This window comes from Paraclostridium bifermentans (assembly GCF_964259345.1).
Taxonomy (GTDB): domain Bacteria; phylum Bacillota; class Clostridia; order Peptostreptococcales; family Peptostreptococcaceae; genus Paraclostridium; species Paraclostridium bifermentans_B.
In genome coordinates this window covers 346,158-391,506 of record NZ_CAXVJR010000005.1, presented here as the reverse complement: position 1 = coordinate 391,506, position 45,349 = coordinate 346,158, and the positions used below count along the sequence as shown (strand labels likewise).

39 protein-coding genes, 1 rRNA gene and 1 other RNA gene (1 of these 41 running past the window's edge) are annotated in these 45,349 nt (G+C 27.7%); 31 read left to right on the top strand and 10 right to left on the bottom strand.

The window, feature by feature from the left end:
• From rrf to addA, 7 genes are all read left to right on the top strand, one after another.
• A 5S ribosomal RNA gene (gene rrf / locus ACEXNK_RS12445) occupies positions 1 to 105 on the top strand; the annotation flags it as partial.
• Positions 106 to 189: 84 nt separating this feature from the next.
• Positions 190 to 372 carry a hypothetical protein gene (locus ACEXNK_RS12440; RefSeq protein WP_373598860.1) on the top strand — a complete coding sequence of 61 codons (183 nt, stop codon included), beginning with the start codon at positions 190 to 192 and terminating at the stop codon, positions 370 to 372.
• Between the two features lie 111 nt (positions 373 to 483).
• Positions 484 to 2,379, top strand: coding sequence for a hypothetical protein (locus tag ACEXNK_RS12435; RefSeq protein ID WP_373598859.1), 1,896 nt, complete (start codon positions 484 to 486; stop codon positions 2,377 to 2,379).
• On the top strand, positions 2,372 to 4,585 hold the full coding sequence (locus tag ACEXNK_RS12430; protein ID WP_373598858.1) for an ATP-dependent helicase: 2,214 nt from the start codon (positions 2,372 to 2,374) through the stop codon (positions 4,583 to 4,585). Before ACEXNK_RS12435 ends, ACEXNK_RS12430 begins: the two co-directional genes overlap by 8 nt.
• Positions 4,578 to 5,339, top strand: coding sequence for a PD-(D/E)XK nuclease family protein (locus tag ACEXNK_RS12425; protein ID WP_373598857.1), 762 nt, complete (start codon positions 4,578 to 4,580; stop codon positions 5,337 to 5,339). Before ACEXNK_RS12430 ends, ACEXNK_RS12425 begins: the two co-directional genes overlap by 8 nt.
• Complete coding sequence (gene addB / locus ACEXNK_RS12420; RefSeq protein ID WP_373598856.1) at positions 5,329 to 8,775, top strand: helicase-exonuclease AddAB subunit AddB; 3,447 nt, start codon at positions 5,329 to 5,331, stop codon at positions 8,773 to 8,775. The genes ACEXNK_RS12425 and addB overlap by 11 nt, the downstream gene beginning before the upstream one ends.
• On the top strand, positions 8,775 to 12,515 hold the full coding sequence (gene addA / locus ACEXNK_RS12415) for a helicase-exonuclease AddAB subunit AddA (RefSeq protein ID WP_373598855.1): 3,741 nt from the start codon (positions 8,775 to 8,777) through the stop codon (positions 12,513 to 12,515). Before addB ends, addA begins: the two co-directional genes overlap by 1 nt.
• Before the next feature lie 382 nt (positions 12,516 to 12,897).
• Here the strand turns inward: addA and ACEXNK_RS12410 are convergent, their stop codons facing one another.
• Positions 12,898 to 13,572, bottom strand: coding sequence for a hypothetical protein (locus ACEXNK_RS12410; RefSeq protein WP_373598854.1), 675 nt, complete (start codon positions 13,570 to 13,572; stop codon positions 12,898 to 12,900).
• A 235-nt stretch (positions 13,573 to 13,807) separates the two neighbouring features.
• Here ACEXNK_RS12410 and ACEXNK_RS12405 point away from each other — a divergent pair, with 235 nt between their 5' ends.
• Complete coding sequence (locus tag ACEXNK_RS12405; protein WP_373598853.1) at positions 13,808 to 15,067, top strand: HlyC/CorC family transporter; 1,260 nt, start codon at positions 13,808 to 13,810, stop codon at positions 15,065 to 15,067.
• A gap of 183 nt (positions 15,068 to 15,250) precedes the next feature.
• Positions 15,251 to 16,477 carry a peptidase T gene (gene pepT, locus ACEXNK_RS12400; protein ID WP_373598852.1) on the top strand — a complete coding sequence of 409 codons (1,227 nt, stop codon included), beginning with the start codon at positions 15,251 to 15,253 and terminating at the stop codon, positions 16,475 to 16,477.
• A gap of 43 nt (positions 16,478 to 16,520) precedes the next feature.
• Here pepT and yfcE read toward each other — a convergent pair whose 3' ends face one another.
• A complete protein-coding gene (gene yfcE, locus ACEXNK_RS12395; RefSeq protein WP_373598851.1) occupies positions 16,521 to 17,078 on the bottom strand; it encodes a phosphodiesterase in 558 nt (185 codons plus the stop codon).
• A gap of 18 nt (positions 17,079 to 17,096) precedes the next feature.
• Complete coding sequence (locus ACEXNK_RS12390; protein ID WP_373598850.1) at positions 17,097 to 17,897, bottom strand: NAD(+)/NADH kinase; 801 nt, start codon at positions 17,895 to 17,897, stop codon at positions 17,097 to 17,099.
• Positions 17,898 to 18,047: 150 nt separating this feature from the next.
• Between ACEXNK_RS12390 and ACEXNK_RS12385 the strand changes: the two genes are divergently transcribed.
• Together ACEXNK_RS12385 and ACEXNK_RS12380 are read left to right on the top strand one after the other, a co-directional pair.
• The gene (locus ACEXNK_RS12385; RefSeq protein WP_373598849.1) at positions 18,048 to 18,950 is read left to right on the top strand and encodes an RluA family pseudouridine synthase; all 903 of its coding nucleotides are present in this window, start codon (positions 18,048 to 18,050) and stop codon (positions 18,948 to 18,950) included.
• Between the two features lie 11 nt (positions 18,951 to 18,961).
• Positions 18,962 to 19,966, top strand: a complete 1,005-nt coding sequence (locus ACEXNK_RS12380; RefSeq protein ID WP_373598848.1) for a nucleoid-associated protein — start codon at positions 18,962 to 18,964, stop codon at positions 19,964 to 19,966.
• A gap of 45 nt (positions 19,967 to 20,011) precedes the next feature.
• On the opposite strand, the gene acpP is transcribed toward ACEXNK_RS12380, so the two are convergent.
• Positions 20,012 to 20,239 (bottom strand): acyl carrier protein, encoded by a 228-nt coding sequence (gene acpP, locus ACEXNK_RS12375; protein WP_373598847.1) that lies wholly within the window; start codon positions 20,237 to 20,239, stop codon positions 20,012 to 20,014.
• 146 nt (positions 20,240 to 20,385) lie between these two features.
• Here acpP and ACEXNK_RS12370 point away from each other — a divergent pair, with 146 nt between their 5' ends.
• From ACEXNK_RS12370 to ACEXNK_RS12315, 12 genes are all read left to right on the top strand, one after another.
• Positions 20,386 to 20,817 carry a hypothetical protein gene (locus ACEXNK_RS12370; protein WP_373598846.1) on the top strand — a complete coding sequence of 144 codons (432 nt, stop codon included), beginning with the start codon at positions 20,386 to 20,388 and terminating at the stop codon, positions 20,815 to 20,817.
• Positions 20,818 to 20,862: 45 nt separating this feature from the next.
• Positions 20,863 to 21,069, top strand: a complete 207-nt coding sequence (locus ACEXNK_RS12365; protein WP_373598845.1) for a hypothetical protein — start codon at positions 20,863 to 20,865, stop codon at positions 21,067 to 21,069.
• Between the two features lie 237 nt (positions 21,070 to 21,306).
• Positions 21,307 to 21,516, top strand: coding sequence for a hypothetical protein (locus tag ACEXNK_RS12360; protein ID WP_373598844.1), 210 nt, complete (start codon positions 21,307 to 21,309; stop codon positions 21,514 to 21,516).
• A gap of 162 nt (positions 21,517 to 21,678) precedes the next feature.
• Positions 21,679 to 21,852, top strand: coding sequence for a hypothetical protein (locus ACEXNK_RS12355; protein ID WP_021428642.1), 174 nt, complete (start codon positions 21,679 to 21,681; stop codon positions 21,850 to 21,852).
• Positions 21,853 to 21,899: 47 nt separating this feature from the next.
• Positions 21,900 to 22,073: a hypothetical protein gene (locus tag ACEXNK_RS12350; RefSeq protein WP_373598843.1), complete on the top strand. Its 174-nt coding sequence runs from the start codon at positions 21,900 to 21,902 to the stop codon at positions 22,071 to 22,073.
• A 138-nt stretch (positions 22,074 to 22,211) separates the two neighbouring features.
• The gene (locus ACEXNK_RS12345; RefSeq protein WP_373598842.1) at positions 22,212 to 22,406 is read left to right on the top strand and encodes a hypothetical protein; all 195 of its coding nucleotides are present in this window, start codon (positions 22,212 to 22,214) and stop codon (positions 22,404 to 22,406) included.
• 181 nt (positions 22,407 to 22,587) lie between these two features.
• On the top strand, positions 22,588 to 23,601 hold the full coding sequence (locus ACEXNK_RS12340; RefSeq protein ID WP_373598841.1) for a LacI family DNA-binding transcriptional regulator: 1,014 nt from the start codon (positions 22,588 to 22,590) through the stop codon (positions 23,599 to 23,601).
• A gap of 198 nt (positions 23,602 to 23,799) precedes the next feature.
• Entirely contained in the window at positions 23,800 to 25,365 is a 1,566-nt protein-coding gene (hutH, locus tag ACEXNK_RS12335) for a histidine ammonia-lyase (RefSeq protein ID WP_373598840.1), read from the top strand.
• Between the two features lie 22 nt (positions 25,366 to 25,387).
• Positions 25,388 to 27,433 (top strand): urocanate hydratase, encoded by a 2,046-nt coding sequence (locus ACEXNK_RS12330; protein WP_373598839.1) that lies wholly within the window; start codon positions 25,388 to 25,390, stop codon positions 27,431 to 27,433.
• A gap of 94 nt (positions 27,434 to 27,527) precedes the next feature.
• Positions 27,528 to 28,421 carry a glutamate formimidoyltransferase gene (ftcD, locus tag ACEXNK_RS12325; protein WP_373598838.1) on the top strand — a complete coding sequence of 298 codons (894 nt, stop codon included), beginning with the start codon at positions 27,528 to 27,530 and terminating at the stop codon, positions 28,419 to 28,421.
• 5 nt (positions 28,422 to 28,426) lie between these two features.
• Positions 28,427 to 29,713, top strand: a complete 1,287-nt coding sequence (gene hutI, locus ACEXNK_RS12320; RefSeq protein ID WP_373598837.1) for an imidazolonepropionase — start codon at positions 28,427 to 28,429, stop codon at positions 29,711 to 29,713.
• 67 nt (positions 29,714 to 29,780) lie between these two features.
• On the top strand, positions 29,781 to 30,434 hold the full coding sequence (locus tag ACEXNK_RS12315) for a cyclodeaminase/cyclohydrolase family protein (RefSeq protein ID WP_373598836.1): 654 nt from the start codon (positions 29,781 to 29,783) through the stop codon (positions 30,432 to 30,434).
• Positions 30,435 to 30,475: 41 nt separating this feature from the next.
• On the opposite strand, the gene ACEXNK_RS12310 is transcribed toward ACEXNK_RS12315, so the two are convergent.
• Positions 30,476 to 30,919, bottom strand: a complete 444-nt coding sequence (locus ACEXNK_RS12310) for a hypothetical protein (RefSeq protein WP_373598835.1) — start codon at positions 30,917 to 30,919, stop codon at positions 30,476 to 30,478.
• Between the two features lie 204 nt (positions 30,920 to 31,123).
• Between ACEXNK_RS12310 and ACEXNK_RS12305 the strand changes: the two genes are divergently transcribed.
• Both ACEXNK_RS12305 and ssrS read left to right on the top strand, forming a co-directional pair.
• Positions 31,124 to 32,023, top strand: coding sequence for a hypothetical protein (locus tag ACEXNK_RS12305; protein WP_373598834.1), 900 nt, complete (start codon positions 31,124 to 31,126; stop codon positions 32,021 to 32,023).
• An 85-nt stretch (positions 32,024 to 32,108) separates the two neighbouring features.
• A non-coding RNA gene (gene ssrS / locus ACEXNK_RS12300) (6S RNA) lies at positions 32,109 to 32,295 on the top strand.
• 27 nt (positions 32,296 to 32,322) lie between these two features.
• Here the strand turns inward: ssrS and ACEXNK_RS12295 are convergent.
• A complete protein-coding gene (locus tag ACEXNK_RS12295; RefSeq protein ID WP_373598833.1) occupies positions 32,323 to 33,339 on the bottom strand; it encodes a hypothetical protein in 1,017 nt (338 codons plus the stop codon).
• Between the two features lie 186 nt (positions 33,340 to 33,525).
• Here ACEXNK_RS12295 and ACEXNK_RS12290 point away from each other — a divergent pair, with 186 nt between their 5' ends.
• Positions 33,526 to 34,698 (top strand): hypothetical protein, encoded by a 1,173-nt coding sequence (locus ACEXNK_RS12290; protein WP_373598832.1) that lies wholly within the window; start codon positions 33,526 to 33,528, stop codon positions 34,696 to 34,698.
• Positions 34,699 to 34,759: 61 nt separating this feature from the next.
• Here the strand turns inward: ACEXNK_RS12290 and ACEXNK_RS12285 are convergent, their stop codons facing one another.
• The 3 genes from ACEXNK_RS12285 to ACEXNK_RS12275 form a co-directional block, all read right to left on the bottom strand.
• A complete protein-coding gene (locus ACEXNK_RS12285) occupies positions 34,760 to 35,356 on the bottom strand; it encodes a hypothetical protein (protein WP_373598831.1) in 597 nt (198 codons plus the stop codon).
• A gap of 13 nt (positions 35,357 to 35,369) precedes the next feature.
• A complete protein-coding gene (locus tag ACEXNK_RS12280) occupies positions 35,370 to 36,701 on the bottom strand; it encodes an oligosaccharide flippase family protein (protein ID WP_373598830.1) in 1,332 nt (443 codons plus the stop codon).
• Between the two features lie 80 nt (positions 36,702 to 36,781).
• Positions 36,782 to 37,594 (bottom strand): histidinol-phosphatase HisJ family protein, encoded by an 813-nt coding sequence (locus ACEXNK_RS12275; protein ID WP_373598829.1) that lies wholly within the window; start codon positions 37,592 to 37,594, stop codon positions 36,782 to 36,784.
• A 120-nt stretch (positions 37,595 to 37,714) separates the two neighbouring features.
• Here ACEXNK_RS12275 and pdxR point away from each other — a divergent pair, with 120 nt between their 5' ends.
• The 3 genes from pdxR to ACEXNK_RS12260 all read left to right on the top strand — a co-directional run bounded on the left by pdxR (position 37,715) and on the right by ACEXNK_RS12260 (position 40,839).
• Entirely contained in the window at positions 37,715 to 39,139 is a 1,425-nt protein-coding gene (gene pdxR, locus ACEXNK_RS12270; protein ID WP_373598828.1) for a MocR-like pyridoxine biosynthesis transcription factor PdxR, read from the top strand.
• 12 nt (positions 39,140 to 39,151) lie between these two features.
• Positions 39,152 to 39,370, top strand: a complete 219-nt coding sequence (locus ACEXNK_RS12265; RefSeq protein WP_373598827.1) for a DUF896 domain-containing protein — start codon at positions 39,152 to 39,154, stop codon at positions 39,368 to 39,370.
• Between the two features lie 74 nt (positions 39,371 to 39,444).
• Positions 39,445 to 40,839, top strand: a complete 1,395-nt coding sequence (locus ACEXNK_RS12260) for an aminopeptidase (protein ID WP_373598826.1) — start codon at positions 39,445 to 39,447, stop codon at positions 40,837 to 40,839.
• Between the two features lie 23 nt (positions 40,840 to 40,862).
• Here the strand turns inward: ACEXNK_RS12260 and ACEXNK_RS12255 are convergent, their stop codons facing one another.
• Positions 40,863 to 41,783 (bottom strand): selenium metabolism-associated LysR family transcriptional regulator, encoded by a 921-nt coding sequence (locus ACEXNK_RS12255; RefSeq protein WP_373598825.1) that lies wholly within the window; start codon positions 41,781 to 41,783, stop codon positions 40,863 to 40,865.
• Between the two features lie 145 nt (positions 41,784 to 41,928).
• On the opposite strand from ACEXNK_RS12255, the gene ACEXNK_RS12250 reads away from it, so the two are divergent.
• Positions 41,929 to 42,648, top strand: a complete 720-nt coding sequence (locus ACEXNK_RS12250; protein WP_373598824.1) for a hypothetical protein — start codon at positions 41,929 to 41,931, stop codon at positions 42,646 to 42,648.
• Positions 42,649 to 42,783: 135 nt separating this feature from the next.
• A protein-coding gene (gene nifJ, locus ACEXNK_RS12245; protein ID WP_373598823.1) for a pyruvate:ferredoxin (flavodoxin) oxidoreductase crosses the window boundary here: on the top strand, positions 42,784 to 45,349 show its 5' portion. Its footprint extends 965 nt past the window's final position; only the first 2,566 of its 3,531 coding nucleotides appear in the window; the start codon lies at positions 42,784 to 42,786; its stop codon lies off the right edge, out of view.

Sequence of the window (45,349 nt, the reverse complement as noted above, 5' to 3'; positions counted from 1 at the left end):
AGCAAAGAGGATACACCTGTTCCCATTCCGAACACAGAAGTTAAGCTCTTTAGCGCCGATGGTACTTGGTGGGAAGCTGCCTGGGAGAGTAGGACGTAGCCGCGTAATCTTTTTTTGTATATATGAATAAAAACTGTCAATAACTTAAATAATTATAATATATAAATTTATTTAAGTTTGGAGGGTTTTATGTATAGAGTACAATTAAAATATGTAGAATTAAATTCTATAGATAGTCCAATAGTTTTTGATTGTCAGCAATTTAAATTTAGAGATAATTCTTATCAATTTATAAATATAATTATGAACAATTTTTATATACGAGATTTAGAAGTTAGTAATGAAGATATAGCTTTAATAAAAATTATGTAATAAGTGTGTAGCTAGTGCTACACACTTATTTATATTTACAATAAGAATATTGAATATAAAAAAGGATATTTTACTATGTGATATAATTAGTCTATAAAGGAAGGGATATTAATGAAATTTATAATAAAAGATACTATTAATGATAGGAAAATGAAAGATATAGTTGTTAGATACTTAAAAATAGCTGCTAATAATTTTAATAAAACTAATAAAATATTAATGTTAGTTCCAAATCAAAGAATAAAGTATAAATATGAAGAACTAATAAAATTAGAAGAAAGCGAAGAGATAAAAATTACTACGTATATGTCTTTTATATCAAAAGAAATTATTAAGTTTTGGCCAATTATTGATAAAAATTGTAATCTAATAAATAATCATACTGTAAAGCCTTATATTATTCCAAATAGCTTAAGTGATTATATAATGAATGAGATAGTTAAAGAAAAAAGAAATTTTGAAAATTACTTTCAAGATATAACCGCATCTAATAGAAATATATCTAATAGTATTTCTTATAATATAAATAAGTCAGTACAGAGCTTATTTAATATATCTGATATAGGAGATAAAGTATACTACTCAAAATCAAATAGGGATAAAATCGATAGATATTCATACACACAAATGCAAGATATTATTAATGAATATTTAAATATGTTATTAAAAAATTCTATGGTTGATAATTCTATTAAAGTGTATTTGTACAATGAGTATCTTTTAAAAGATGAGTATTATATAAAGCAATTAAGAGATAGTATAGACTATTTAATAGTAGATAGCTTAGAATCTATGCCTATATGTGAAATAGACTTTATAGACAATTTATTGGGGTATGTAAAAGAATCATATATGTATATAAATGAAACTAAAGATTATGCTTCATTTTTGAATGTAGATATGACTTATATAAGAAGTAAATTATTTGAAAAATGTGAGATCATTAAAAATGATGATATAAGTGATATAAGAATAAAAGATATAGCTAAGCTTAATGTAGGTATTGATTTGGATGAAAGCAATCAATTGTATAGTGAAATGATAATGCAAGCAGCTAATAAAGTTGTTGAACTTATAAATAAAGGACATAAAGCAAAAGACATAGCTATAATAAGTCCTAATAATAATACTATACTGGATTATCAAATCAAAAGCATATTACAAAAAAACAAAATAAATATATATAATACAAAACAAGATAAACGAATAATAGACTATCCATATGCACATGCGTTAATGGTATCTGCTTGTATATTTTATGAATGTGAAGAACTTTTAAATGAAGAAGATTATGTAAATTATATAAGTCTTTTACTAGATACAAACAAGATTAAATCAACTAAAATATTTAGAAATAATGATATAAATGAAGAATACTTAGATATATTAAATTATATAAAGAATAAAAAATTAGAAGATATAAATATATATGAGTTTCTTATAAAATTCTATATAGATAAATTATTAAAACTTCCAGCAGGAAAATTAAATGTAAAGATTTGCAAAAAAATAATTCAAGAAAGTGAAAGCTTTACTGAAAATATAAAAATATTAGGATTTGATAAGAATAAGTCAAAAGAAAAAATATTTATAGAAGCATTAAAAAGCAGTATAAAGGATTATTATTCTATATCTGATTTAGATGATTTTAGTAGTGAAGATGCAGTTGTATTAACTACACCATATACTTATATAGCTCAAAATATGAAAAATTCAATTCAAATATGGATAGATATAGGTAGTAATATGTGGAGTATGAAGTGTGAAAGAGAAATTAGTAATGTACAAGTATTTAAAAAATTTTTTAAAGATGGAGAAATATACACTGATGATATAGAAGAATATTATAAAGAATATTACTTATATAATACTATGTATAACCTATTGTTAAATACAGATAAAGTATATGCTTACAAAAGTGAATATACAGTGAATGGGTACATTCAGGAGGGAATGATGTATAGTTTAATTTTAAAGCTAATAGATAAAGGTGAGTATTATGAGTAAAATAAATTACAGAGAAGATCAAATTCCTATAATAAATTATGAGGAAGGTACTATGGCTGTTCCAGCGGTACCTGGAGCTGGAAAGACATTTATAGTTACTAACTTGGTTGCTAAACTTATAAAAAACGGAAATAATAAGCCAGGAAAAATACTTATTCTAACATACATGAACAGTGCAGTTAATAATTTTAAAGGGAGAATAGCTAAACTATTAGAGGAAAATGAAGTAAAAGAAACTAACTCATATGAGGTAATGACTATACATAGTTTAGCTGTGAAAATTATAAAAGAAAAACCTGAAATTGTAATGTTAAATGATGAATTTAGCATAGTGGACGATTTGAAAAGAAGTATAATATTAAACGAATGTATAGATAAATTTAAAAATAATGGCGGAGAAAAAGCTTTTAAATTTTTTGTAAAAGAACAAAGAGATGAAGAGTGGAGAAATAGATGCCTAGAGGCTTGGAATCAAGGATTCTTTGATTTAGTAGTAAATTCTATAAGTGAATTAAAATATAAAGATATTTCTCCTCAAAAGTTAGAAGATATTATCTTAAATGGACATAAGGGTATATTAAAGTGCATATTACCTATATATAAAGATTATGAAAAAAAATTAAAAAACAATGGACTATTAGATTATGATGATATTTTAATACTTGCATATAAAGCTTTAAGTAGTGATGAAGATTTAAAAACGAAATTTCAAAATAGATATACATATATATTCGAAGATGAATGTCAGGATTCTAATGAACTTCAGGGAAATATAATAAAGTTAATATCAGAAAATAATAATAACCTAGTAAGAGTAGGAGATGTAAATCAAAGTATAAATGGAACATTTTCATCATCAGATCCGATATTTTTTAAGAATTTTATGGAGGAAGCAGATAACTGTTACAAGATGGACATGTCAAATAGAAGTTCTAAAGACATAATAGATTTAGCTAATGAGTTAGTAAATTTCATAACCAATGATTTTTATTTAGATGATTGTAAAAGTGCGCTAGAGAAGATGGAAATTAGAACCGTACCAGAAGGCAAAGGATATAAAGAAAATCCTAAATCAGATAAATACTTGTTAAATGCTAAATGGTATGAAACTTGGGAAAAGGAAATTAGACAAACTGTTAAATTTGTAGATTATATAAAAAAAACGACGCCAGATAAAAGTATTGGGTTATTAGTTCCTTTCAATAATCAAGTAAGAGAAGTAGCAGAGGTTCTAGAAGAATATAATTTAGAATTTGATGAATTAGGGCCAAACTCATCTCATAAAAGGAAAGTTATAAACAATATAGGTTATGTAGTAGAGTTTTTATCACAGTGTGATGATGTAGATAAACTGGTAAATGTATTAGAAAAAATATATATACAAAGTGACAATAAGATAGGCAAAGAAGAGTTTATAGCTAAATTAAGAAGATATGATAGTGAAGATATTATATATGATACAGATAAAGTAATAGAAGATATCGTAATAGATAATAGAGATGATATATATATAACTTTTATAGATGGAATAAAGAGTATTAAAAGTATATTAGAATATCAATCTATAAAAACAGATGAATTAATACTTTTAATAGGAGAAAATACACAATTAAGTAATGAAGAGAAAGCTATGGTAGATTATATAGCTTTTTATGTTAAACACTTGATGTTAGATAATCCTAACACAAGTTTATACGATATAGGGAAAATACTATTAGATGATAGAAATAGAGTATTTAATTATATTAGTGAAATTATATATGAAATAAATGGATATGAACCTAAGCCAGGAGGAATTACGGTATGTACATATCATAAATCAAAGGGTATGGAATGGGATGTAGTATTTTTACTTGATTTAACAGAATTTAAATTCCCGGCAGATATAAATCAAAAGTTTCAAGGAGAACTTTGGTACTTAAAAGATAAATATAAAAATCCCGTAGCCATGGCTAAAGCCGAAGTAGAAGCTTTAATAAATGGAGACAAACCTATAGATTTCATGTACAAGCATAAGGTAGATATAATAAATGAAAAAATAAGATTATTATATGTTGGGGTAACTAGAGCAAAAGAGATGCTAATGTTATCTGGATATTCATACAAAGATAACACTACAAATAAAAAGCAACAACAAAAGCCATCGTTCTATTTTAATAAATTAGGTAGATTTATAAAGGAAAAAAGGGGTGAGATAGTTGAATAAAAAATTAGATAGATTTTTATACAGTCAAAATTCTATAAATACATATAAAAGTTGTCCCTTAAAATTTAAATATAAATATATAGATAAAGTAAACTGGAAACAAGATGATGAAGAAAGTAGAGATTACTATGAAAATCTTAAACTAGGTACAGATTTTCATCTAATATGTGAAAGATATTTTAGTAACATACCTACAGGAATAGAATATGCATCAAATAGTGAATTTAAAATATGGTTGGATAAGATAAAAAGACTTATACCAATAAAAGAAGATAAAATATACCTTCCAGAATATGAATTAAGGTATAGATTAGGAAAGTTTAATATACAAGCTAAATATGACTTAATAGTTATAGATAATGAAAGTATTAATATTTGGGATTGGAAAACTGAATCTAGAAAGCTGGAATATAAAAATATTGAAAATAGAATGCAAACATTAATTTACTTACTTTTAGTAGGTGAAACTATAAATAAACTATATGAACTAGACATACCTTTTGAGAATATAACTATGAACTATTACCAACCAGAATATTATAATGAACCAATATCTATTAAATATAGTGAGGATAGACACTACAATATAAAAAAACAAATAGATAGATATATAACAAATATAATAAATACAGATTATAATGATGAGTTAACTTTAAAAAATAATAAGCATTGTAAATTTTGTGAATTTAATAAGTTATGTAATAACGTAAATATAAACTACAGCATATTGGAGGATGATATATATGAGTCTTAGGTTTATATTCGGAAGAGGGGGAAGTGGAAAAACAACTTACTGTTTAGAAGAAATTTCTAAAGAAGTAAATAGCAAAGATACATCTCCTATAATTTTATTAGTACCGGAACAGTATACATTTGAAAGTGAAAAAAGATTAAGTAAGTATATAGAAAAAGATCCATACCTTAGAGCAAGAGTTCTTAGTTTTAAAACATTAAGCAATATAGTTTTTTCTCAGGTTGGAGGGCTTACAGATATAAATATAAATTCAAGTGGTAGATCTATGATGATTTATAAAGCATTAGAAGCGGTTAGTGATGATCTTGATATATTTTCCAAAGCATCTACTCAACCAGGATTTATAGGAACTATAGCAGATATGATATCTGAATTTAAACAATATAGTATCACACCTGAAGCATTAGAAAATATATCAGGAGAAGTTCTAAGTGAAACTTTAAAACTAAAATTAAAAGATATAAGTAAAATTTATAATAGTTATGAAAGTATATTACATGAAAACTATGTAGACTCTCAAGATTTACTAGCTTCACTTGCAGATAAAATAGAGTTTTGTAGTTACTTTGATAATGCAAAGATATATATTGATGAATTTACAGGATTTACACCTAATCAGTATAGAGTAATAAAAAGTTTATTACATAAAGCATCTGAAGTAAATATAACTTTGACGTTAGATAATAAATTAGTTAAAACTTATAATAAAAGAGATGTGTTTTCAAGAACTAAATTTACAGAAGACAAATTAAGAAAATTATGCTTGGAGTCAGGGGTTAATATAAAACCAGAAATTAGCTTAAATTCTACGAAAATAAAAAGATTTAATGGGAATCAGGAATTAGAACATCTTGAAAAAAACTACTACTCATATCCATATAAGACATATGAAGATAATACTGAAAGTATTTCTATAAAAGAATTTAGTAATTTATACTCAGAAGTAGAGCAAATAGCTAAAGAGATAGTTTTACTAGTAAGAGAAAAAGGAGTTAGATATAGAGATATAACTATAGCTACAAGAGATTTAAATAGATATGATTTCTTAGTACAATCAATATTTAACGAATATAATATACCAAACTTTATAGATAGTAAAAAAGAAGCTAAAAGTAATCCAATAATAGTTTTAATTATATCAGCACTAGAAATGCAAAACAAAAGATATAACTATGAAACAATGTTTAGATACTTAAAAAGTGGATTACTAGATATGAGTATAGAAGATATAAGCTTGCTTGAAAATTATGTTTTAGCAAATGGAATAAAAGGTAAGAAGTGGTTCGAAGATAAGTGGAATTATAGGCTATACCACAAGTTAAATGAGGACGAGAATGAATATGAACTAGAAGTTATTGAAAAAGTTAATGAAATAAAAAGAACTATAACAAAACCTATAATAACTTTACAAGAAAAACTAAAAGGAAAAAATAAGGCTAAGGATTTATGTAAATATATATATGAATTTTTAATAGATATAAATATGCCAGAAACTATTAAGCGTATGATTGATAATTTCAAAGAAAGCAATGAAATTGATTTAGCTAATCAATATTCTCAGGTTTGGGAAATTGTAGTTGATATACTAGATCAAATAGTTGAGATAATAGGAGAAGACACTATAACATTAGATAAGTTTGTAAAAGTTATAAGTATTGGATTTGATGAATATGAACTTGCTACAGTTCCACCAAGTTTAGATCAAGTTTTAGTTAGTAGTGTTGATAGAATGAAAAATCCAAATACAAAGCATTTATATTTAATGGGAACTACAGATGGAATATTTCCTTTAATATCAAAAGATGATGGTATATTAAATGATGAAGATAGATCTAATCTAGGAGACAACGGAATAGAAGTTGATATAGATAGTAAAACAAAAACTTTTGAAGAACAATTTTTAGTTTATAGAGCTTTAACATCAACTACAAGTACTTTAACAGTTACATATCCTATAGCTGATCATGAAGGAAAAACATTAAGACCATCTGTAATTGTTTCTAGACTAAAAAAAATCTTTCCAAATATCAAAAACGAAAGTTATTTGAATGATATAAAATATGAAAAAAGTGAAGAAATTATCGAAAATATAACTTCAAAAGCACCAATATTTAATGATCTTATAAAATCTATAAAAGATTATGAAGAAGATAAATATATAGACTTAGTTTGGCTAGAAACCTATAAATATTATCTTAATGACGAGGAGTATCATGTCAGAGCTAAAAATATAATAGACGGATTGAATTATACTAATCAAGTTACAAAAATAGAAAGTGAAAAAATAAGAGAATTATACAATAACAAATTATTTAGTGTATCGAGATTAGAAAAGTATGCACAATGTCCATTTGCATATTTTATCCAATATGGATTAAAAGCTAAAGAAAGAAAAGAATTTGAGTTTACTCCTCCAGACTTTGGGACATTTGTACATAATATATTAGATAAATTCTCAAAACAATTATCTAAGGATAATTTAGATTGGAGAGATATTACTTCTGAGTATATAGTAGAAAGAGTAACAGAGATAGTAGATGAATTAATTTCTAAAATACCAGGGTATATATTGGAAAGTTCGGCTAGATATAAGTACTTAGCTTATAGGTTGAAAAATATGGTAGTATCAGCAATATCAATAATTAGTGATCAAATTAAAAAAGGATCATTTGATCCAACTGACTATGAGGTTGGATTTGGAGGGAATGGAAAATATCCTCCTATAAAAATAGTCTTAGATAATGGCGAAGAAATCAACTTAATAGGACAAATCGATAGAGTTGACATGCTAGAAGACGGTGAAGAAAAGTATATAAGAATTGTAGATTATAAATCTGGAAACAAAAATATAAATCTAACTGATGTTTACTATGGGCTTCAATTACAGCTGTTAGTTTACTTAGATGCAATATTAGAAACATCTAAATACAATAATGGTAATATAAACCCAGCTGCAATACTTTACTTTAAAGTAGACGACCCTATAATTAAAGCTAATGAAGATATGGAAGATGAAAATATAAGAGAAGAAATATTAAAACAGTTGAAAATGAAAGGACTAGTTTTAAAAGATAGCAATATCATTAGAAAGATGGATAATACATTACCAGATGGTGAAAAAGGAACATCGCTAGTAGTTCCAGCTTCTATAAATAAAGATGGAACAATATCTAAAACTACATCAGGGGTTAGTCAAGATGAGTTTAATGTATTAAGAAAATATGTAAAGCACACTATAAAAGAATTGAGTAAAGATATGCTTGATGGAAATATAGGAATACTACCATACAAAAGTAAAGATTCAACATCTTGTGATTTCTGTACTTTTTCATCTATATGTCAATTTGACAGTACGTTTAAAGATAATAACTACAGAATAATAAATAAAAAAAGCCAAGATGAAATAATAAATAAAATGAGAGGAGAGGTTGAATAATGAGTTCTCCTAAATGGACAAATGAACAACAAGCAGTAATAGATAGTAGAAATTGTAACTTACTTGTAGCCGCAGCTGCTGGGTCAGGAAAAACAGCAGTACTAGTTGAGCGTATTATACAAATAATAACAGACACTCAAAATCCAGTTGATATAGATAAGTTATTAGTTGTTACTTTTACAAATGCAGCAGCATCAGAAATGAGAGAACGTATTGGAGATGCAATAGCTAAAGCATTAGACAAAAATCCTGAAAATAGTCATTTACAAAACCAATTAGTTTTATTGAATAGAGCTAGTATTACAACTATACATTCCTTTTGTTTGGATGTAATAAAGTCAAATTTTCATAAGATAAATATAGATCCTAATTTTAGGATAGGAGATCAAACAGAATGTTCATTGTTAAAGCAAGAATGTATAGAAGAAGTTTTTGAAGAATATTATGAATCGAAAAATATAGGTTTTTTAAATTTAGTTGAAAGTTATGCAGAAAAAAGAGGGGATAAAGAACTTCAAGAAATTATTTTATCTATATATAACTTTTCTATGGCATCACCTTATCCTAAAAAATGGTTAAGTGAATCAGCAGAATTGTTTAATATAGATGATGATTTTAACTTTTCAAACTCTATATGGGCAAAGTCAATACTAGATACTGTAAGAATAGAAATAAAAGGAATAGAGTCTAGTATGAAAAGAGCAATAGAATATGTAGATGGAATAGAAGAGCTAGAAACTTACAAGGAAAAGTTAAATATAGAATACGAAAAAATCGTTGAAATATTAAATGCTTGTGAAGAAGGATGGGACAAAGCATATTATTATATGAGTAATATGCAATTTGAGAACTTTGCTAAAGGGGTAAAAAGATTATCAAAAGATGCTCCAGACTATATAAAAATTGCAAGAGAAAATGCTAAATCAATTAGAGATAAAAATAAAAAATCTTTAGAAACAATAATAGGAGCTACTTTTTATAAAAGCAATAGTCAAATTTCTCATGAGATAAAATATTTATATCCAGTTGTAAAATCTATTTCAGATTTAATAATTACTTTTGAAGAAAGATATCAATCTAAAAAGAAAGAAAAAGGAATTATAGATTTCAATGATATAGAACATTATGCATTAGCTATATTAACTGATAAAGATGAAGACGGTAATATTATTCCATCAGATGTAGCTAAAATATATATAGATAAATTTTCAGAGATATTTATAGATGAATATCAAGATAGTAACTTAGTACAAGAGGTGCTATTAAGTACTATAGCAAAAGTTGAAAATCCAAATAGATTTATGGTTGGTGATGTAAAGCAAAGTATATATCGATTTAGACAAGCAAAACCAGAAATTTTCTTGGAGAAATATGCTAACTATGATATGGAAGAAGGAAGTAAAAATAGAAAAATAATGCTTTACAAAAACTTTAGAAGTAGAAAAGAAGTAGTAGACTCTGCAAATTATATATTTGAAAATATAATGAGCAGGAATATTGGTGAAATAGAATATAATGAAGCTGAAAGATTGAACTTAGGTGCTCAGTTTAAAGAATGCGAAGAAGAAAATGTAGTAGTTGGAGGGCCAACAGAAATACATCTAATACAAAAAAATGCTAAAGTTGAAGAAAATGATGAAAATGAAGCCGAAGAACAAGAAGAAATAGATAATATACAGCTAGAAGCAAGAATGATAGGGAAAATAATAAAAGACATAATAAAGCCTGATGAGAATGAAAATATTATGAAGGTATATGATAAAAAAATAGATGGGTATAGAAATGTAGAGTTTAAAGATATAGTAATCTTATTAAGAGCTACATCAAGTTGGGCACCAGTCTTTGTCGATGAACTTATGAATATGGATATACCTACTTATGCAGATACAGGTATAGGATATTTTGATACGATTGAAATAAAAACTATATTATCACTACTTCAAATAATAGATAATCCAATGCAAGATATACCTCTTATAGCCGTACTAAAATCGCCAATGTTTAATTTTACACCAGAAGAATTAATAGACATAAGGTTAGAAGATAGAAATCGTAGTTTTTATGAAATATTAGAGATTGCAAGTGAAAGAGAAGACGATTTAGGAGATAAAGTTAAATATTTTATATCTAAATTAGAAGATTTTAAGAATAAATCACTTTATATGAGTACAGATGAATTTTTATGGTATTTATATGTAGAAACAGGATATTATGCATATGTTGGAGCACTACCAGCAGGAAGCCAAAGACAAGCGAATTTAAAGGTTTTATTTGAAAGGGCTAAACAATTTGAAGCTACAAGTTTTAAGGGGTTATTTAACTTTATAAACTTTGTGAAAAAACTAAGACGATCAAACTCAGATATGGGAAGTGCTAAAACACTGGGTGAAAATGCAAATGTAGTTAGAATAATGAGTATACATAAAAGTAAAGGATTAGAATTCCCTGTGGTTATATGCGCGGGTATGGGGAAAAACTTTAATAATCAAGACTTTAGAAAAAGTATACTATATCATCATAAATTAGGCTATGGGCCTCAACTTGTAGATTATAATAGAAAAATAGCTTATCCTAGTATAGCTAAAGAGGCATTAAAAACTACTATAAACATGGAAAACTTATCAGAAGAGATGAGGGTACTATATGTAGCATTTACAAGACCTAAAGAAAAATTAATTATAACTGGGTCTATAAAAGACGTAGAATCTAGTATAAAAAAATGGAGTGAAGATATTGAAAATACAGGGGCAGTTTCAGAGTATCAGATATTAAAAGGAAAGAACTTCCTAGACTGGATAATGCCAGCTGTATTAAAGCATAAAGATTTAAATAGTATGAGAGAACTAGTACAATTAGATTGTAATACATTTAAAGATCATGAATCCAGTTGGGAAGCTAAAATATGGGATAAGAAAGATGTATTAATAGATAAGATTGATTTAGATGAAGAAAGCATAGAATCTATATTATTAAATGTAGATTCTGAGATAAATACTAGTGAATACTATGATGTAATTAAAAGTAAATTAGATTATAAATATCCATTTATAGAATCTGTAAATAGAGCAGGAACTATATCTGTTACAGAAATAAAAAGATTGGAAGATAAAAGTATTGATGATTACAATTCACAAAACTTAATAACTAAACCAACGGAGATAAAAACTCCATTGTTTATACAAGAAAGTGAAAGTAAAGATAAAATTACTGGAGCTCAAAAAGGAACTATAATGCATTTATTTATGCAAATAGTAGATTTGAACAAAGTTACTAATTTAAATGAAATAAAAGAAGAAATAGATTTAGCTGTTAAGAAAAAAGTACTAACTCAAACTCAGGCAGATACTATAAATCCATATAAAGTATTAAAATTCTTTAAATCTGAACTAGGTAAGAGAATGTTAAATTCATATTTCTTAAAAAGGGAGCAAGCTTTTTATCTTCAAATTAATATAAGAGATATATTTGAAGTTGATGAAGAGTTCAAAGATATAGAAAATAAAGATACATTAATGGTTAGAGGGATAATAGATGCTTATTTTGAAGAAAATGATGAGATAGTTATTGTAGATTATAAAACTGATTTTGTTAATGAAGAAAATAAAGATGATGTTATAAAAAGATATACAAAACAATTAGAAATATATAGTACGGCTTTGAATAAATTAACAGGTAAAGTTGTTAAAGAAGCGTACATATATCTTTTTGGAATAGAAGAAGCTATATTATATAAATTTTAGAAAATTTAATAAAGCAAATAAAAATACAATGGTTTAAGGGGAGTTTAACCATTGTATTTTTACTATTAGGGGGAGAGATATATTATATTTTGCTCGTACATTATAATTATTTACAAATTGCAAATTTTATATTCAATAATTATAAAAAATAATAAATAATAAAAAAATCACCTATACAAGGGGGGTATAGGTGATAAATAAGGGGGATAGAAATTATTTATTTTCCGATCATATTTAAATTATTAACAAGTATATTAATCTTATTCATAATAAATCTTGTTATTTAAGAAAGATAAATTTTTACCTTTCTTAATGTCATTATATGAATAAAAATAATATATGTTACCATTTTTTCAACATAAATTAATAAATTTCTTATTATTTAGTTTTTATATTTGCTAAGGTCGAAATTAGATGTAAAACTGTCAAAACCTATTCTATCTATATAAGCGCCTAATCTTTCTTTAGAGTTGGCATTAGAAGCATATAAATTTACTATCTCATCAACCAAATCAAGTACTTTTTCATCAGGAACTCCCATTATTAATCTATCTCCAAGTCTAGGTATAGTTCCTCCTTTACCACCTACAAATACAGTCCATCCTTTAGGTGTACCCATAAGACCTATGTCTCTAGTGTGATTATCAGCACAGCTATTAGGACATCCACTGACACCTATTTTTAGCTTATTAGGTAAGTTCATACCATGATATCTATCATCTAGTTTTAAGCCTATACTTACAGAGTCTTTGAAGCCTCTTTTACAAAAGCTTGTACCAGGGCAAGTCTTTATGCTTCTTACACATAAACCAATTGCAGCTCCTGGCTTCATTCCTAAATCTTCCCAAGCTAAATCTATATCCTTTTCTTCAAGACCTACAAGTGCTATACGTTGAGCAGCTGTGATTTTTATAGCTTGAGCTTTATATTTATCGGCTACATCAGCCAATTTTCTAAGTTGATCTGAAGTTATAAGTCCAGCAGGGACATGAGGAGCTATAGCATATGTTTTTAAATCTCTTTGAATAACGGCACCTTTGTCTAGTAAATCTTTCATATAATACCTCCTAAAAATTTAGTAATAATAGTATATGGAGATATTAAAAATATATTAGAGATATGATATTTTTAATACAAATGAATAAAATAATAATTGAGGGTATATATAATAAATTAATTATTAAATATAAAGTATATAGTTAGTGTATATTTAATAATGATAGGCCCTAAATTTTAGAGATTGTGTTATAATTATAATAAAAAAATTATAGTAATTAGGAGTGTGGTAAAAATTGGGTTCGACCGAGGGTAGTATTATTATTCAGATAGTGGTGTTAGCAGTGTTACTTATGTCTTCAGGATTCTTTTCAGCATCTGAAACAGCTTTAATGTCACTTAGTAAAATAAGAATTAGGCATATGCAAGAAGAAGGAGTAAAAGGAGCTAATTTAGTTGGAAAACTAACAGCAGACTCAGGTAAGCTGTTGAGCTCTATATTAGTTGGAAATAATATAGTTAATATAGCAGCAACTTCACTATCAACATCATTATTTATAACTCTGTTAAATGGACCAGAAGGAGTTCCAGTCGCTACTGCGGTAATGACTATTTTAGTATTAATATTTGGGGAAATAACACCTAAAACAATAGCTGCTAATAATTCAGAAAAGGTAGCTATATTAGTATCTAAACCTATAAAACTTATAATAGTAGTATTAACTCCAATTGTTTGGGTTTTTAATATTATAACAAATATTATATTTAAGTTATTTGGGATAAAAACTAATATAGGTCAACCATATATAACTGAAGAAGAATTAAAAACTATGGTGAATGTAGGTCATGAAGAAGGAGTTCTAGAAATAGAAGAACGACAAATAATAAATAATGTATTCCAATTTGGTGATATGCAAGCTAAAGAAGCTATGGTTCAAAGACTAGATATGGTAGCTATAAATGCTGAAGACAGTTATGAAGATGTAATAAGCATTTTCAAAGAAGAGCAGTTTAGTAGAATGCCAGTGTATGAAGAATCAGTAGATGATATCATTGGAATAGTTAATATAAAAGATATAGTATTTTTAAGTGAAGAAGAAATAAATAACTTTAATATAAAGAATTATGTAAGAGAAGCATTCTTTACATATGAATTTAAGAAAATAACTGAATTACTTGAAGAAATGAAAAAAGACAAGAGTCAAATGGCTATAGTTGTTGATGAGTATGGTGGAACAGCTGGACTTATAACTATAGAAGACTTAGTAGAAGAAATTGTTGGAGAAATAGACGATGAATATGATGAAGATGATGAAGATATTCAAGTAATTAAAGAAGATGAATATATAGTTGATGGTGGTAAAAAGATATCAGAGGTAAATGAACTTATAGGAACTAATTTAGAATCAGAAGAGTTCGATTCTATAGGTGGATTTATAATTGGATATCTAAAGAGATTGCCAGAAGAGAATGAAGTTATTGAAGTTGACAATGTAAGACTATGCATAGAAAGCTTAGACAAGAATAGAATAAAGAAAATAAGGGTATATACATAAGGTACTAAAATTAGTACCTTATTTTTATTGATTTTTTTAAAAAATATAATTAAATAAATTAAAATACTTTATTTGATAAATTTCGAAGAAAGTATTATAATTAAAACGTATTCCTTTATTTGGAAAAGGAGAATAAAAATCAAAAGATTAAAGAATTTATAGATAGGTGGAGGAACTTTTATCATGAAAGAAAGAGTACTTGAAAGATTTTTAAAATATGTAACATTTGATACAACTGCAGACCCTAAAAATTCAAATTGTCCATCAAGTGAAGGACAAAGAGTATTTGCTAAGTACTTAGTTGAAGAATTAAAAAACTTAGGGTTAGAAGATGCGCATGTTGATGAAAATAGCTATGTAATGGCTACATTAAAAGGAAATGTAGAAGGGGTTCCTACTATAGGGTTTATATCTCACTTAGATACAGCACCAGATGTAACTGGGAAAGATGTTAAGCCTAGAATAGTTAAAAATTATGATGGAAAAGATATAGTTTTAAATGAAGAATTAAATATAGTAACATCTCCTAAAGATTATCCAGAAATGGAGACTTTAATAGGTGAAGATGTAATAGTTACAGATGGAACTACTTTATTAGGAGCAGATGATAAGGCTGGTATAGCTGAAATAGTAACAGCTATAGAGTATTTAGTTAATAATCCTGAAATAAAACATGGAGATATAAAAATAGGATTTACTCCAGATGAGGAAGTAGGAAGAGGAGCAAACTTATTCGACGTTGAAAAGTTTGGAGCAAAATATGCATACACTATAGATGGTGGAATACTTGGAGAACTTCAATATGAAAACTTTAATGCAGCTGCAGCAACTATAACTATACAAGGTAGAAATGTACACCCAGGTAGTGCAAAGAATAAATTAGTTAATGCATTACATATAGCAGCTGAAATATCTGAAATGTTCCCAGCTAGTGAAAGACCTGAAACTACAGAAGGTTACGAAGGATTCTATCATTTAAATGATATAAATGGAAATGTTGAAAAAGCTTCTATGGTATATATAATAAGAGACCATGACCATGATAAATTTGAAGCAAGAAAAGCATTTATGAAAGATGCAATAGAAAAAATAAATGCAAAATATGATAACAGAATAACTTTAGACTTAAATGATCAATATTACAATATGAAAGAAAAAGTAGAGCCAGTTAAATTTGTAGTTGACTTAGTTGAAGAAGCTATGAAAGAAACTGATATAACTCCAATAATAGTACCTATAAGAGGTGGTACAGATGGAGCTAGATTATCATTTATGGGATTACCTTGTCCAAATATATTTACAGGCGGATTAAACTTCCATAGTAAAAATGAATGTATAGCTGTATCATCAATGGTAAAAGGATCTGAGCTAATAGTTAAAATAGCTGAAAAATATACAACAGTTAAGTAATAAATAAAAAATGAACTCTTATTAAGAGTTCATTTTTTATTTATTATAAATTTATTATTTCATTAGTATTTATATCTATTAAATTAATATCTAAGTCTAATTCTTCATGAGATTCATTTATATCTATAATAGCAACAGAATGTGATCCATCTTTAGGAATAGATGTACTTCCAGGATTTATAACTATTAAATTTTCATCTACATATAGTTCTTTTACATGAGTATGTCCAAGGACTAAAATATCAGCTCCCATAGATTTTGCTCTTTTAATGGTTTCTTCTTTAGAATCTACATATCCATGATTTACTAATACTCTAAGCTCTCCAAATTGACTTAAAACATAAGGTCCTTGTATAGGATGATTTATAACCATTTGATCAACATCTGCATCACAGTTTCCTCTAGCTATAAGTATATTATCTAAGTCATTTATTTTAGCTATAACACCCTTTGGATTATATCCAGTAGGTAAGTCATTTCTTGGTCCGTGATATAAAACGTCTCCAGCGTGAAGTAATATATCACAATCAGATAAAGTTTCTAAAGCTTTTTCTAAATAAACTAAACTACCATGAGTGTCACTCATAACTCCTATTTTCATTTAAATACCTCCTATATATTATAAAAATTTTTCTGATACTCTACTCCAAAATTCATAGTTGGTAAGCCTGAGTAATTTAACGTATACATCAGAAGTTGTAATTGCTATACTAGTTATTTTTTCTAATCTATATTCAACACCATCTATTACTATTAATAATGCATTTTCAAATCTATACTCTGGAAAAACATTTATTATAGCATCATGAGGAAAAATTATACTAGAAGTAAAACATCTGTATGCATTTGTATTTATAGGGTGTAGTGGAGTTAATTGCATAAGTTTTAAACTAGGATCTACTATACTTCCGCCAGCAGCATAATTATAAGCTGTTGAACCTGTAGGTGTAGAAACTAATAAACCATCTCCACTAAAATTTTGAATATCTTTATTATTAACATTTAGTTTAAGATGTATAGTTCTTGATTTATCTCCCTTTATAACCACATCATTTACAGCATACATGTCAAGGCAACTTCCTTTTGTACATACTGTAGCCTGTATAAGGGGAATATCTTGTAAAATAAAATTGCCTTTTAAATAATCACTTATAAATTCATCTAAAAAATCAGGGTAGACATCAGTGAAAAATCCTAAATGTCCAGTGTTCACACCCAAAATGGGAATTTCAGGATAATCAAAATCATGAACAGTTTTTAAAAAAGATCCATCTCCACCGATAGATATTATAAGTTCTGAATTTGGATCAAAATTATACGTTACATTAAATCCGGCTTTTATAAGTTTTTCTGTTAATATTTTTCTAGTTTTTATAGATATATCCAATGAATTTGAATTTATTGTTATAGTTCTTTTCATATCCCCACCTCTTTACATTTGTATTATAACATAATTTAAAAAATAATTAATAGCCTACTAAAAATGTAGTATATAAATAAAAGGTCTTATGTATTGATGAAAAATAGTATAAAATAGATAATGTTATTATAAATGAAAGTAGGTGCAAGTTTGTTCAAAAAAGAAGAACAAAGATATGATACAATATCTTACACAAGTAATGAAAATTCAACATTGAAAGAAATATTATTAGATAAGTTAAATTTTTCAGTAAGATCTTTATCTAAAATGAAAAGAGAACAATCTGTTTTAGTGAATGGTAAATTTAAAAAGCTTAGCTCTAAAATAGAAAAAGGGGATTTAATAGAAGTTAAAATAGATGAAGATAGAGCTAATTTTATTCCACAGGATTTAAACTTAGACATAATTTATGATGATTTTGACTTAATAATGGTAAATAAACCTCCTTTTATGGTAGTTCATCCAACTAAAAGTCACAATGAAAATACTATAGCAAATGGAGTTACGGATTATATAATTAAAAAAGATGAAAAAGTTAAAATAAGATTTGTAAATAGATTAGATATGAATACATCTGGACTTGTAATCATTGCTAAAAATGCATATGCACATCATACATTATCAATGGATATGGGTGAAGATAAAGTTGAAAAAAAATATATTACAATAGTTAAAGGATTAGTTGAAAAAGACTTTGGGACTATAAATGAGCCTATATATAGACAAGAAGAAGATAGTATAAAGCGAGTTGTAGATGAAAGAGGTCAACAATCTATAACACACTACAAGGTAATTGAAAGACTAAATGATGCAACAGTTTTAGAAGTTAAGTTAGAGACAGGTAGAACTCATCAAATAAGAGTACATATGAGCCATATAGGTCATGGTATAATAGGAGATGAGTTATATGGTTATGTAAATGAAGATTTAATTAATAGACAAGCATTACATGCATATAGTTTAGAATTTGAACAGCCAAGAACTAAGGAAAAATTAAAATTTGAAGCTGAAATTCCTAAGGATATGAAAGATTTAATAGAGAAACTAAGATAGAGGTGAAAAATATGATAATACATAAGTTTATAGTACACGTGTTAGATAAAAATAGTGAAGTGCCTATTTTAAATGACTTTGAAGGTAAAATAAGTCAGGAAGTAGATAAGTTTTTTCAAAAAATAATAAAAAGAGTTAGTAAAGATGATGACTTAAGAAAAGGTATCTTTAAAGACTATGAGAATAACGTAGTAAAAAACTGTTGTGAACAAATTATATATGATGAAAGTACATTTTTAGAAAACTCAAAGGAAATAGCTGCATATTTATTTGATACAATGAAGATAAACGCAGAGCTAGAATCTTGCGATTTAGCAATATGTTTATATACTATAAAAGATGAAAAATATGTAGGTATTTTAAAACTAGATTACAAAAGACTATATACTCATTCTATTGAGTTTGTTGATGATAAATTTAACATACAGATGGTACCTAATGAAATAGGTATTCCTGAAACTCAAAGACAAAAACAATGTGCTATAGTTGGATTAACAGGTATGAATGATGAGTATCACTTAAGACTTTTAGATAAAGATGCAGAAAAAGAAGAATTAGAATCTAAATTTATAAGTGAGTTTTTAAATGCTGAAAAAATAGTTGATGATAAACATAAAACAAAAGTATTTAAAAATAGTGCAGAAACATGGATAACAAATGCTTTAGCTAATGATATAAAACAAGCTGAAGATATAAGAAGCGTATTAAACTATACTTTAAAAGAAAAAGAAGAAATAGATGTAGAGGAATTCATTGAAAAGTCTATAGATAACAATGATTTAAAAGAAAGCTTTAAAGAGCATATGGAAGATAAGGGATTAGATGAATCATTCAATATAGATAAACAATGGGTTGAAAAAAAGCTTAAGAAAAGAAGTATAAAAACAGATACTGGATTTGATATAAAAGGTGAGTTAAGTAACTTTGAAGATCCTATGAAGTATAGTGTTAAACAAAATCCAGATGGAAGTATAGATATAACTATAAAAAATATAAAATTTTATGAAGAGAAATAAAAAAGCCGAGTTTAATACTCGGTTTTTTTTATGCGAAGTGAATTTTTATTTATGACCTTCTATAAAAGAGCATATATCTCCTATACATTTGAAGTTTTCAGCTTCTTCATCAGGAATTTCTATATCATATTCATCTTCTAGCGCCATTATAACTTCTACTGCATCTAATGAGTCAGCTTCTAAATCTTCAGTTAAAGATGTATTTAAAGTTATAGTGTTTAGGTCATCAACGCCTAATTGCTCAGCTATTATTTCCCTAACTCTTTCAAACATAATGGACCTCCTAAAATAAATTCATAATTTAATTGTAGTTTAATATAATAAAAAGAATTTTTCAATATAAAATTATATAAAAATTAGAATATTATAAAATGACAAGCATATATATTTATATATAGAAAACATAGGAGGAATAAGTTATGAAGTATATAGGTTTATTAGCATCGTCTATATGTGTTGTAATAGTATTATTAATAAACTCGTATTACAATATCATAAACTTAGATGTTCAAAAGATGAGTTCATATGTAATAGAAAGTAATATGATATTAGAAGATTTTATAACCAATGAAGAAAAGGTACTTAAAAATCATGAAGAGTACATAAGTAGACTAGTAAATTTAAAAAGTTGTATAAATGATACTAAAACCTCTTTTTTTACTAGTCAGTACAAAGAATATAAAATTAAATCTATTGATAGCTTAACAAGTACTATAAGCAAAGGTGAAAAAAATGCTAAACATCTAGAGTTAGTAAAGAAGTATAATGATTTATCGGAAAAAGAACTGAATAGTTTATTAGACAAGAATTTATTAGAAGTAACATATTTATCTACCCATGCATATGAATAAATAAGAGAAGCTACAAGCTTCTCAACACTAAAAGGGGGTAACCATATGTCAAAACTAGATAAACTTTTAAGAAGTTTTGGATGTGGATGTGATTCACCATTTGGAGGATCAAGTTTACTGATAATTGCTGTAGTAGTATTTTTATTATTGGGAACAGACTTACTTGATAACTTCTTTTGTGATGATAACTCATGGATATGGATAATATTAATAATACTTTTATTATTCAATTTTGATGATGGATGTTGTTAAAAAAAGCTCTGCAAAGGGCTTTTTTTGCGTTATATCAATACATCCATATATATATATTAATCTATGTTAGTAAAAAATTTTAAATTAAAAATAAAAATACAGTAACCGTTTTAGGGAAAGTTCATAATATAAATTAAGAGTATAAGCAATTGAGATATGACTTCTAAAAATAAAAATATGGGTTAGCTAAAAAAAGGGGATAGAGATTTTAGCAATCCAAAAAAATAGGGGGTATATATGGGCACTTTAAGTAGATTATTTGGTGGAGATGGATTCTTCTGCGGAGGAGCATGGTGGATAATAGTATTATTCTTCTTATTCTTAGCATTCCAAGAGTGTTGGGCAGATATATGTATAACTGATTGGATCCCATTTTTAATATTACTTCTTATTGTGTGTTCATGTGGACTAGATGGCTGCGATGACGGATATGAGTGTGGATGCTAATTAATACAAAAAAGACTACCAATTGGTAGTCTTTTTGTTGTTTATACATATAAAAATAACTGGAAAAAATTAAAAAACTTATTATCAAAAACTATTATACATGCATAGTATATTTTAAGAGCGAAAGCTCAAATAAATAATCATCATCAGGAGGTAAACAAAATGTTAGATAGACTATTTGGCGAAGATGGATGTTTTGGAGGAGCATGGTGGATAATAGTGCTATTCTTCTTATTCCTAGCATTTGGAGATTGTTGGGAAGAGTTAGATATATGCGCATGGATACCATTCTTAATAGTTTTATTAATATTATGTAGCTGTGGTGGCTGTTTCTAAAACAAATATTAGACACCATAAGTAAATAACATCAGGAGGGAAATAAAATGTTAGATAGATTATTTGGAGAATCAGGATTTGGCGGTTGTGGATGGATAATAATAGTGCTATTTTTCTTATTCTTAGCATTTGGAGAAACTTGGGAAGAGCTAGATATATGTGCATGGATACCATTCTTAATATTGTTGTTAATCCTTATAAGCTGTGATGGATGCTTTTAGTAAATAATACTAATTAGTATTAACAAAGATAAAATAAGAAGTAACAAAAAAATATATAAATTCATATTATATAAAATAGTTAACTATTAAAGCTAACTAAATTAAATGAAGTGATAACTTTAATCAGGAGGTAAATATATGTTAACAAGATTTTTCGGTGAAGATGGAGCTTTTGGAGGAGCATGGTGGATAATAGTATTATTCTTCTTATTCTTAGCATTTGGAGAAACTTGGTGTGAGATAGATATAATGGCATGGGTACCATTCTTAATATTATTATTAATAACTTGTTCTTGTGCAGGATTCTTTGATGGAGACGACTGCTGCTGCTAATAAAAAATAATAAAATAGAAAATAAAACCATAAAAATAACACGTCAGTAATGTACTGACGTGTTATTTTTTGTCGAAATATATTTAAATAGTTACAAAATTATGATAAAATTAATTTTTACACAGACTAAAGAATAGATTTCATTAAATATAGTAAAAATTAAGATAAGGAGGAATGGTAAATGAAAACAAATGTAACAATAAAAGATGTAGCTAAGAAAGCCGGAGTTTCTATATCTACAGTATCAAGAGTAATAAACGATTCTAAACCAGTTACTGATGAAGTAAAACAAAAAGTATTAGACGTAATAAAGGAAACTGGATATGTACCTAATCCATTAGCTAGAAGTTTAGTAACGAAAAAAAGTCAATTAATAGGAGTTATAGTTCCAGAAGTTTCAGACTCTTTTGTTAGTGAATTAGTAAATGGAATAGAGGAAGTTGCTAAGATGTATGATTATGATATATTATTAGCAAATACTTACTCAGACAAAGAACAAGAATTAAAAAGTATAAACTTATTAAGAGCTAAGCAAGTAGAAGGTATAGTTATGATGTCATGGAAGGTAGATGAAGAGCATCTAGAGTATATACAAAAATGTAGAATACCAGCTGTATATGTAAGTAAAACTGCTAGAAACTATGATGTTTACTCAGTAAGTATAAGTAATACGGATGCAACTTATGATATGACTAAATATCTTATAGATAAAGGACATAAAAAAATATCATTTATAATGACAAGTGAGGATGATACAGTTCTAGAAGCTGAAAGATATTTAGGATTTGAAAAAGCTATGAATGATAACAATATAGAAATAGATAAATCTTTAGTAAAGAATGCTGGAACTACATATGACTACGGATATGATAAAATGAAGGAAATACTAGATGAAGGAAATAAGCCTGATGCAGTATTTGTTACAGGAGATGAGGCAGCTATAGGTGCATTAAATGCAATATGTGATGCAGGATATAAAGTTCCAGAAGATATATCTGTAGCAGGATTCAATGATGCTAAAATAGCAGCTATGTATAGACCTAAGTTAACAACAGTTCATCAACCTTTATATGATATGGGAGCTGTTGCAATAAGAATGGTTATAAAAATGATAGATAAAGAAGTTTTAGAAAATAAAAAAGTAGAACTTCCATATAGAATAGTTGAAAGAGAAAGTGTTATAGAGAGAAATTAAATATTTAAGCATGTTATAAAATTTTTTATAACATGCTTTTTTATTAAAAAAATTATTTATATAAATTTCTTTAGATATAAAAAATTATTAATGTAAATTTAAGGTGGAGGATATAGGAAATCATTGTAGAAGTTATTTAAGTATCGATGATTTTACAATTAAATATTTAGATTTTATATTTATACAGGGGGAGTATATATGAATAAAATAATTATAGATGGTAGAGATTTAACTATAGAAGATGTAGTAAATGTATCAAGGAATGATTATAAGGTAGAAATAAGTGAAGAAGTGTTAAAGAAAGTTAAGATGTCGAGAGAATTAGTAGATAAGTTTGTAAATGAACAAAAAGTTGTATATGGAATAACTACAGGATTTGGTAAATTTTCAGATGTAGTTATATCTAAAGAAGAAACACACGATCTTCAAAGAAACTTAATAATTAGTCATGCCTGTGGAGTTGGACAACCATTTGATGAAGATATAGTAAGAGCAATAATGTTGTTGAGGATAAATAACTTGTCTAAAGGATATTCTGGAGTCAGAATAGAAACATTAGAAACCTTGATGAATATGTTAAACAATAATGTACACCCAGTAATTCCTGAAAAAGGGTCTTTGGGAGCATCAGGAGATTTAGCTCCACTGGCACATATGGTACTTACTATGATAGGTGAGGGAGAAGCTATATATGAAGGTAAAAAAATGCCATCAAAAGAAGCTATGAACCTTGCAGGAGTAAAGGTATTGCCTGAGTTATCATCTAAAGAAGGACTAGCACTTATAAATGGAACTCAAGTTATGACTGCAGTAGGAGCTTTAACAACATATGATGCAATGAATTTATTAAAATTATCAGATGTAGCACTAGCTATGACGATGGAGTCATTAAATGGAATTACATGTGCAATGGACGAAAGAGTACATTTAGTTAGGTCTCATAGAGGGCAAATAAATACGGCAAAGAATGTATTAGATTTATTAAGTGAAAGTGAAATGACAACAAAACAAGGAGATTTAAGAGTACAAGATGCATATTCACTAAGATGCTCACCTCAAATTCATGGAGCAAGTAAAGATGCAATAGAATATGTAAGAAATAAAATAAATATAGAAATCAATTCAGTAACTGACAACCCAATAATATTCCCAGAGCAAGAAGATGTAATATCAGGAGGAAACTTCCATGGACAACCTATGGCACTAAGTTTCGATTTCTTGGGAATAGCATTATCAGAAATAGCTAACATATCAGAAAGAAGACTAGAAAGATTAGTAAATCCATCACTAAGTAACGGACTACCAGCATTTTTAACTAAAAACGGAGGAGTAAATTCTGGATTCATGATAGTACAATATAGTGCAGCATCATTAGTTTCAGAAAACAAAGTATTAGCACATCCAGCAAGTGTAGACTCAATACCATCATCAGCAAACCAAGAAGACCATGTATCTATGGGTACTATAGCAGCAAGAAAAGCAATGGAAATAATGAAAAATACAAGAAATGTATTAGCAATGGAAATATTAGCAGCAGCTCAAGCGATAGATTTAAGAGGCAAGAAGAAGTTAGGTATAGGAACAGATGCAGCATATAATACCATCAGAAAACACACTAACTTTATTGAAGAAGATTTAGTTATGTACAAAGAGATAAATAAATGTGAAGAATTAATTAAGCAAAACTTAGTTGTAGAAGCTGTAGAAGAAGCTTTAGGATTCAATTTATTAATAAATGAAGAAGTAGCTGTAAGTGAAATATAAAAATATAAGGGGGATATAGGCTATGATTACTTTAGAAAAAACTATGAGTTTTACAAATGAAGATATAAAAGATGCAATGACTATAAAATTAGATTATGTACCAAATAAAATACCACAATTTATAGATGGAATAAGAAGAGCTCCAAAAAGAGAAGCTAAATTATCAGATTCAGATATAAAATTAGCCTTAAATAATGCCTTAAGATATATACCAGAGGAATATCATGAAATGCTAGCACCAGAATTTTTAAATGAACTTATGACAACTGGAAGAATATATGGATATAGATTTAGACCAGAAGGTAATTTAAAAGCTAAGTCAATAGATGAATATAATGGTAAATGTATAGAAGCTAGAGCTTTTCAAGTTATGATAGATAATAACTTAGATTTTGATATAGCGCTTTATCCATATGAACTTGTTACATACGGAGAAACAGGACAAGTATTCCAAAACTGGATGCAATACTTATTAATTAAAAAGTATTTAGAGGTTATGAACCAAGATCAAACATTAGTTATACAATCAGGCCATCCTGTAGGTTTATTTAAATCTAAGCCAGATGCACCTAGAGTTATAATAACTAATGGATTAATGGTTGGATTGTTTGATAATCAAGAAGATTGGAAAAGAGCAGCTGCTATAGGAGTTTCTAATTACGGACAAATGACAGCTGGTGGATGGATGTATATAGGACCTCAAGGAATAGTTCATGGAACATATTCCACATTACTAAATGCAGGAAGGTTAATACTTGGATTACCAGAAGAAGCTGATTTATCAGGAAAGTTATTTATAACTTCTGGACTTGGTGGTATGAGTGGAGCACAAGGTAAAGCTGTAGAAATAGCAGGTGGAGTTGGAATAATAGCTGAGGTTGATTATTCAAGAATAGAAACAAGATATACTCAAGGTTGGGTTAGTAAAGTAGTTAATAGCTGCGAAGATGCATTTAAGTTAGCTAAAGAGTATATGGACAAAAAAGAGCCGTGTGCAATAGCTTATCATGGAAATATTGTAGATTTACTTCAATATGCAGTTAAAAATAATATACATATAGATTTACTATCAGATCAAACTTCTTGTCATGCTGTATATGACGGAGGATACTGTCCTCAAGGAATAACATTTGAAGAGAGAACTGAGCTTTTAGCTAATAATAAAGATAAGTTTACAGCGTTAGTTGATGAAACATTAAAAGCTCATTTTGAAGTTATAAAAGCTTTAACTAAAAATGGAAGTTATTTCTTTGATTATGGAAATAGCTTTATGAAAGCTGTGTATGATGCAGGCTGCACTGAAATATCTAAAAATAGAGTAGATGAAAAAGATGGATTTATATTCCCATCATATGTTGAAGATATATTAGGACCACAGTTATTTGATTACGGTTATGGACCATTTAGATGGGTATGTTTAAGTGGCAAAAAAGAAGATTTAATAAAAACTGATAAAGCTGCTATGGATTGTATCGATCCTAATAGAAGATATCAAGATAGAGATAACTGGATATGGATAAGAGATGCAGAAAAAAATGGGCTAGTAGTAGGGTCACAAGCTAGAATATTATATCAAGATGCTATGGGAAGAACTAATATAGCTCTTAAGTTTAATGAAATGGTAAGAAAAGGGGAAATAGGACCAGTTATGTTAGGAAGAGATCATCATGATGTATCAGGAACTGATTCACCGTTTAGAGAAACATCTAATATAAAGGATGGAAGTAATATAATGGCGGATATGGCTACTCATTGTTTTGCTGGAAATGCTGCTAGAGGAATGAGTTTAATAGCTCTTCACAATGGAGGAGGAGTTGGTATAGGCAAATCTATCAATGGTGGATTTGGAATGGTTCTAGATGGATCTCATAGAGTTGATGAAATACTTAGAACAGCAATGCCTTGGGATGTTATGGGAGGAGTTGCTAGACGTGCATGGGCTAGAAATGAAAACTCTATAACTACAGTTATGCAATATAACAAGATGTGTGAGGGTCAAGATCATATAACATTACCATATATAGTGGATGAAGACTTAATAAATCAAGTTATAGAATCTAGCAAATAATGCTATCATTGGATACCTCAAAATGCACACGTGTATTTTGAGGTAAATCCATTAAGATAAATTGCTAAAATAATGTATAAGGGGGATTTTTAATATGGCTATAGTACAATGTGTACCTAATTTTAGTGAGGGAAAAGATTTAGATAAGATAGAAAAAATAGTTTCACCTCTTAGAGGAAAAGAGGGCGTTAAACTTTTAAATTATGAAGCTGATAAGGATTACAATAGAGTTGTAGTTACTGTTATAGGAGAGCCTAAAGCTGTAAAAAATGCAGTTTTAGAATCTATTGGAGTAGCTAAAGATGTAATAGATATGAATTCACATAAAGGACAACACTCTAGATTTGGGGCTACAGATGTATGCCCATTTATACCTATAAAAGGTATGACTATGGAAGAAGCTGTGGATTTAGCAAAAGAACTAGGTGAAGATGTTGCTAAATTATATGATATACCAGTATTTTTATATGAGTGTGCTGCATCAAAACCAGAAAGAGAAAATTTAGCAAAAGTAAGAAAGGGAGAATATGAAGGATTAGATGCTAAATTTGAAGATCCTAATTGGGCTCCAGATTTTGGACAAGCTAAAAAACATCCTACAGCAGGAGCAATAGCGATAGGAGCAAGAAAACCGTTAATAGCATATAACATAAATCTAGATACACCTAATATAGAAATAGCTTCAAACATAGCTAAGACTATAAGATACTCTAGTGGAGGTTATAGATTTATAAAAGCAGGTCCAGTAGAAATACCAGAAAGAGGAATCACACAAGTAACTATGAACTTAACAGATTACACTAAAACTGCCATGTATAGAGCGTATGAAACTGTTAAAATGGAAGCTCAAAGATATGGAGTTAATGTAATGGGAAGTGAAATAGTTGGACTTTGTCCAATGGAAGCTCTAATTGATTGTGCATCTTATTACTTAGGACTTGAAAATTTCTCTTTAGATAAAGTATTAGAAACTAGTTTAATGGAGTAGATGATATGAGAGCTGACTTAATTATAAAAAATATAGGGAAATTAGCTACTATGAAAGGCCAAACGCCTTTCATAGGAAATGCTATGAATGATATAGAAATAATAAATAATGCATATATTGCAATAAAGGATGGAAAATTTTTAGAAATAGGAAAAGGAGATAACTATAAACATTTAATTGGTGAAGATACTAAAATAGATGATGCAAATAATAAATTAGTTACACCAGGACTTGTAGATGCTCATACTCACTTGATTCATGGAGGAAGTAGAGAAAATGAATTTGCTAAAAAACTTGCAGGTGTTCCATATTTAGAAATTCTAAAAAGTGGTGGAGGAATATTGAGCACTGTAAACTCTACAAAAGAATCTTCATTTGAAGAATTATACGATAAAGCTAAAAAAAGTTTAGATAGAATGTTAGAGTTTGGAGTAACTACTGTAGAAGCTAAAAGTGGTTATGGGTTAGAATTAGAAACAGAGCTAAAACAATTAAAAGTAGCACAAAAACTTGGGAAAGACCATCCTATAGATTTAGTACATACTTTCTTGGGAGCTCATGCTATTCCAACTGAATATAAAAATAATCCAGATGAATTTGTAGATAAATTAATAAAAGAAATGATGCCTAAAGTAAAAGAGCTTGATTTAGCTGAATTTTGCGATGTATTCTGTGAAGATGCAGTATTTAGTATAGACCAAACAAAAGTTATATTTGACGCTGCTAAAAATCTTGGTTACAAATTGAAAATTCATGCTGATGAAATAGTTTCTCTAGGAGGAGCAGAGCTTTCGGCTGAATATAAATGTATATCAGCAGATCACTTAATGGCAGCAAGTGATAAAGGGATAAATATGATGGCTAAAGAAGGAGTAGTAGCTAATATTCTTCCAGGAACATCTTTTAATCTTAATAAAGCTTATGCTAATGCAAGAAAAATGATAGATTCAGGTGTAGCTATAGCTTTATCTAGTGATTATAATCCAGGAAGTTGCCCAAGTGAAAATTTACAGTTTGTTATGCAGTTAGGTTGTCTAGGCTTAAAAATGACACCTAATGAGGTTTTAAGTGCTGTAACTATAAATGGAGCTTGTGCAATAGATAGACAACATGAAATAGGATCTATTGAAGTAGGGAAAAAAGCAGATTTAGTAATCTTTGATGCTCCTAATGTAGAATACTTAATGTACCATTTTGGAATAAATCATACTCAGTCTGTGTATAAATGTGGAGAACTAGTTGTTTCTAGTAAGCAGATAGTTAACAACAAGAAAGAATGTATGTTAGTTTAGATTATCTAAAAGTATTTAAACTAAATTTATGTGGTTTTTAATTACTTATAAATGAGGGGGATTATGTATGAAGTTAGTTGAAATGACAGTAGAGGATTTTTCAAAGTCGGTAGATTCTAATTCGCCAGCTCCAGGGGGCGGGTCTGTATCTGCATTAGCGTCTAATATAGGAGTAAGTTTAGCTAGAATGATGGCTAATTTAAGTTTTGGAAAAAAGAAATACGAAGCATTAGAAGAATGCGTTAGAATAGAATTTACAGATAAGTTCAATAAGTTAGGAGATATAAGAGAAGAATTATTAACATTAGTTGATAAAGACACAGAATCATTTGATGAGTATATGAGGGCTATAAAAATGCCAAAAGATACAGAAGAAGAAATAGAAGCTAGAAAAGCTGCTATAAAATGTGCTACTGGATACTCAATAGAGATACCGTTTAAAACGGCATCTGTATCAGTGGAAGCATTAGAAATGATAGGGTATATAGCAAAGTATGGAAATCAAAATGCTATAACGGATATAGGTGTAGGAACATTGCTTATATATAGTGGAGTAGAAGGTGCAATTTTAAACGTAAAAGTTAACTTGTTAGGATTAGATGATGAAAATATGGTAAGTGAATATACAAGCAAATGTAATGAACTATTAGAAAGAGCAAATGAAATTAAAGAGGATATAATCTCTAATATACACTCTAAGCTAGAACCTATAAAAGCATAAAAAATGTAACCTTTAAAGGTTACATTTTTTATTATTCTTTATTACTCTTCATTTTTTTTAACTTTTTTTATAACTTTTTTTACTTTCTTGCTTGATTTAGTGTTTTCAGTTGTTGGTTCTGATTTAGTATTTTTAGGTGATTTATGGCCATCAGTTTTACCTGATTTTTTACTAGACTCCTTTTTAGATTGGTCAGGTTTAGATTTTTTACTTTTTTTATTATTTACTTTTTCTTTAGCTTCTGCATTTGATATTTTATTCATAATAGTATCTACTTTTTTTCTTTGATTTTCATCCAAGAATGCTTTGAATTTTTCTACAACCTCTTCTTTACCTTGAAGTGTTTTACCTATTTTAACAAGCTCATCCATAAGCTCATCCTCAGATTTATCTTTGTAACCATCTGCAATTTCTTCAATTTTATTTTTATCTATGTTTTTTTCTTTTGCGAATTTTTCCATAGCTTCTTTATCTATTTTTTTCATAAAAACACCTCTTTCAATAATATATATTTGATTATGTTCATATTATTTATATATAGAAGTATTGAGTAAAATATGAATAATAATATGAAAATAAAAAATACTTATAAATAATATATATGCACTAATATAAAAGAAAGGAACAATAATATAAAATAAAACATAGTTTATATATTAGGAGTAGTATATAGTAAGGGGTGACCAATAGTGAACAATTTACTATTTATATTAGGAATTATAGCTTTAAGTAATGGTAATATATCACTTTACGATAATAAGCCTAATGACATAGATGAAAATGATGAATCAGGATATATGAGGGCAAAAGGGGCGAAGAAAATTAATAAGCTTAAATTAAAGGAAAAGTTACGACCTAAAGAATATAATGATGAGAGCTATGAAGATGAGGAAGATATAGTAGACCCTTTGGAATATACAAGTGAAAATGATACTTTTAATATACATGATATAGACAAAGGGATGAAAATGTTAGAGTTGAGTGATGATGATTTAGACAGGGGATTGGAAATAATTACAAGAACTAAAAAATATATGGATAGAGATGAGCGGAAAGTTCTTGTGAAGATAGAGAGTATGTTAGATCTTGTAAGGGGTATAAAAAAATTAAGTACAGTAGATGAAATAGATGAATCTGATGAATCAGATTTTTTTAGAAGCATGGAAGAAGACGATAGAAAAAATATGATGATAAAAGAGATTTTAGAAGTTTTCCCGGAAAGCAAAAAAGAGACAGTTGAAAAAGCTATAGATATGAAAAAGAAAATAGAGCTATTTGCAGAATTATTTTTACCAGATGATATTGGAGAAGAAAGTGGATCAGGATTTAGCCTTAGTTCCTTAGCTAATATAAATAATCTAGGTAGTTTAAACAACTTAAAGCTATTAGGAAGTCTTTTAAGAAGTGATAACAAAGACTCAAAAAATGAGAAAAACAATAGATCAAGTTATAATGTAGTTTATAATGATAAATATGAAGAATTTGAAGAAGATGAATCGGAGTATGAATATGAATATTTAGAAGATGATGAAGAAAGTTACGACATGGATGACTATAACGATGATGATTATATTCGAATTAACAGATAAAATATGGAAAAAAGTAAAAAAAATGATAAAATTGCTATATAAAACTACTTTTAAATTTTGAAGTTTTATTATATAATAGAAATATGAAATCCTGAAGCATACGACAGAGCTTATTTAAATTCAACCGACAAAGTTTGAACGGGAGTATGAGTCTAGAAGTGTATAGCATGCCCCTCCATAATTATGGGGGAAGCTAAAAACTCCTAGTAGTACACCCACCTGGGAGATTCTCGGGTCTGAATTTGAAGGGCCATCGGTGTTTTGGGGTAAAAAAAGTATTGTGATTCACAATACTTTTTTTATTGTTCAAAATTGCCTAATATTGAAAATGGATTCTTACAAGTAAATAAAGTATTAGTATTATAACTTAAATCATCCTTATACTTAGATTTAAAATAAGACCTAATAAATTTTTCATTGATACTATAACAATCTTCTATAGGCTCACTCCAATTAATGCCCAAGTCTTTTGTATAAAATGTATACAATTTATTATCTTCTATATAAAAAATATATATGATATTTTTATACTCTAATAATGATGGAAATAAGTAGACATGAGGAGTATTTAAAAATTTATTTGTTAATTCTTCAAAAAAATTATTTTTTAAGTATCCATTTAAATACTTTATACTATATTTTCCTTCAATGGATTCACAATATGAAAAATGATAGAAATTAAGCTTATCTTTTAATACAGATAGGTATATTTTATTAGAACTTGAATCAGTAATTAATATACGATTATCCCATGTGCAACTATTAGTATTAAATGTAGATGAGCAGATTTGAGAAAAATCATTATGATCCTTAATGTAGAAGATAGTAGGAGTATTATTATTAAAATTAACTATAAAGTTATCTAAAATAGGTAAATTTATAAAATCTATTTTATTTTCAACCCAAGTAGAACCATTGTAGTAATGATGAAATAATATAGTTGTAGGATTAGATTTATTAGTCAAATAATAGATTATATGCATTTCACTATCTATAAATTTTATATATGGAAAAGTTATATCAAAGTTAATAAAATCATAATCAACTGTATAAAGAGGCTTAAATCTAGTAGTATTATTATTTAATTTTAAAATATTAATACAGTTATCTATATATATTCCATAGATGTTATCATTTGAATCAATATCAAAGTAATACTTTGAATAATCTAATGGTATATTCATTATGTTTTCCTTTAAAATGAATAAGTCGCTATTTTTAAAATAATTGCAAACTAAGTTGGATCCACCATTAATAACTATCATATCTTTGTTAGACTTCCTTAATACATAAGAACATTCATTAAAAAACCCCATAGTAACCTCCTAAATATACTTATTATATAAATATATATGTTAAGAGAAAAGTTATTTATTCTAATAAGAATTAATTAATAAAATAGTAATTAAGTAACAATTAATAAAATGCGTGCATATTATTAATTAGGCATAATAAAGAGCCTACATTTTTAATAAGACAATCAAAGGGGAGGACAAAACTTAATGAAGGATTTAATGAGATCTAAAAAAGTAGTAAGCAAAAGAGTACAACAGCCTACTCAAAAAATAGAACCTAGTAGAAGCTATATAGAAACAAATGAAATTGAAGAAGAATTAAACAGAGGGTGCAAATCAAATGGATGCAAACCTCACTGTCATCCATATATACCATGTGATTGTGTAGATGATTGTAAAGGTAAATGTAATGACCATCACCACAATTGTGGTTGTAATACAAGTTGCTGTAACTGCAACGACGATGATTGTACAGAGAATTGCTTCCCAAACCCTTGTCCAGAAGAGTGTAGCCATCCTTTAGTACCACCGAAGTTTTCAACATCACAAGCAATGCTATACCCAATAGAAACTAATAGAATATACGATACTATAATGTTTAGAGTATTTACAGATGGTAAAAATTCAAATGGAGATGATCTACATTTTAAGTATGAATTAGGAAACTTATGTGGACCATTACCATGTTCAACTCAAACTAATGTAACTATAGAAAAAGTATGTATAAACTATTCAGGTATAAAGATTAATCCAGGAACAACTTCTTTAGAGCAATTAAAAATTGATGAAGTTAATGGAAAAAAACAAGAATGTAAGTCAGTTTTTGAATATAATGTTTGTGGTCAACTAAACAGATGCTGCAATGAAAAGTGTTTAGGACAAAATGTAGTATACAAAGAAAAGGGATTAAATGTTATAGTATATGATTTAGAAATAGAATTGACAGGTAGATTCGGATGTTCAGAATTTACAGCTATAGCTACTCCATGTAGTAAGTGTCATTCTAAATGTGAAGATTCTTCAAATTGTGTAGTATTCTATTTCAATACTTTATCTAGCGATGTGGTAGTACCAGCAGATGGAAGATCATTTACTTTAAGACAAGATTTCCAAACTCAATTAACAGTAGATTGTATAGGAAAAGGTGTAATAACTCAAGAAATAATAAATGGGAAACCTTGCTATGAGTTAGAAATACCAAATGGAATAGATTTAGTTCTTTGCTTACAAAATATAGTAAGTGTACTAATAAAAGAGCAAATAGTTGTATTGGGAGGACCTACAAAAATACAACCTAGATTAGCAGATACATTTGGTAGCGTTTGTGATTTCTCACAATTTACAGGTAACTGTGAAGATAATGAAAAGAAATGCAAATAATTTAATTCTACTGTAAATAAATATAAAAAGGGTATCGATAAAATCGATACCCTTTTTACATTTATTTATACTCTATACTATCACAGTAGCTCATCAATAATTGACTAGTTTTTTGACTATAATAATTATTCCAGCATTCATTTACTTCATCGAATGAAAGGTTTTTTCTTACTATAGCTTTGTTTATGTAAGTAGAGTAAGAGCAAAGTAAACAATTATTGGAAATCTTAACTGAATACACAGGATTACTAGATTTACTTGTAGATCCTATTTTTAATAAACTCCAAACTTTATTGTTAAAATCATAAATTAAATGATGTATAATAAATTCATTTCTACTTACTTTTCTTATAAAGAATGTATGAAGTGAATGCTTTATAGTATATACTGATAAGTTGCTTAAATTTTTTATGTTAATATCTAATTTAAATGATGATACATTATCTAAAATGTTATTTCTAAAAGTAATATAAATAATATTACTTTTAGAATCAATTAAGCATATATGAGCCTTATTATCGTTATCTAAAATATAAGAATATAAATGAGCATATTTAGATATCTTAAAAGTTTCTTCTAAATTAGTTTTTAAATATAAAGAATTATTCTTTGTATATAGCTGAATAAAACTATTAGGAAAAACATCTTTTTTTAACATACTGATAATCACCTCACCTTAATGATCTTAAATATTTCAATAATACATATAAATTTGTTAGAGATGAAAGTAGTGGAACTAATGTTAATATTAATATGTACCCAGCTAAGCCAATATTGGGAATTGGTAATATAAAGTAAAGAGATACTATTTGAAATATCATATAAGATATACTTATAACACTAGAAAGATACTCTTTGCCGATAGAATGTAATATTCCTGAAAGTATATGAGTTAAGCTTAGAAATAAAGGTATAAGGCACATATATTTAAGATATATACCTGCACTTTTGCTATTAAATACTAAAATGCAAATTTCTTCTCCTAAAAAATAAAATATAAAAGAACATAATGCACCTACTACGAAAGTAAGAAGAATAGAAAAATGTATTTTTTTCTTTATTGCGTTAATATTATTTTTACTTACTTCTAAAGAAATATTAGGTATTATATTTACAACTAAAGCAGATACCATCATAAAAGGAAGGTATATAAAAGGAAAAACCATACCAGATATAGTACCGTAAATAGCTAATGAGTTTGTATAAGTAACTCCAGAAAGTGCCAACCTAGATGGAATAATCATAGAACTAACAGAATTAAGGATTATATTAGACATACGATTACAAGTTATAGGTAAAGACATTTTAATTGTATTGTAAGATGCATATACAAACTCTTTTATATCTATAGTATATTTATTATCTATATAAGGCTTTTTAGCTAAATTAAAAGTCATAAATAATAAACTAATACACTCCCCTAATGATATTCCAATTATAGCTGATAAACAAATTAGAGTAGGATTATCAAAGTTTTTAGCAATAATATATACGAATATGATTTTTGATACTTGTTCTAATATTTGAGAAATAGCAGGCATATTAACTTTTTTCATTCCATAGTAATATCCTCTAACTACATTAGATAAAGTTATTGCTATAATAGCAGGACATATTGCTAAAATAAATACAGATGCATTACTATTACTTAATATAATAGAAGATATATAAGATGAATTAAAACCTATAATTAATGAAATTAAAGTTGCTATTAAAAATGATATGTATATAGTTGATATGAAAAGTGTATTAGTGCTATGTTTATCATTAAATGCTTTTTTTCTAGCAACCATACAACTAAGAGCAGTAGGTATGCCAGTTGTAGTAAGAGCTATACAAATCATTAAAAAGTGAAATACTAAATGATATATACCTAGATGTATTTCAGATAAATTATTTGATAAAAATATTTTATATAAAAAACCTATTAGTCTAACTATAAAATTTGATATAAATAAAACTAAAGTTGAATACACAAGATTAGGAACTTTCAATTTAACCACCTCCTATCTTAAGTTATATTCAACTCTATATATAAAAATGAAAAAAAAATAATCCATACAAATTGGATTATTTTTTGTTATTATTTATTTAGTATATTCTTTAAACTTACAAAACTTGGGTTCATTTTATCAAATTTACATACATACTTAAAACCTAACTCATCTAACTTATTGTAAATAGAATCAAATTTATAAGCAATTTGATCTGGAATATGAGAATCTGATCCAGTCGTTATAATTTCTCCACCTAAATCTTTATACAATTTTAATATATTTGTAGATGGAGTTAAATCTTTAAGTCCATACCTAAAACAAGATGTGTTAATTTCTATTCCTTTTCCGTTTTCAATAGCTTTTTTTAATATAGACTCTATTATGTCATAAAAAAGTTTATCATCTAGTTCGCTTTTATAGTCTCCATAACGTTTTATTAAATCTAAGTGGCCTAATACAGAATAGTCATTATAATTTTTTACTATAGTATATAGAGTTTCGTAGTATTTTTCGTATGCCTCAACCTGAGTTTTATTATCAAAGAAAGTTCCATTATATAAATCAACCCTGTCTATTGCATGCATAGAGCATATAACAAAATCAAATGGATGAGTTTTTATATCATAAGAACATTCTTTTAATATATGAGCTTGAACTCCCATCTCTATACCTTGTTTTATACTTATTTTATTTTTATATTTATCTTTAAGCATACTTATTTTATTTAAATACGCATTATAGTCAGTTTCAAAATCTACATCACTAATTATGTCGTAATCCACGTGATCAGTAAAACAAATCTCTTTTAGCCCTAAGTCTATAGATTTTTTTACCATATCTTCCATATCTGTTTGGCTATCTCCTGAAAAGTTTGAATGCATATGATAGTCGTAATACATAATTATTATCCCCTTTTTTAAAAATTTTTGGTATTATATATACATAAATAGATAATATCAAATATATCTATGGGTATCAAGAAAGCTATAATCAAATAATATCATTTAAGTGGTGAGAAAATGGATAAGTATAAGTTAAATATAGAAAAAGATAGTCCTAAATATTTACAAATATATAGCCATATAAAAGATCATATAAAAAAAGGGAAGATGAAAGCTAATGAAAAGCTTCCGCCAATAAGAACTATATCAAAGTTATTAGGTGTAAATAATACGACTATAGTAAAAGCGTATGAACTATTAGAAAATGAAGGTTATGTATATAAAATTGTGGGAAGTGGAACATTTGTAACAGATTCTAATAGTACAAGTATAACCAAGAAAGATGATAATATGGATGGAATAATAAGATTTGACAATGGTAATCCATCTATAAATATGTTTCCTATAAATGATTTTAAAAAATCTATAAATATAGCATTAGATAAAGAAGGACATTCAATTTTTGAATATGATGATGGTCTTGGATTTATAAAGTTAAGAGAACGATTTGTAAATTATCTTGAAAAACTGAATATATATACAAATCAAGATAACATACAAATAATTTCTGGTGCACAACAAGGAATAGATATAGTTTGTAAAGGTATGATAAATTATTCCGATTTAGTTTTTGTTGAAGAACCCACATACAGAGGGGCCTTAGAAGTTTTTAAAAACAGAGGAGCAAAGATTATAAGTATACCTATGTTAGATGATGGAATAGATATAGGAATTTTGAAATTGAAATTAGAAAAAACAAGACCAAAAATACTATATACTATGCCTAATTATCAAAATCCAACGGGTATTTCATACTCAGTTTATAAAAAGAAAAAATTAATAGAACTAGCTGAAAAATATGATTTTTATATACTTGAAGATGATTTTATGAGTGACTTAAGATTTAATTGTGATGAGCACTATCCACTTAGAAGTTATGATGATAAAGGGCGAGTAATATATATAAAAAGTTTCTCTAAATTATTAATGCCAGGACTAAGACTTGGATTAGTTGAAATGCCTAATGAAATATTAAAAAAAGTTTTATGGGCAAAATATTCATCGGATATTTCTACATCAGGAATTGTTCAAAGGTCTATGTATCATTATATGGAAAATTTTGATTGGGATAATTATATTAATGATATTGAAAAATCATATAATGAGAAGTTTAAAATAGCGCTTAAGTTAATGAATGATAAATTATCGCAAAAGTTAAAATTCAAAGAACCATCAGGTGGAATAAATTTTTTCTTAGAACTTCCAAGAGGATACTCATCTAAAGAATTTAGTGTATATTTATTAAAAAAAGGGGTATCTATTTTACCAGGCGGTTATTTTTTTGATACGTTAATAGATGATAGATTCTTTAGGATAAATATAGCACAACCAAGTATATGTGAAATAGAAAAGGGAATAGATATAATAGCAAATAATATAGATGAATTTTTAAGAAGTTATAAAAATAAAGAAGAATTTAAAGAAAATAAACTATTTTTTTAGGAGTGATATAAAATGAATAACGAATTTGATAAAGTAAAATTAAACAGAATAAATGAATTAGCTAAAAAGCACAAAGGTGAAGGCTTAACACACGACGAGCATAAAGAAAGAGAAGGATTAAGAAAAGAATATTTAGAACATTTTAGAGGTCATTTCAGATCAAGATTAGAAAATATAAAAGTTGTTTCTCCAGAAGAGTATGAAGAAGCAATGAAAAACAAAAATAAGTAAAAAATTGTAAATCTAACAATTGCAAGTGTGCTATAATTATTAATAGGGAATCTTATAAGAAAGGGAGTATTAGTATGAATTTAAGACATGAATTTAAAAATGCATGGAATCAAATCAATGAAAACAAAGAATTAGATATGGTTATGGATTATGCTGATAACTATATGAAATTCTTAGATGCAGGTAAGACTGAAAGAACTTCAGCGAGAGAAATAGTAAGACAAGCTAAAGAAAATGGATTTATATCTGTTGAAGAAGCTATGTCTAAAGGAAAAGTATCAGCAGGGGATAAAATATATGCAGAGAATAAAGACAAAGGTGTTGCTTTATTCGTAATGGGACAAGAAGAATTACAAAATGGAATGAGAATTGTTGGAGGTCATATAGATGCTCCTAGAATAGATTTAAAACCAAATCCATTATATGAAGATGGAAATATGTCTCTTTTAAAAACTCACTACTATGGTGGTATAAAAAAATATCAATGGACAGCTTTACCATTAGCAATACATGGTGTAGTTATCTTAAATGATGGAACAAAAGTTGACATATGCATAGGTGAAGATGATAATGATCCAGTATTTTGTATAACAGACTTATTAATACATTTAGCTGCTGATCAAATGCAAAAGAAATTAGGCGAAGGTGTAACAGGAGAAGGATTAAACCTTTTAGTAGGACATATGCCATTAGAAGGAGAAGAAAAAGAGCCTGTTGCAGCTAACGTAATGAAGTTATTAAATGAAAAATATAATATGACAGAAAAAGACTTCTTAACAGCAGAAATAGAAATAGTTCCATCTGGTAAAGCTAGACACTTAGGTTTTGATAAATCTATGATAATAGCTTATGGACATGATGATAGAGTATGTTCTTACGGTGCAGTAAGATCTATATTTGATATTGAAAATCCAAAATATACAGCTGTTGCATTATGTGTAGATAAAGAGGAAGTTGGTTCTCAAGGTAACACAGGAATGCACTCTAAATTCTTTGAAAATACAGTAGCTGAACTTATAAACTTAGAAGGAGATTACTGTGAATTAAAAGTAAGAAGAGCTATGGCTAATTCTAAGGTTTTATCAGCTGACGTTTCAGCAGGATTTGATCCTACATACCCAGAGGTATTAGATAAGAGAAATGCATGTTTTATGGGACATGGTCTTGCTTTAACTAAATACACAGGTGTAAGAGGAAAAGGTGGATGCAATGATGCTAATGCAGAATTTGCTTCAGAAGTAAGAAGAATATTTGATAAAGCTGAGGTAGTATGGCAAATATCAGAACTTGGTAAGGTAGACCAAGGTGGCGGAGGAACTATCGCCTACATATTAGCTGAGTACGGAGCTGAGGTAATAGACTGTGGAGTTGGAGTATTAAATATGCATGCTCCATATGAAATAGTTTCTAAAGCTGATATATATGAAATGTATAAAGGATATAAAGCTTTCTATACAATAGAAGCATAATATAAAAAAAGATAAGTGAGTAATCACTTATCTTTTTTAGTTATATTTATATTAAAATAATCACATATTCCATCTAAAAACTTATACTCTAAAGGAGTAAATGTTTTTTTCTTTGAAAATATAAAGTAAAACTTTCTATCAAAATTTACGTTTTTAATTTTGTAGAATCTAACTTTTTTTAAGTTTATATAATCTATAACAGAGTTATAAGATACAAAAGATACTCCAAGTCCTAATTTTACCATTTCCTTTATAGACTCATTAGACTCTACATAAGCTATAGTGTCTAAGTTGCTTATTGGAAACTTATGTGACTTAAGTTTGTCAATCACTATACTTTGAGTTCCAGAACCATCTTTTCTCATTATAAACTTTAAATTATTAAGTTGATCTAAGTTTATATAATTATCTTCATTTTCTAAAATTAAGTCTATGGGTGTTATTAACACAAGTTCATCATCTATTAAATCTACATATTCTATTTGCTTATTATTTATTTTAGAACCTACAAATCCAAAACTAATTCTTTCATTTAAAATTTCTGAAATAGCATCTTGAGAGTCATAGCGACTTATACTAAATTTAACATTAGGATAATCACTATAAAAATCTTTTAGGAAATCAGGTAAAATATATGTTTCAGGAATTGAACTGCATGCTATATCTATAACTCCTTCTATTTTACCACTATATTCTTTTATATCATAAATAGCTTTTTTACAATTATTTAATATATATATTGCATGTTCATATAAAATTTCACCAGCTTTTGTTAATGTTATAATCTTGTTATTTCTATTAACTAAAACTGTGTCTAGATTTTTTTCAAGATTTTGAATGTGGGCACTAACAGTAGGTTGCGTAAGAAATAGCTCTTTAGCAGCCTTAGAAAAACTATTATATTTTGCTACGGCTACAAAGACCTCTAGTTGTTTTAAGTCCATAAAAATACCCTCCCCTAAATTTATACTTATATATTATATCATATAACTTAAGTCTTACAAAAACATTACAATTTGACTACAAAGGTTATTTAATTTATCAAAATATTATATAATTATAGAGACTCAAAGTTAGGAGGATTATTGTATGAAGAAATTAATATTAATTAGTATCGTGCTAATTTCCATACTGATGTTCTCAGGATGTAGTATGAAAGAAGAAGAAAAAGAAGTTGATAAAGCAACACAGCAAAAGAATATGACAAAAATTCAAAATGATATAAGTGAAGTTATTGGAAAAAATTATAATGAAGTTATAGACAGTATGGGTAAACCATACATTACAAGTTACTATGTTAATACTAAAAATTATAAAGAATATAAAAGTCTAAGTGATGAACAACTATTAAACAAGTTAAATATAGAACTTATATACCCAAAAGAAGGATATGAAAGTAGTGCATTATACTTAGATATAAAAAATAACAAAGTAGTTGATGTTAAAAGTAATGAATTTGTAGGGATATCGTCAGGATTTGAAGACGTGCCAGACTATTTAAAATCATCAAACGTCATAATCGACTTCTACAATAGACAAGAGTATATAAAAAACAAAGATTTAGAGTTAGATGATGTAAAGTCGTATGTAGGTGAAAGTGAAGATGAATTATATAAGAATTCAATTTTAGCTGAACCTAATGCTATAGCTTATACAAAAGATAAAGATAAATTTATTAATTACTATATATTATCTGATGATAAAGGAAATTTAGAAAATATGATTTCTGTAACTTTGGAAAATAATAAAATAACGGATGTGACAGAGATGTCAAAAACGTCTCTATTAAGAGTAATAGCAAGCTTATAAAAATAAAAAACCACCTCAAATACAATTGTATTTGAGGTGGTTTTTGTATATATAATGAAATAATGTAAATAATATTTTAAGATTAATGAATACTTGAATACATAGTCTAATTAAATTTTAAGGAGGCATTATTATATGGGTAAAAAAGTAATTACTATAGATGGAAATACAGCTGCAGCTCATGTTGCGTATGCATTCACAGACGTTGCAGCAATATTCCCAATAACACCTTCGTCTACAATGGCAGAGGTTGTAGATGAATGGGCAGCTCAAGGAAGAAAAAATATATTTGGACAGGAAGTTAGTGTTGTAGAAATGCAATCAGAGGCAGGAGCAGCAGGAGCATTTCATGGATCTCTTCAAGCAGGAGCATTGACAACAACATTTACAGCATCCCAAGGCTTGTTACTTATGATACCTAATATGTATAAAGTAGCAGGTGAATTATTACCTGGAGTATTCCATGTAAGTGCAAGAGCTATTGCATCTCAAGCATTATCAATTTTCGGAGATCATCAAGACGTTATGGCTGCAAGACAAACAGGTTGTGTTATGTTAGCAACTGGATCAGTACAAGAAGTTGCTGATATTGCACCAGTAGCACATTTAGCTGCTATAGAAGGTAAATTACCTTTTATACACTTCTTTGATGGATTTAGAACATCTCATGAAATACAAAAAGTAGAAGTACTAGATTATGAAGATTATGAAAAATTAATAGATAAAAAATCTTTAAAAGAGTTCAGAGATAAAGCATTGTCACCTAATCATCCAGTAACTAGAGGTACGGCACAAAACCCAGACATATACTTCCAAACAAGAGAAGCATCTAATAAGTATTATGAAAATATAATACCTATAGTTGAAAAATATATGAATGAAATGAACAAATTAACAGGCAGACCTCATGGATTATTTGACTATTTTGGACCAAATGATGCTAAATACTTGATAGTAGCTATGGGGTCTGTAACTGAAACGATAGAAGAAACCATAACATATTTAAATGGTCAGGGTGAGAAATATGGATTAGTAAAGGTTCATTTATACAGACCGTTTTCAATTAAACATTTTATGGATGTTATTCCAAAGAGTGTTGAAAAAATATGTGTACTAGATAGAACTAAAGAGCCTGGATCAATAGGAGAACCATTATATTTAGATGTTAAGGCAGCATTTTATGATTGTGAAAATTGTCCTAAAATAATAGGTGGAATTTATGGACTAGGATCAAAGGATACAACTCCAGCAGATATAAAGTCTATATATGAAAACTTAAAGAGTAATAATCCTAAAAATAACTTTACAGTAGGAATAACAGATGATGTAACAAATAGATCTATAGAGGTTGATAGAAGTTTTAAAATACATCAAGAAGGAACTATAAGATGTAAGTTCTGGGGATTAGGATCAGATGGAACAGTAGGAGCAAATAAACAAGCTATAAAAATAATAGGAAATAATACAGATATGTTTGCGCAAGCTTACTTTGCATATGATTCTAAAAAATCTGGTGGTATAACAATGTCTCACTTAAGATTTGGGAAAGATCCTATAAAGTCAACATATCTTATAGATGAAGCAGATTATATAGCATGTCATAATCAATCATATGTAAATGAGTATGACTTATTAAAAGGACTTAAAAAAGGTGGAGTTTTTGTACTAAACTGTATATGGGATAAAGAAGAATTAGAAAATCACCTACCAGCTAGAATTAAGAAATATATAGCAGATAATGATATACAATTATATACAGTTAATGCTACTAAAATAGCAGGAGAAATAGGTCTTGGAAACAGAATAAATATGATAATGCAATCAGCATTTTTCAAGTTAGCTAGTATAATACCAGAACAAGAAGCTGTAGAACACTTAAAAGATTCTATAAAGAAAGCTTATGGTAAAAAAGGTGAAAAAGTAGTAAATATGAACTACGAAGCTGTTGAAAAAGGAATGAACTCAGTAGTTAAAATAGATATACCTGAATCATGGAAAAATTCAAAAGATGATTGTATAGAAGCTGATGAGCCTGAATTTATAAAAAATATATTAAGACCTATGAATGCACAAGAAGGAGATAACTTACCAGTAAGTGCGTTCAATGGAATAGAAGATGGTACATTCCCTAATGGTACAGCAGCTTATGAAAAGCGTGGAGTAGGAATAACCGTGCCAGAGTGGGTATTAGAAAATTGTATTCAATGTAATCAATGTGCATATGTATGTCCACATGCATGTATAAGACCATTCTTATTAAATGAAGAAGAAGTAGCTAAAGCTCCAGAGAGCTTTGGAGTTAAGAAAGCTATAGGTAAAGGATTTGAAGGTTTACAATATAGAATGCAAGTAGCTACTATGGATTGTACAGGATGTGGAAACTGTGCAGATATATGTCCAGCTAAAGAAAAGGCATTGGTTATGAAACCTTTAGAAACACAAACTAATAGCGAAATACCAAATTGGGATTTTGCAGTGGCTAATGTTTCATGTAAAGGTGATATAATGAATCCTAATACTGTAAAAGGTAGTCAATTTAGAGTACCACTTATAGAGTTCTCAGGAGCTTGTGCAGGATGTGGAGAAACACCTTATATAAAATTAGTAACACAGTTATTTGGAGATAGAATGATGATAGCAAATGCTACAGGATGCTCATCGATATGGGGAGGATCAGCACCATCAACTCCATATACTACAA

Coding starts and splice junctions, on each gene's coding strand:
- ACEXNK_RS12390 (WP_373598850.1), bottom strand. CDS start 17,897: ATGAAAAGAACTATAACAATAAATTCAAATTCATTGGATATATCTATA.
- hutI (WP_373598837.1), top strand. CDS start 28,427: ATGAGAGCTGACTTAATTATAAAAAATATAGGGAAATTAGCTACTATG.
- addA (WP_373598855.1), top strand. CDS start 8,775: ATGAGTTCTCCTAAATGGACAAATGAACAACAAGCAGTAATAGATAGT.
- ACEXNK_RS12370 (WP_373598846.1), top strand. CDS start 20,386: ATGAAGTATATAGGTTTATTAGCATCGTCTATATGTGTTGTAATAGTA.
- ACEXNK_RS12440 (WP_373598860.1), top strand. CDS start 190: ATGTATAGAGTACAATTAAAATATGTAGAATTAAATTCTATAGATAGT.
- ACEXNK_RS12360 (WP_373598844.1), top strand. CDS start 21,307: ATGGGCACTTTAAGTAGATTATTTGGTGGAGATGGATTCTTCTGCGGA.
- ACEXNK_RS12410 (WP_373598854.1), bottom strand. CDS start 13,572: ATGAAAGATTTACTAGACAAAGGTGCCGTTATTCAAAGAGATTTAAAA.
- hutH (WP_373598840.1), top strand. CDS start 23,800: ATGAATAAAATAATTATAGATGGTAGAGATTTAACTATAGAAGATGTA.
- ACEXNK_RS12340 (WP_373598841.1), top strand. CDS start 22,588: ATGAAAACAAATGTAACAATAAAAGATGTAGCTAAGAAAGCCGGAGTT.
- ACEXNK_RS12350 (WP_373598843.1), top strand. CDS start 21,900: ATGTTAGATAGATTATTTGGAGAATCAGGATTTGGCGGTTGTGGATGG.
- ACEXNK_RS12430 (WP_373598858.1), top strand. CDS start 2,372: ATGAGTAAAATAAATTACAGAGAAGATCAAATTCCTATAATAAATTAT.
- pepT (WP_373598852.1), top strand. CDS start 15,251: ATGAAAGAAAGAGTACTTGAAAGATTTTTAAAATATGTAACATTTGAT.
- ACEXNK_RS12355 (WP_021428642.1), top strand. CDS start 21,679: ATGTTAGATAGACTATTTGGCGAAGATGGATGTTTTGGAGGAGCATGG.
- ACEXNK_RS12310 (WP_373598835.1), bottom strand. CDS start 30,919: ATGAAAAAAATAGATAAAGAAGCTATGGAAAAATTCGCAAAAGAAAAA.
- acpP (WP_373598847.1), bottom strand. CDS start 20,239: ATGTTTGAAAGAGTTAGGGAAATAATAGCTGAGCAATTAGGCGTTGAT.
- ACEXNK_RS12365 (WP_373598845.1), top strand. CDS start 20,863: ATGTCAAAACTAGATAAACTTTTAAGAAGTTTTGGATGTGGATGTGAT.
- ACEXNK_RS12315 (WP_373598836.1), top strand. CDS start 29,781: ATGAAGTTAGTTGAAATGACAGTAGAGGATTTTTCAAAGTCGGTAGAT.
- ACEXNK_RS12285 (WP_373598831.1), bottom strand. CDS start 35,356: ATGTTAAAAAAAGATGTTTTTCCTAATAGTTTTATTCAGCTATATACA.
- ACEXNK_RS12380 (WP_373598848.1), top strand. CDS start 18,962: ATGATAATACATAAGTTTATAGTACACGTGTTAGATAAAAATAGTGAA.
- ACEXNK_RS12345 (WP_373598842.1), top strand. CDS start 22,212: ATGTTAACAAGATTTTTCGGTGAAGATGGAGCTTTTGGAGGAGCATGG.
- addB (WP_373598856.1), top strand. CDS start 5,329: ATGAGTCTTAGGTTTATATTCGGAAGAGGGGGAAGTGGAAAAACAACT.
- ACEXNK_RS12435 (WP_373598859.1), top strand. CDS start 484: ATGAAATTTATAATAAAAGATACTATTAATGATAGGAAAATGAAAGAT.
- ACEXNK_RS12330 (WP_373598839.1), top strand. CDS start 25,388: ATGATTACTTTAGAAAAAACTATGAGTTTTACAAATGAAGATATAAAA.
- yfcE (WP_373598851.1), bottom strand. CDS start 17,078: ATGAAAATAGGAGTTATGAGTGACACTCATGGTAGTTTAGTTTATTTA.
- ftcD (WP_373598838.1), top strand. CDS start 27,528: ATGGCTATAGTACAATGTGTACCTAATTTTAGTGAGGGAAAAGATTTA.
- ACEXNK_RS12295 (WP_373598833.1), bottom strand. CDS start 33,339: ATGGGGTTTTTTAATGAATGTTCTTATGTATTAAGGAAGTCTAACAAA.
- ACEXNK_RS12250 (WP_373598824.1), top strand. CDS start 41,929: ATGAAGAAATTAATATTAATTAGTATCGTGCTAATTTCCATACTGATG.
- ACEXNK_RS12255 (WP_373598825.1), bottom strand. CDS start 41,783: ATGGACTTAAAACAACTAGAGGTCTTTGTAGCCGTAGCAAAATATAAT.
- ACEXNK_RS12290 (WP_373598832.1), top strand. CDS start 33,526: ATGAAGGATTTAATGAGATCTAAAAAAGTAGTAAGCAAAAGAGTACAA.
- pdxR (WP_373598828.1), top strand. CDS start 37,715: ATGGATAAGTATAAGTTAAATATAGAAAAAGATAGTCCTAAATATTTA.
- ACEXNK_RS12260 (WP_373598826.1), top strand. CDS start 39,445: ATGAATTTAAGACATGAATTTAAAAATGCATGGAATCAAATCAATGAA.
- ACEXNK_RS12265 (WP_373598827.1), top strand. CDS start 39,152: ATGAATAACGAATTTGATAAAGTAAAATTAAACAGAATAAATGAATTA.
- ACEXNK_RS12275 (WP_373598829.1), bottom strand. CDS start 37,594: ATGTATTACGACTATCATATGCATTCAAACTTTTCAGGAGATAGCCAA.